The organism is Pseudomonas sp. GD04058, from assembly GCF_029836855.1.
GTDB classification, from domain to species: domain Bacteria; phylum Pseudomonadota; class Gammaproteobacteria; order Pseudomonadales; family Pseudomonadaceae; genus Aquipseudomonas; species Aquipseudomonas bharatica.
The window spans coordinates 1-57,671 of sequence record NZ_JAOECN010000020.1 but is presented as its reverse complement, the minus strand read 5'-3'; the positions used below and the strand labels follow the sequence as shown (position 1 = coordinate 57,671).

The window sequence follows — 57,671 nt, the reverse complement described above, 5'->3', positions numbered from 1 at the left end:
GATCTGATAGCCGGGTTGCCTGTACTGGCCTCGTCGCTGGCAAGCCAGCTCCCACAATTTCCCTGTGGGAGCTGAGGCCTGTACTGACAACCGGGAAATCAGGTCCTGAACCGGGACACCAGGCTGCCGAACTCCTGCGACAACGCCTTCAACTGTTGCGAATCTGCCTGCGCCGTCCCGGCCAGTTGCTCGATCAACTGTGCATCCGCCTGGATCTGGATGATGTGGTGGTTGATGTCCTCGGCCACCTGGTGCTGCTCTTCCGCCGCCGTGGCGATCTGATTGCTCTGGTCGCGGATGGCATCCACCGAAGTCCGGATATCCTCGAAGCTGTCCCGCGCCTCGCGGATCGAACTGACACTCTGCTGCGACATTTCCAGGCTGCTGTGCATCTGTTGGGTGACATCCTGCGCCCGCCGCGCCAGGCCACCCAGCAAGCCATCGATTTCTCCGGTGGAGTCGGCAGTGCGCTTGGCCAGTGCCCGCACTTCATCCGCCACCACGGCAAAACCACGCCCTTGCTCGCCGGCCCGCGCCGCTTCGATGGCTGCGTTGAGCGCCAGCAGGTTGGTCTGTTCGGCGATCGAGCGGATGGTACCGAGAATGGTGTTGATGTCCTGGCTTTCCTTTTCCAGCGCCTGCATGGCCTCGGTCGCCTGCAACAGGTTCTCGCTCAGGCGCGCGACGCTGCTGGTGGCCTGCTCGATCTGCTGCTGGCCGGCACTGACATGGCGCTGGCCGGCGTCGGCAGAAGTCGCCGCATGGCTGCACGACCTGGCCACTTCGTTGGCAGTGGCGACCATCTCATTGAACGCCGTGGATACCAGTTCCACCGCCTGGCGCTGGCGGCCGGTCGCATCACCCATGTTCGAGGCGACCTGGCTGTTGGTCTCCGAGGCAGTCTGCAAGTCGGCGGAAGCATGGCCAATGCGCTGAACCAACGAGCGGATGCGCTCGACGAACTGATTGAACCAGCCGGCCAGCGCTGCGGTTTCATCGCTGCCTTTCACTTGCAGGGAGCGGGTCAGGTCGCCCTCACCCTGGGCGATATCCTCGAGGCTGTCGGCAACGCCCTTGATCGGGTTGACGATGAGGTTCGAGAAGGTTGCGCCAACCACTGCAAACAGCAGCGCCAGTACCAGGGCGATCGCAACGATGGTCCAGGTCAGGCTGGTAACGTCGGCCATCACTTCGCTTTTTTCGATCAGGCCGATGAAGCGCCAGCCCAGGGTGGGTGAAGTCCAGACGTTGGCCATGTAGCGCTTGCCGCCCAGTTCCACCTCGATCAGGCCCTTCGCGGTGTTGCCCAGCAGCGCGTAATCGCCGCCCAGCTCCTTGAGCTGCTTGAAGGCATTGCCCGGATTGCTCGGGTCCACCAGCACCGCACCGGTGTCTTCGACCAGCATCAGGTAGCCGCTTTCTCCCAGCTTGGTCTTGCCGATGAAGCCGGCCAGCTGTTCCAGCGATACGTCGATACCCATCACACCGAGCACTTCGCCATTGGCTCCGTGCACCGTGCGCACGGTACAGATCAGGGGCTGGCTACCCCATAGGTAGGCACTGGTGCGCATGACCTTGCCGGGATTGGCGATCCCCAATTGGTACCACGGGCGCTTGCGCGGCTCGTAGTTCTTCAGCGCCGGCTCATCGGGCCATGAGGCATAGCTGCCATCATCGTTGCGGGCATACGAAACGAAAGCAGTCGTCGGATGCGCCTTGGCATAGCGCGTGAAATGCTCCAGAAGTACACGGTTGGCTTGGGGTAGCGGCGTAGCCGGCGCATTGTCGCTGCTGTAGATCTTCAGATCCCTGGCGTTGACGATCAACGGATCGTCCGCCCACTGCGTGACGTTCTGCGCGATGGAATCGAGGAAGACATTCACCGTGTTATCGATCTGTCGGATCTCCCGGCTCGAGGTTTCCACAAAGCCCTCACGAGCCTGCTGGTTGAGGTTGTAAACCACCAGACAAGCGATCAAGGCCACGGGAATCACGGCGATTACGCCGAATGCACACGTCAGCTTCTTTTTTATATTCATTCGATGGCTTCCGATACGACGTGCCACAAGCGGGCCCAAGGGATACAGGATCTGTTTTGCGCTGCTCGAGAGCGAGGCAAGCGCTCTGCTGAACGATTCAGCAAAACGCAGAATGGCAACTTGATGCCCCCTGCGCAAGGCACCGAAACGGCCTCATGCCCCCGAATCTACGGGGTTTCGGGCAAAGCTGATCGTGTGGACAGGACACATTTTTGTCTGTTTCAACGCGTTTTGTGCGGCAGATCGCCTCGCCTCGCAGCAGTTCGACGTGCAATGGCTATGCTTGCCCGGGTGCGTGAAGCACCAGGAAAAAATTCGTTAGCCAACATGGAAATCAGGCGATGAAAATCATTCGTTCTCTAGCGTACGTGGTTGCTCTGGGTAGCGTCCTGTCCATCGCTCACGCGGTCGACATTCCGCTGGGCAGCAAAGCCATCGAAGGCGAGATCACCACCAAGGTACTGGCGGTGGATGTGCCCAACCGGATAGTCACGATCGCAGACACCGACAACAGTCCGGTAAAGGTGCAACTCACTGAGCAGGCCAAGGACCTGCACAATCTGAAAGTCGGCGACACGGTGAACATCAAGGTGTCCCGCGCGGTTGCCTATGTTCTTGATACACAGGTCGGGGGCGCGCCAAAGGTCACCGACGAAGCCATGACCGTGCGTGCCACCAAGGACAACCCCAACCCTGGCGGCGAAGCGGTACGCCAGGTGAAAGTAACGTCGAAGATCACCCATATCGACCTGAAGAACCATGAAGTGACGCTGCTGCCGCCGGAAGGCAAGGTTGCCGTGGTCAAGGTCGAAAACCCCGAGCTGCAGGCAAGGATGAAAAACCTGAAGGAGGGCCAGACGGTCGATGCGATCTACACCGAGGTTCTGCAGGTGAAGACCTCGCGCTAGGTTGTCTCTGAATTCCAGCGGCGTGTTCGGCCGATTGCTTTCCATGCAAAAAAGCCGCTTCGGGGAAGCGGCTTGTGGGATGCAAATAAAGTTTCATCCTAACCCTAAAAACAGAGAGAAACGTCGCGCGCTCTCCTATTCATAAAAAATCCCTTTTTTATCAGTATGTTGTGAGCACTTACACCCGAGACTGGATCGTTTTGCCTTTCATGGGAGAATGATTAAGGGCGCTAAAGTATCATCCTAATTTTCGCCCAGGCTCGAAAAATACGGTAAATGGTGAAAATAAAGATTCATCCTTTTCCGATGTTGCCCGTTCCAACACGTAAGCAGTCAGTCAGAAAAAACACATAGATCCAATCCCTAGCGAGCATTGAGCTCTCTCATCCGTGCCAACTGCTCCAACCCTTGGACGCCCTAAATGCTTACCCAAAAAAATCAACACCTTCTTTTAAAAACACAATCAAAAATGACTCCCTTATATCCATTTAACCTAAACAGCCTTCCCCCCACTGCACTAGCTAGGGCTCGTAGTTCGGCGCAAGGCTGAAGTCGCTTGGCTGCTTCGCTGTGCAGATCCATGACCCACTTTCCATCAAACTCCCGGTTGTAGTTCCACAAGCATCTCGCGAGTCTTGCCGGCCCGCTCCACTAACAAGACCACAACATCTCCAACGTTCTTGTCGTCTAGCCGGGCCTGTAATGTGGTGACGTCGTCGACGGCGATACCGTCGATGCTGATAACGCGATCGCCGGGCACGATGCCGCCTGCGGTGACCTCGACGCCGACGAGCCCGGCCCTGTGCGCCGCCGAGCCCGGCGTCACGCGCAATACGAATACGCCCTTACTGCCGGTCAGCGCCTGCAGACGCGCGTTGAGCTGCTCATCCACCTCGATGCCCAGCGCCGGACGGATGTACTTGCCGGTCTTTATGAGTTGCGGCACCACGCGCATGACGGTATCGACCGGCACCGCAAAGCCGATGCCGGCCGAGGCGCCAGACGGACTGTAGATGGCGGTATTGATGCCGATCAGCCGCCCAGCCGAATCGAGCAGCGGGCCACCGGAATTGCCGGGGTTGATAGCGGCGTCGGTCTGGATCAGGTGGTCAATGGCCGGGCCACTGGCGTCGCCGGAAAGGGTGCGGTCAAGCGCCGAGACGATGCCGGTGGTGAGCGTCCAGTCGAGCCCGAAGGGATTGCCAATGGCAAAGACCTTTTGCCCCACCTTGAGATCGGCACTGGTGCCCACCGGCACCGCCGGCGGGCGCTTGAAGCCGACGCCAATCTTGAGTACCGCGATGTCGTGCGCAGGACTGGCGCCAACGAGCGCAGCCTGATAATCGCGACCGTCGGCCAGTTTGACCGTGGCAGACGATGCCCCCTGGATCACGTGGAAGTTGGTCACCACGTGGCCGGCATCGTCCCAGATGAAGCCGGAGCCGGTGCCGCGCGGCACGGAAAAGACATTGCGCGACCAGACGTCACGCACTAGTTGTGCCGTGGTGATGTAAACCACCGACCCGCGCGATTTCTCGAACAGCTCGATGGTGGTTTTTTCGTCGGCGGCCAGGTCGCCGCGCGGCGTCACCGTGCGCTCCTGCGTTTCGTGGGGACTGAACCAGGCTTCGATGGCGGGCAGGAACTGCCACAGCAGCATGAGTGCGGCGATGCAGCCAGTGATGACGAGCCAGCGCCGGATGAATCGATCCGGCGCCGGGCGGCTGTAGGGGTCGGGGTAGGTCACGTCATTCTCCATGTTGAAATCAGCGCCAAAGGCCGCCGGTGCGCCAGCGTGGCGGACGTGGTGATACGGTCACCTCGGGGACGAAACGGGCCGATGGAAACGGCGGCATCGCGGGCGGCGGAGCAAGTTCCAGCAAGCGCTCAATGCGTTCAGCCGTCGCCGGATGCGTGCGCAACCAGGAGGGTTCCGGATTGCCCCATCCGGGCAGCAGCCAGGCGCGCCAGGAGCGGCTCACCCGCTCGATCTTGGCGAGCGCCGAGGCCAGCCCGTGCGGGTCGCCGGTCAATTCGGCAGCGAGCCGGTCGGCGTCGAATTCGCGCACCCTGGACAAGCCCAACTGAGCCAGCAAGGCCAGCATTGGCGCGACCGCCAGTAGAAGCAACGCGGGCCAATTGACTTCCGTGACTCCAAGCAATAGCGCTGGCAAGCTGAGCACGATCGCAAGCTGCCCCAACAAGGCCAGAAGATGGGTGAGCCGGCTGATGGAATCGGCCAAGCCCATGACACGCAAATCCTCGTTCGCAATATGCGCGATTTCGTGGCCGAGCACGCCGGTCAACTCGCGGGGCGTGAGGCTACGCAGCAGGCCGTCGGTCAGCGCGATGGCCGCGTGATGCTTCGAACCGGTGGCGAAGGCGTTGACGACCCCGCTGGGCACGTAGTGCGGTACCGGCACGGCAGGCAGCCCGGCCCGCGCCGCCAGTTCGCGCAACACAGCCCAAAGATCGGGCGCTTCATCCGGGTGCAGGGGGCGTGCGCCATACAGCCGCAAGGTCAGCCCGGAGGCGGCCGCCGGTTCGAGCAGCAGGGTGAACCCCGCGGCCGCAAGCGCCAGCCAAAGCCCGCCGTCACCCAACAGCAGGCTGCCAGCGACGGCGGCAATCCCGAGCAGGGTCAGCACCAACAGCGCGGTTTGCAGGCGATTGAGCCAGCGATGCCGCGCGCCGACATTCTGCGCGTGGCGCAGATCACGACTGATCATCTGAGCTTTCCCCGGCTGTCCGGTCATCGCGCTCGCGCAGCAGCCAGTAAGTCGCCCCGAGGGCCAGTGTCGCGCCTGCGAGCGCCGCGACCTTGGCGGGGCCGGTCTCCGGGTCGAGGATCACGAATTTACGCGCCAGGGCGATCAGCCCGATCAGGATCACCGTCTTGACCTGGATGATGCTGTCGCGCCGCAAGGCCACCCGCACGATGGAATGCTTGAACTCCATGGCGATGAGCAGCGTCATGATCATGCCGAACACGGTCTGGAAGACCTTGTGATCGAGCGGATTGAACGCATCAATGATCAGCAGGCTGAAGACGATCGAGATCAGCTGCAGCAGCGAGACCACGATGATCACGGCAATGATTGCGGACAGCGCGAGCGCGATCACCTGTTCGAAGCGCTCGTAGAACGTCATCACTGCCCATTGGGCGCGAAATGTTTTGATCGGGTCTGCTTGCTTTTCCTTCATCGCCACTCCTCTCAATTCTGAAATACTTGTGCACCCACAACTTGGTTGCGCCCTTGTCTTTTTGCCTGGTAGAGCGCGCTGTCCGCCTGCTGCATCACCTGCTCGACAGAGTGCAAACGGGGGTCAAGGAGAGCCACCCCCATGCTGGCGCTATAGCTGATCGACACCTCTCCACACACCACCGCTGTCGCCGCAGTGTCCTGACGAAATCGCTCCGCCCATACTTGGGCGTCTTCTATCGATGCCGCTTCCAACAACACAGCGAATTCCTCCCCCCCAATCCGGGCAGCCATGTCGGTTGCGCGAACATGTTCCCTCAACCGTGAAGCAAAGTGCTTGAGTACCTCATCGCTGCATCCGTGTCCATAGGTGTCATTGATACGCTTGAAGTGATCGATGTCGCAGAGCACAAGTGCTGCTTGTATCTCGGGGCTGCGTTTGAGGCGCTCCCATTCCAGCTGTAATCGTTCGTTAAAAGCCCGCCGGTTCGACAAGCCGGTCAAGGGGTCGGTGATCGCCATACGCAGCAACTGCTGCTCCATTTCCTTGCGAGAAGAGATGTCGAGCAGAGTGCCGACTATCAGTTGCCTGCCCGCGTCACCCAGCCAACGGCCGCGATCCAGCACCCAAATCCAAACGCCAGATCGATGACGAACGCGGTACTCGCACTCCAATCGCTCCGACGGGTTTTCTTGGTAAGCGCGCACCTTTGCCAGAACGACCGGCAAATCCTCCGGGTGAATACGCGCTTGCCATGCGGCATGGGTGGCGCCAACCTCCTCGTCGGAGGTCAAGCCGAACATCGCCAGACTGCGGGCAGAAAGCCTGAAGCTGTCGGTAGCGATATCCCACTCCCAGAATCCCAGCCCTGCGCCCTCCAGGGCGATGGCGATCCGTTCCTTGTCATCGATTTGCGCTTGTTGGCGATGCTTCAGCTCGTCACGCCTCTGGCGATTGGTACGAACAAAACGCCATAGCGCAACCGCCATGCCAATATTGGCAAGTAGCGACACCATCAGCCAAATGGTCGGCCCGTTCATGGTCTATCCCCACCTGACTCACTGAGTGTCTGCCGTAATTCCTCGATCCGGTGGTCGACTTGGTCGGCGTTGATGCCCAACATCAACAGTACCTGCTCGGCCAGTCCCAGTCCCGCAGCCAGGTACAACGGGTACAGTCTGACATTGGGCAGATTACGCAAAAGCTGGGCATCCGTTACGCGCTCAGTGGCCACCACCACGGACAAGCTCAGGCGGCGGTCGAGAACCGCCTGAGCGATACGCAGGGCCGTCTGCGGACGGGCAAACGTCAGCACCACCAGGCGGGCATGGGCCAATCCGGCGGCGGCCAGGGTGTCGAGCCGACTGGCATCGCCATACGACACCGGCGCCCCCATCGCACGCCCCGCTTCGACCCGTTGGCGGTCCGATTCCAGCAGCAAATGCGGTATGCCTGCCAGGCGCAGCGTTCGGCTCAGCAGCAGCCCGACGTCATCCGCCCCACAGATGATCACATGGTCGCGCAACGACCGCGCCCGCTCGGCGACTTCGCCTTCTTCGGCCTGCGGTGGCTGACCGAGTGCGCCCGAGCGGCTGAAAGCCCGCGCCCATCGGTCATGGTGTCGGATCAGGAGCGGTGCCAACCCCATGCTCAACACCAGCGCCACCAGCATCGGTTGCACCATGGTGGCGGCGATCAGGTGCTGCTGCATGACCATGCCCAGGAGCAGCAGCGCAAACTCGCCGCCATGACCCAGCACGATGCCTGCGCGCCAGGCGTCGAGCGCCGACAGGCGGGTTGCGCGCAGCGCCAGAAAGTTCAGCCCCATCTTGAGAGGCACCAAGGCCAACAGCCAACCCAGTACCGCCAGCGGTGCGGCCACGATCTGCGCGGTGTCCAGCTGCAGGCCAATGGTCACGAAGAACAGGCCCGACAGCACATCACGAAAGGGCTTGAGGTGGCTTTCCATGTGGTGCCGGAAGTCGCTCTCGCCCAGGACCATGCCGGCGAGAAAGGCCCCCAGGGCGGCGGATACGCCGACGGCGTGTGCAGCAGCGGCTGCCGCCACGACCACGCACAAGGAGACCAGCACGAAGGATTCTTCGTGGCCCTGCCGCGCCACCCAGCCCATCAGGCCATGCAACAGACGACGCGAGGCAACCGCCGCTGCCGCGAACAACACCAGCACGCCCAACACTTCGAGCAGCACGCTCTCGATCTTCGGCGAGTCGCCGCGCGCCCAGATCGCCAGCAGGGCCAGCAGGGCCAGCAGGGGCACGCTGGCCAGGTCCTGAAAGACCAGCACGGCGATGGCACTGCGGCCGTGGCGGGTGGTGAGCTCGCCTTGGTCGGCCAGCTGTCGGCTGACCAGCGCCGTGGACGACATGGCCGCTGCGGCGCCGAGCAGTGCAGCGCTCTGAGCTGGCTGACCCAACCCGATCAGCACCAGGGTCAGTGGCGCGGCCACGACGACCATCTGCAAGCTGCCGGCCGCCAGTACGGTCTTGCGAGTGAGCCAGAAGTGCCCCAGCGAGAATTCCAGTCCGACCATGAACAGCAGCAGGGCCACACCCAGTTCGGATATGAAAGTCAACGCCTCTCCCGGCGCGATCACACCGCTGACCGAGGGGCCCAGCAAGGCGCCGACGGCGAGGTAACCCAGCAAGGCGGGTACTCTGAACGCCGCCGTCGCCACCACCGCGAGGCTGCACGCCGCCAGCAGGATCAGGGTAGTGCCGAGCAAATCCTGCATCGGTCAGCGTCCCACCTGTGCAGAGGCCCAGCGCACGATGTCCTGCGAGCCCATGGCGCCTGCCTGGCGGGCGATCTCACGTCCGCCCTGGAACAGGGCGAGCGTCGGAATGCTGCGGATACCGAACTGCGCGGCCAGGTGGGGCTCAGCCTCGGTGTTCACCTTTGCCAGCCTGATCCCGGGTTCGAGCTGGCGCGCGGCTTGTTGAAACTGCGGCGCCATCATCTTGCACGGCCCGCACCAGGGCGCCCAGAAATCGACCAGCAGCGGCAGATCGCTGCGCTCCACGTGGCGCGAGAACGTCGCCGTCGTCAACTCGATGGGCTCGCCGGTGAACAAGGGCTGCTGGCAGCGGCCGCAGTTGGGACGATCCGCGAGCTTGGCGGCCGGCACGCTGTTGATGGACTGGCAATGTGGGCAGACGAGTGGAGTTCATTTTTCATGGTTCGCTTCCTTGGACTGCGGTGAGGTTGCCTCGCTTCGGATCACCGACATCGCCGACCAATTTACGCCTTTGATCCAATCGTTCCCGTCTTCGCTCACGCCGGCATCTTCCACGTGAGCCGCAATGAAGGCTTCGGCTTGAATGAGCCCCGCTCTGACAGCATCTATCTTATTAGGCATCCGCAGGATTTCAGCAGCGCAGCCTGCATCCAGCCCATCCACCCGGATAAGCAGAAAAATGCGGCGCCACAAGTGCGGCATACCCTTCATCAGGTCGAATGCAAATGCGAATTCGCTCGATCTGTCACCAATTTCCTCCTGTTCGGCGATTGCTGCTGGGTCGGGAAGCCGACTATCAGCCATGACGTCGGCCAGGCTGAGTGCGTCATCAGGCTGATAAAACTCGTAGAACTCTTCCTCTACCATGGCCTCCGCCATGTCCTGCGCATCCGCTTCGACCGGCGCATCCAGCGAAACGGCCTCGCCATATTGCCGGCTGTTTGCCACTTCGCGATCAATGACGGCAAAAAGATGCTTCAAAAGATCGAGGTAAGCGGCATTTTCTTCTGGAACGGATGTCCATACCGATTCAGCCAGAGCAATCGCTTCGTCCACCACGTCGTGCAGCGTCGGATAATCGCGAGGCAAATCACCGGCGGCATGCAGATAAGCCAACTCGCGTTGCGCAACGGCCTCAACCTTCGGCAGCAGCGTCTCGATTATCCCGCGTGCTTGCTGGACGACAGAGGCAGGTTGAGTGTCGATCCGCGCCTTGAGCTCGCGCAAGCGTTCACGACGCGCCTTACGCTTGATTTGATCCTGAGCGCTCAGCCGATCAAAGTGCTTCTTGGCCTGCCGGAACAACGCCTGCGCTAGCATGTGCGCGAGAGGCGTCAGATCGTTATGCGATGCAGTGACGCTGACGATTTTTTTGCCCGGCAAGTGCATGTGGCCACTGGCCGTTAAGCGAGATCCTTTTTTCGCGCGTTCGAGGACGATTTGAAGACGTACCGAATCTTCGGAGCGCTTTTCGATCAGCGGCTTGAGAGCGGGTTCAACCGCTTTTTCTACAGACATTCGCCAAGGTTCATGAAATTCTTTTTCGACGAGTCGATAGCTATATTGTATACGCATGCTCAAGCCCTTTAGGGTTGTCCGCCCAGGTGAGTGGACCCGGGTGATTGGATATGTTGATTTTCAAAGATGATCTTACGGTTTGGTTTTTCACGCCCTTACCTCTGACGCGCTTTGCGCAAACGCCAACTAAGAAGCAAAAGAGTCATACCGAAGATCGCAGCATGGAAACCCAATACCCAGCCCGCGGCCAGAAATGATTCGATCGGGCGGGTAAAAAACATCCATAGGATGATCGCACCGAGGAGCACGGAAAGCAGCCCGCTGAGGGCAAGCCAGATCTCGCCCTTGATTTCCCGGCGCAGACGAACGGCGGCGGATATCTCCAGCATACCGGTGAAAATTGCCCAGAATGCCACGCTTACCCACAAGAAATAGGCCAACGCCAAAGTGGCAGCCAGAGGGGCAACTACCACAACGACACCGGTGAGTATGCCGACGATGCCGCTGAACAACAGCCAGCCCCAGCGCTGCTTTTGCCGCATTTGCCGCACCGCTGCAACCAGGTTGAACGCACCATTGACCAAAGAAAATGCGCCGAACACTATCGTCATGGCGAACAAAGCCGAGTGTGGCATCCAGAATGCGAGGACTGCAAAAATCAACGCGAATATGCCGCGCAGCGCAAACAACCACCAATTTTGGGTCAGTGAACACACGGCATCGGCAGGGTTATCCGCATTCGAATCGGCGATGGTATTTGCATTCATGCGATATCTCCTTGATGGATCATGAGATCAGGAAAATCAAGCCTTCATGGCGAAGAGAGGGGCTATTCGCCCCTCTCTTGCGGTTTTAGAACAGCTTTGACAGTCTCGCCTTGATTTCATCGAGCCAGCCTTTTCCGCTCCCGCCTCCGGCCGTCTTTTCCTTGACTTTCTTGAGTTCAGAGTACAGGGGCTCAAAGTCCTTCTTTTTGCCATAGCCCAGCAGTTCTGCCATTTCCAACTGCTGCCGGGCTTCGTTTAACAAGTCCTGCAGGCGTTCACCGGACGCCTCGCTGCGCTGGCCATCTTCTGTCAAGGTCTCGGCGCGCTTGACGAGCAGTTTGGCGCGCAGGATGGGCAGCGGGATGACGCTGAGTGTCTCGACGAGCGTGCCGAGCGCCAACTGCAGCGCGGCCTTGGCCTCTTCGATCTTGCCCTGATCGATCAGCGGCACGACGGATTTCACGGCTGCCGGGTAAGTCGCCAGAGGGATGTTGGTGACCGCAATCACGATTTCGCTGGCCAGCAATGCCAACACGCGACGAGCGCGTTGCACCTCGCCATGTTTGAGGGCATCCAGCGCCTCGTCAGTCATCGCCTCAACGGTTTCCGTGTTGGCGAACAAGTCGTGCACGATGGTGCGCACATCAACGGGGGCCAGGGCGAGCGTGGGTTCGCGTGCAACGATCAGCTCCAGCTTTCCCGTCACTTCGGCCAGCGTTGCCAGTGCTCGCGCGGATTCTTTTTCGTCCAGGGCCGCCAGCGCTGATTTGGTCAGCGCCAAGGCCGAGACGGCCTCATCGAGGACTTGTTTACGTTTGTCTGCCGCCTGCGAGTCCGTTTCCTTCTGAACCTCAGGCTGTACCTCCGTGACGACTTCAGGCTTGGGCTCTGGTCTGGCAGGAAGGCTGCTTACCGCGGCCTGTTCGTTCGTGCCTTCGTTGATCGCGTTGGGATTCGATGTTTGCTCATTCATGGTGATATGCCTCGTATGAGATAGTGAAAATAGGGGAATCTATTGGGGCCGACTGCGAATATCGCGAGACTGACCGATGGAGCAGTCGGCCCCTTCATCACCTCAAAACAGCTTTTGGATGCGCGTCTTCAACTCGTCGAACCATCCATTGCCGCTTTTGCCACCAGCCGACTTTTGCTCAATGGACTTCACCTGATCGAAGATGGGTTTGAAGTCCTCCTTCTTGCCATAACCCAGGATTTGCGCCAGCTCGATCTCCGTGCGCACGGACGACAGCAAGGTGCTGAGCTCCTCGTTCTGCTTGGCATCGCGCTTGTCGGTCTCGGCCAGCTTTTCAGCTTTTGCTATCGCGGCTTCGGCCCGTAGCACGGGCAGAGGGAGTACAACTTGGGTGACCACCAGCGTGTTCAGTGCTCGGGCGAGCTCTGCTTTGGCTTCGTCGATCTTGCCGCTGTCGACGAGCCGTGCAGCCGACTTGATCGCTGCCGGGTACGTTGCCATGGGCAGGTTGTCGGTTTCGATCACGATTTCGCTGGCCAGATTGGCAACGATGGGCCGGGCCTTTTGCACCTCGCCATCACCCAACAACTCCCGAGACAACTTGACCGCTTTCTTTACCGATTCCACGTTGGCGTGGATATCATGGGTGATGACGCGTACATCGACCGGCGCCAAAGCAAGTTTGGCGTCGCGTGCCAATACCAGTTCCAGCTTTCCGGTGGCCAGTTCCAGCGCAGCGAGCGCCTCCTTGGTCTTATTTGCATCAAGGAGGGTCAAAGCCTCCTGGGTCTTGGTGAGCGCCGTGATGGCGTCCTGAGTGAGCTCGGAACGCTTTTTTTCGGCTTCCTGGGCGGCCTTGTCGTCTACTTGTGGCTGCGCCGCCTTGGGTGCGACAGAGGGCGCTGCAGCGCTTGGACTTGCCGCCGATTGGGCCAAAACCGGTCCACTCAGTCCGATGCAGACCGCCAGGGCAAGTGCGGAACGGATGTATTGGGGCTGTTTGATATTCATGATGTTGGACTCCAATTGAAGTTAATTGACTGAAATTTCAATCTGCTTCGGCTTGGCTTGCTCGGCCTTGACAAGCCGCACTTCCAGCACGCCGTCTTTCATCGAAGCCGTCACCTTGGTCGGATCAACGTTGTCAGGTAAGACAAAGCTGCGCACAAAGCGGCCATACGCACGTTCGATGCGGTGGAATTTCTTGCCCTGCACATCTTTTTCCAATTTGCGCTCGCCGCTGATGGTGAGCACCCCGTTCTCCGCGCTGACGCGCACGGCATCCTTGGGGACCTCCGGCAGATCCAGCTTGAGGACGTATGCGTTCTCATCCTCGCTGATGTCCACCATTGGTGCCCAGTCCGCCGTGGTCATGGCTTCATTGCCGGTATGGGCACCCTGTCGCTGGGGTGTCCGTCCCAACATCGTCGCCAGGCGGTTTTGCAATTCATCCAGTTCCCGGAAGGGGTCCCACGGAGTCAATGCAGACATATCGGTTCTCCTTACACAATGCCAACGAACTAGATGGCACACCGTTCAGAGCTGTCGGCTTACCCTGAATGGCGTCTACTACTTTTTCGTCATGAACAAGTCCTTGGGTCAATTGACGGATGTCGTTCTCGTCGAGCGTCTCCCGCGCCAGCAGCTCGCGCGCACAGCGCTCCAGCACCGTGCGGTTGGTGTCGAGAATCCGGTAGGCGCGCTCGAACACGCCCATCACGATGTCTCGGATGGCCTGATCGATGCGCGTCTGGGTCGATTCGGCCACCCGGCAGCCGCCGTGGGCCAGTTCCGGTGCGTCGAGAAAGCGTGGCCGCTGCGCCTCGAAGGCGATGTAGCCCAGACCTTCGTCCATGCCAAAGCGGGTGATCATGTCGCGGGCAATGTCGGTGGCCCGCGCCAGATCGTCCGCCGCCCCGGTAGAGAGTTCGCCGAACACCAGCTTTTCGGCGGCACGCCCGCCCAGCAGCACGGCGATCTTGTGTTCCAGGTCGGCGCGCGTCATCAGGAAGCGGTCTTCGGTGGGGCGCTGCAGCGTGTAGCCGAGCGCCCCGATGCCGCGCGGGATGATCGAGATTTTGTGTACCGGGTCGGTGCCGGGCAGCGCCAGCGCCACCAGCGCATGGCCCATTTCGTGATAGGCCACGGTTTCCCGTTCCTTGGGATTGAGCACGCGGTTCCTCTTTTCCAGGCCCGCCACGATGCGCTCGATGGCGGCGGTGAAGTCCTGCAATTCCACGGCGGACGCTTTGCGCCGGGTCGCGGCCAGCGCGGCTTCGTTGACCAGATTGGCGAGGTCCGCGCCGGAAAAGCCCGTGGTCAGCGCCGCCACCTGTTCGAGATCGACTGCCGGCGCCAACGTCACCTTCTTCACATGGACTTTCAGGATATCCAGCCGCCCCTTCTTGTCGGGCCGGTCCACCAGCACCTGACGGTCGAAGCGGCCGGCGCGCAGCAGCGCCTGGTCGAGGATTTCGGGCCGGTTGGTGGCGGCCAGGATGATGAGCCCCACCGAGCTGTCGAAGCCGTCCATTTCGGTGAGCAGCTGGTTGAGGGTCTGCTCGCGCTCGTCGTGGCCGCCGATGGGCCCGCCGGCGCCGCGCGCGCGGCCCAGTGCGTCGAGTTCGTCGATGAAGATGATGGCCGGCGCCTGCACGCGGGCCTGCTCGAACAGGTCGCGCACGCGCGCCGCACCCACGCCGACGAACATCTCGACGAACTCCGAGCCGGAGATTGAGAAGAACGGCACCCCGGCTTCACCCGCGACGGCCTTGGCCAGCAGCGTCTTGCCGGTGCCGGGCGGCCCCACCAGCAGCACACCCTTGGGGATGCGCGCGCCGAGACGGCCATAGTCCTGCGGATTCTTCAGGAAATCGACGATCTCGACCAGCTCCGCCTTGGCCTCATCCACCCCCGCGACATCGGCGAACGTCACACCGGTGTTCTTTTCCACGAACACCTTGGCGCGGCTCTTACCGATGTTGAGAAACCCGCCCATGCCCTGCTTCTCGGCGAAGCGGCGGAACAGGAAGAACCAGACGCCAAAGAAGGCTACCGCTGGCAGGATCCACGACAGCACATCGCGCAGCCAGGTGCTCTCCAACACGCGGGCATAGGGCACGTCGTACTTCGACAGGCGATCGGCAAGATCGGGTTCGACCCTCGTTGCCACGATCGTCGTCTTGCCCCGGCTGTCCGGCGACTTCAGGCGCCCGGCCACCGTACGATCCGACACCAGCACTTCGGCCACGCGACCCTCGGCCAGCGCCTTCTCGAACTCGCTGTAGGGCACCGGCTCGACGGTTTTCGCCGTCTGCCAGTAGCTCTGCAAACTCAACAACAGCAGGAGGGCAACGATCCAGTAGCCGGTATTCCATTGATTCTTTTTTTCCATGGGCCGTGTTCCTCGAAAGTCGAGTCGCCAGAGGATCAGGTGAACAGACGGGCCGCGCCGTCACGCAAACGGATGGCCAGCGAGCGGGAGGGCAGTGCCGCCGCTGATGAGCAGCCCCCACGGCGTGGCCGACCGCGGATCACGCTTGTAGACGACCGCGTGACCCGCGGCCACGACCGCCACCGCGATCGAGGCCAGGGAGGCTGCCCATGCCAGGCCGATGGGATCGGACACGGCAGCCTCTCCCAACATTAAGACGCGTCGCTCGCCGACTTCTTCTTGCGAGAGCCCTTACCCGCGTCGCCATGCGGCGCCTCGGCCGCCTTCGCGGCATCCGGCTGCTCTGGCTCGGCCGGAGTCTGCGGTGACTCATGGCGTTCGAACACCACGCGTTCGGCCTTGTCGTCCCAGCGTGCGCTGGCGTGATCGCCCTTGCCGATTCCGCCGCCGAGCATCTCGCGTGCCAGCGCGGTTTCCAGCTCGCTGCGGATCAGGCGCTTGAGTTCACGCGCACCGAACTCCGGCTTGTAGCCTTCTTCCGCGAAATGGTCGATCAAAGTCTGATCGAAGGTGAGCGTCACGCCCTGACTGGCGGCGCTGCGCGCCACGCGATCGAGCTGCAGGCCAACGATGTGGCGGATCTCCTCCTTGCCCAGCGCATGGAAGACGATGATCTCGTCGATGCGGTTGAGGAACTCGGGCCGGAAGTGGCCGCGCAGCACGTCCATCACCTCGGCCTTGGTCTTTTCGTACTCCTCGCCGGCCGCCCCGCGCGCCTTCAGCCGTCGCTGGATGATGTCCGAACCCAGGTTGGACGTGGCGATGATGATGGTGTTGGTGAAATCCACCACCCGGCCCTTGCCGTCGGTGAGGCGGCCGTCATCGAACACCTGCAGCAGGATGTTGTAGACGTCGGGGTGTGCCTTCTCGATCTCGTCGAGCAGCAGCACACTGTAGGGCTTGCGCCGCACCTTCTCGGTGAGCTGACCGCCTTCGTCGTAACCGACATAGCCCGGAGGCGCGCCCACCAGCCGCGCCACGGTGTGGCGTTCACCATATTCCGACATGTCGATGCGCAACAGGGCGTGCTCATCGCCGTAGATCGATTCGGCCAATGCCTTGGCGAGCTCGGTCTTGCCCACCCCGGTCGGGCCCAGGAACAGGAAGGTAGCCACCGGTTTGCTGCCTTCGCGCAGGCCGGCGCGAGACAGCCGCACGGCATCGGCCACGGCACGGACCGCCTCGTCTTGTCCCACCAGGCGCTCGTGCAGCCGTTGTTCCAGGTGCAGCAGCTTTTCGCGCTCTTCCACCGTCAACTCGTTGACCGGGATGCCGGTCAGGCGCGAAACGATCTGGGCCACGTGTTCCGCCTTGACTTCGGCACTGCCGGAGGCCCGCTCCCGCTCCCAGTCCTCGATCAGCTTCTTGAGCTCGGCCTCCTTGGCCTCGATGCGCTTGCCGAGCTCGGCGGCCTTGTCGTACTGCTTGCGCGCGGCCACGTAATCCTGTTCACGCCGCAGCTGGTGCAGTTCGGACTCCAGCTCCTGCACGGCCACCGGCCGGGCCGTGGCCGACAGCTTCACGCGCGCGGCCGCCTGGTCGAGCAGGTCGATGGCCTTGTCGGGCAGGAAGCGGGCGGTGATGTAGCGGTCGGACAACTCAGCCGCCGCGATGATCGCGTCCTCGGAGATGCTGACCTTGTGGTGCGCCTCGAAGGTGTCGCGCAGGCCGCGCAGAATCATGATGGTCTGCGCTACCGTCGGCTCGGGCACCGTCACCGGCTGGAAGCGCCGCTCCAGCGCGGCATCCTTCTCGATGTACTTCTGGTACTCATTGAGCGTGGTGGCGCCGATCAGGTTGAGTTCGCCGCGCGCCATCATCGGCTTGAACACGTTTGCCACGTCCAGCCCGCCTTCGCCACCACCCTGGCCGGCACCGACGATGGTGTGCACCTCGTCGATGAACAGAATCAGCTCACCCTGGTGCTCGGAGATTTCCTTCAGCACCTTCTGCACGCGCTCCTCGAACTCGCCCCGGTACTTGGCGCCAGCCACCATTGCGTTGATGTTGAGTTCCACCAGGCGCTTGTCGCGCAACGTCTCGGGCACTTCGCCCGCCACCATGCGCTGCGCCAGCCCCTCGACGATGGCGGTCTTGCCCACGCCCGGCTCGCCGATCAGCACCGGGTTGTTCTTCTTGCGCCGGGCCAGCACCTCGATGGTGGTCTCGATCTCCTGCGCGCGGCCGATCACCGGGTCGAGCTTGCCGTCGCGCGCCATCTTGGTCAGGTCGCGCGAGTACTTGTCGAGTTCTGGCGTGTTGGTCGGCGTCTCGGCGCGGCCATCCTCGGCGCCTTTGCCGACCACCTTGCTGACCTGTTGGCGCAGCGCCTGCGGCGTCAGGCCGTAGCGGCGTAGCAGGTTGGCGGCCAGACCTTCGCCTTCCTCGGCCAGACCGACCAGGAAGTGCTCCGGACCGACATAGGAATGGCCGAGTTCATTGGAGGCCACGAAGGCGCGGCTGAGCGCATCCTTCACGCGGGGCGACACGCCGATCTCGCCCTCGAATGGCTTGTCTCCGCGCTTGGCCTCGGACTCGATCTGCCGCTTGAGGTCATCGACCTTGATCTTGAACTGACCCAGGATGGTCTTGACCACGTCGCTGTCGGCCAGCGCCAGCAGCAGATGTTCGGTATCCACCTCGGAGCGGCCAAATTCGGCAGCGTGTTTGGCGGCCTCCTGCAGCAGGGCTTCCGACTGTTCGCTGATGCGGCTGGCCAAACCACTGCCGCGACGGCGCGGCGCACCCGAACCTGCGGCGGCGGGCTCGCCGAACGAGGCATCGACCACGTCATCGGTATCGGCGGCAACGGGCGTCGCGTCGTCGCCGATGCGGAAGAAATCACTGCCGAGGAAGTCCTCGAACAGGCCGCTGCGCGAGCCGAACAAGGCTTCCAGCGGCGAGACGGTGCGCTTTTGCTGGCGCACCAGTTGGCGGTAATGGTCGTCACACAACAGCATGGTGCTGTGACGACCGTTGAGATTGGCTTCCACCCGCACGGTGGCGGGTTGGCCACAGACCTGGCATTGTTTTCTGGCCATGCTGATGCTCCTGAGAAAGTTGAGGCGACGAGGCATCTCGAGCCGCGACACCTCGTCTCGTACCGGGTTTTTCTTGTGACGAACGAGCCGGCGACGTCAGCTGTTGATCGGGATCGAACGTCCCTGCTTCGGCGCGCTGACCTCGCGCTTGTCGATCGTGACCGTGAGCACCCCGTTCTTGAACGATGCCTTGATCGAATCCTGGTTGGCGTCGTCAGGCAGGTTCAAGGCGCGCTGAAAGCTGCCGTAGGAGCGCTCCACACGGTGGAAGCCACCTTCCTTCTTCTCCTGTTCCTGGCGCTTCTCGCCACGCACCACCAGCACGTCGTTGTCGAGGGTGATCTGGATGTCCTTTTCCTCGACACCGGGCACTTCCAGGGCAATCTTGTACTGCTTGTCGGTTTCCTGGATATCCAGGGCCGGCTTCAGCATGCCCGACCAATCGGATGGCAGCCGCGGCATGGCCAGCGCCGGAAAACCGAAGCCCCGGAATGCGTCATCGAACAGCCGGTCGATCTCGCGATGCAGTTGCAGGATCGGGCTGACTGGCCCGCTCGCCGCTGGCAGGTCATTGCGCTGCACCGGCAGGGAAGAGGCGGTCTGCTGCTCTTGCTGCTCGTTCTTGAACCAGTTCCAGGGAGCCAACTTCTTGAAATCGATGTCCATGTCATACCTCCAGAAAAATTGAAAAACGAGTTACTCAAGCCTTTGCCTGCTGCGACGGGCAGTGCGCCCAGGCGACACGGGCTGCTCGGATGACTTCTGCTGTTCACGCTTGCGCATCACCTCCTTCTTTGCTCCGGCTCGGGTCTGATCATTGATCCACTGATCGATTTCACTTTGACGAAACCGCCACGTCCCGCCCACCTTGAAAGCCGGAATTTCCCCGTGCGCGCGAGCCGATAAAGCGTCCGCTTGCCGACTTTCAAGTACGCAGCCAATTCATCGAGCGTGAAAATCACCTGTAGGTGCGCTTTCATCTCACCCTCTCCAATCGCGTCGCTTTGCGGTTCCGGCCAAGGAAATCCTTACAAGACTTTGCAAGATATTGCGCTTACCAGAACAAACATCAAGAGTCAATGTACAGCGATCTCCCGCCCCATTGATGCAGGTCAACTGCTCAGGCAAGGCGCAGCGGGGCGGCCTGATCAGGCCATGGACAGCGCCTGGCTCGTCAGCCTGCGTGTGCCACAGGCGCCTCGATCAAACACCGATCCTCACGTTGTAGCCGAGTGCCCGCAGCCCCTTGCTCGTCTGCATGTTCCTTGGCGGAAACTCGTCTGGGCGCGCCCAGCCGACGATTTCCCCGAGGCTGCTCAGGCCAACGTGCGGAATTGCCCAGTCGTCGCTGCGGATCGCGTTCCAGAGTCGGGCCGAAACACTTCCGTTGCCCCAGACAGCGTAGTTCAACAGTATCCGTCCGGCCAACACACCTTCCCGACACCGCCGCCGAAGGCCATGGCCCATCAAGCGGATTTTCCATGCCCCCTCAGCGCCGTACCTACAGCAAATCTTTCAAGGCCCAGGTCATTCAGGAGTGTTCTGAACCCGGTGCCTCCATCGCAAACATCGCCTTGGGCTACAGCCTCAATGCCAACCTCGTCCACAAATGGATTCGGCTGCATACCCAGAAAACCACGGCTATCCAGCCAGCGTTCATCCCGTTGCCTTCTCAAATGCTCGGCGCGGGATCGCATGCTCAAGTGCGCTGCTGCGATCATGAGTTTGATCCAGTCGGCCCGTAATAATGGGCACGATCCGTATGCCTATCTCAAGGATGTGCTGACACGGTTGCCGACGCAGCGGGCGAGTGAGATTGCAGAGCTGCTGCCGCATAGGTGGCATCCGGCATAGTCGCGCAAGACGGTTTGCCCACACGCTTACGTTCAACAGCTCAAGCACCGTCCGCCCTTCGCGGGATCGTTGCCGCCAGAGCCACACGCCGAACTTTTCCACCTTGTCGTCGCCGGCCTGCGGTCAGTCAGGCAAGCCCAGGTGCTCGTTTTCCTGCTTGATCGCGTGGTCTCGGATCGCGTGCACCCGGGAAACGGCATCCACGAACTGCCACCATCTCTTAGCTTGGCGGGGTCAAGCCAGCCGGGATGCCCGGACGGTTACGCTGGTCCGCGCCCAGTTGCAGCACCAAGGTCGGCCGCAGTGATGAAGCGGGTCTTGATGCCGCACTGCGCCGCCCGATAGCGCAGTGCGATGGCCAGATGCGTCTTGCCGACTCCCAAGGGGCCTATATCGCCTTGGCACGGCTCCGGGCAGTTTCGGGGAGGCTGCACGCAGTGCGCGACAAGATGTATCGCAGCCGAACTGCGGTGTATTCTGCAATCAGCCTAGGGCCGCGCGTATCCGCTGCTTCCAGTCGAACACCCGGGCATGGTTGGCCCCAGATGAGCTTTCTTTCGGGTGATGCACAGAGTGCAAAGGCTCACAGTACTTCGCCATGGTGCCTGGCCAACGCAACGAGCCTTTCACTGTCTCCCTCAAGATCCTGTCTATGCATTTTCCTGCCTCAACACCTGCTTTGAAGCCCATGATCCGCGTTGACATGGTCTTCCGGTTGTCTGAGGTATCTATTTCTAGAAGGTAGCGTTGATCGCCGTTTTGCAGCTTGAACCTTGCCAGCAGATAGCAGCGTGATTTTTCGTGATCAATCATGTGGTAGCTGCAACGTGGAACGGGCGGCAGAGGCCTCACTTCCAGTGCTACCAGCGCAACTCCAGACTCTTGGGTGATTTGTTCAAGAATCTCTCGGAGCAGCGAGAAGCGATCTGCAAGCCGTTCATGCTCGTCCCCATCACCCTCTCCCTCACCCAATTGTTGGAATTCTCCTGACGCTATGCTGCCCTCGCTCACAGGATCAGCCACGCCGAAGAGTTGGCTTTCTCTGCTCGGGCATTGCTCGTCGTCGACCTTCTTGCCATGACCGTTGGCACGCTCCCCGTTGTAGGCGATCTTGGTGCGCAGCTGAGCATCAAACGTGACTCCCTCAACGGGCAGATGAATCAACCTCTGCTCCTTGGCAGCAGTCGGCTCTTCGTCAGCATCCACCTCCAACTCTTTCGCTCCCGATGGCACGGATACACAGCCTGTGTTCTCTCCCCTGACGGGTAACTTGAGAGCAGGGTGATGGAAAAAAATATCACCGCGATGGCTAAACCGGAGCCCCTGAAGCTTTTCGATCTCCCAGACCAGCAATTCGTTGCTTTCCGGATCAAAGGGGCCTCGCACATCCATGGTGGTACCCGCGAGGGAAGTGGGTGCCTGAAAGTCGAACTGCCACCTGGCATACGCCGACTCTTGCAGTACCCGCTCTTGCCTTTGATTGAGGCTTTGCCAGATTGACTCGAAGGATCGCCTCACATCCTGATTCAGCAGCAGCCAACTGAAATGGTCTCTGTATCCCTTGATTTTGAGAAGCTGACTTGGGGCCCCCGTCTTCGGGGGCGTATGGATATGAACAACATCGCCCTCTCTGTAGATCGTGAAGGCCATGTCCAAGCCATTCGGTGCGAAGGCTGCACGAACGATGAAGGCTGCGTGGAAGAACATTTTTCGTGCCAGCTCGAATTTCGGCAGCCAGACGGTCAGACCATCGACCTCGAACACAAAGCATCGCTGTCCAGATATCTCAGGATTTGCAGCAAGCCTTCTGGCCAGACGTGGGCACTCACCCAACTGCCTTTCCCGCCAGGTATCTATTGCAGGAAGCACCACCGTCTTCTTGAAACCACTGGGACGATAAGGAGCCCCTTCTTCGCCAAGAAACTCGCGACCAACGGCCAAGACACACGACATCTCCTGTGCGAACCGCTGCAGCTGCAGCTGACCGTTACGCTCAAAGAGAGCCGCCAACTGCCACTGGGCCGCCGGAGTCTTGGCCCTGAAAAAATTTCCAACGGCCAGCAACCTGGATCCGTTCGGGATCTGACGAAATACTGTCCTATTCAATCCATCTTCCTATCAATCGAATGAACGCAGTGGTCAGTGGTGCCACCCTGCTTTTTTCCAATCCACAACGCTTTTCCAGCTCCCAGCGCCTAGACGTTATGCCTGTCTGTACATCCTTCAGCATCGCTGCAGTCAGGCGACGGATCTGATACTCGCCGACGGACTCGGCATAGCGATCCAGGAAGGTGCAGCAAAGAGGCAATTGATCGAGACGGTGCTCGACTGATGCCCGATGGGGTAGCTGCTGCAGGAACCAGTTGCGACTCCTGCGCGGAAGGCCCAGGTCTTCTTCGCTACCTCTACCAATCCGGATCAGCAGGCGCACCAACCTTATGTCACGCGCTCGCCAGTCGATGTGGCTGTTGTTGCCCTGTCGGCGCTGCCTGACCTGGTTCGCAACCATCAGCCAGTGTCGGTCATGACGATAGAGCCAGGCGTAACATGCCCCTGCTCCGTCTTGCCTGGCTGCCTTGGCTCCACCGTGATTAGCCAGTGCTTGCAGCCAAATGGCTCGGTACTGCTGCTTTTGCTCAAACTCAGCAGGGAGCAGCTGCACTGACCGCTCGGAGGCAAGGTCGACCTGGCGAGTCTTCGCCTCGCTGATCAGCTCGCCAGCATGCTGGCCAGGGCGCAGGCTGGTCCAGACGATCAGATGCTGCAGCGCACTGAATCCCTTGCGATGCTTCCTGAACATCGCCAACAGCCAAGGTGGAGGCTCTCCGGATGTCAGCAGACCGTTCGCAGCAAGCCAATCCCTTTGATGGGATGCCAGGATCTTCTCCCAGATGACTTCAGCCCTGACCTGCCGGCCTCGCCTGGCGCCGCACTCTGTAGCCAGGTACCGGTACAGGTTGGTCCAGCGTCCGTAGCCAGGCGATTGCACCTCTTCGAGCGCCAGCAGCTGCATAGCAGCCTTGGCGAGCCTGATAGCCTCTTCACCCACGGGACTCACGCGAAGATCACGGGGCAGAAACAGTGGAGAGGCTGTATGAAACTCGTGCCGCTGCGCTCGACGGAACGGGATAGGTGAGTTCAGGAGCTGACAGCCATGCTCGGGACAGGCATCTATCCCTTGAATCTGCCAGCTACGCCGCCAGTAGGGTTCACCGTAGCGCGCAGCCATATCTTCAAAGCAGATCGGGCAGTAACGCAGCCAATCGGGCCACTTGACCAAGGCCGTCGAGGCCCCAGACAGACCAATCGTCGGCCGGTCGGGAGCAAGCATGGCCTGAAAAAGATCGGTACGGCGCTCCGGCGGAATGAAAGGGGCATAGAGCGGGAACAGCGTGTGATTCAGGATCATGCCTTCCGCATCCAAGCCCGTGTTGTTCGCCAACGCAGTCAGGTGTGTGGGCAGATCGGTGATCGCGGCAACCTTGCTGTCACCGAAAAGCATGTGCAGCAAGGTCTTGTGGCTGCCTATCCCCAGATGTACCCGGCACCGGGCAATACCGCTGTAAAGCAGTTCGTCCGGGTAGAGCCTGGGGAAGTAAATGTCAGCTCGCTCTCAGCAGAGGCCGCAGATCGAGGATCAAGCCAGCCTGCTTGAATCTGTCATAGGCCTCGCTTTCAGGCCCATCGGCATAACGTCGGCGCAGATCCTCCTCGGATAGGCACCCCCACTCCGTCCGCTTAACTCTGGAAATGCCGGGCCTCTTGGGAGCGTCCTGCGCGAGGTAGGCCGTGGCCTTGTGAATCAGGGCCGCCAGCGGGATGTCCGGATTCTCCGCCAACAATTCATCGGCCATGGGAATGGCGATGTCCCTCGGGATTTCCATACCTTCGAGCAGGGCGGCCAACCGCTTTGCCTTGTCATCAGCCGGAGGGGCCGGTGGTTTAGGTTGGGGGACGCTATCCAGAGAGCGAGTCAGGGTCAGCAACCGTCCCTCGATCTCTGGCATCAGCAGGTCGTCATATTTGGCGATCAGCTCGGGCCTACCGCTCCGCAAGGCCGCCAGCATCGGATGGACCGGTTTGAACTCGTCCTCGAAAACCCTGCGCAGCAACAGCGGCTTAATGCACTCGACACCTGTCACTATCGCCCGGATCTGCGCCAGCGCGAACAGCTTGATGACGATGTCCATGACCCCTTGGGTGAGGTCGTACATCGTAGCCTCCAGTTCATCATCCAGCGGCGCCGCATTTCGCAGCCACTGATACTTCCAAAGCCGCTTCAACAGACGCTTCCAATGCTCGTCCCGAGGCAACCTATCCCAGCGGATGCTGCCCAACCCGGAGACCCGCCGAGCAGCCCGGAACGTGCGCTGGAAGAACTTGCTGGCCCGGTGGGTGCCGACCTGAATGATCGGAACACCGATGGTGTTCACCAGCGACACGAAGAAATTGTGCATTTTTTCGGCACCACCGGAGCGTGCCTCGTTGAGGTTCTGAACCTCGTCGATGATCAGCACTCCGAGCGTGTGCAGATTGGCCACCTGGCACATGGATGCCAGCAGACGTTTGGTACCCAGCTTCTTGCGTCCGTGGCTACGGCTGTAGTGGGTACCCAGGATCTTGTCTACTTCGTTGAAGAAGCTCAGGCACAGCTCATCCAAGTCACCGTCAATTGGGCAGTCGATCTTCAGGTAGACCAGTTGGGTGATGTTGTAATCAGGGTGATGGAGAGCTTGGGGGTACATGCCCAGAATCCGCTCCAGCGTGCGCGTCTTGCCGCAACCGGAGCAGCCGAACAGCGACAGGCTGTTGGCCGTAGAGGAGACACTCTGGTACACCGCCGCATCCAGATCCTCCTCCTCGACACGGCGATAGCCATTCTGCAGGTGCGCATACCAGGCACCGCTGGCCGGATTCCGACCGATGTACCCTTGACGGATCATCAGGCTGATCTTGCTCTCCAGCTCCAAGTGATGGCTCAGCGGCTGGAAGAAGCCGTGCAACAGGCGGGCAATCGCATGTGCCCTGAGCCGACCATCCAGAAGCGCCTCCTGCGGCTCGAAACCGGGAAGCTGCTGCAATAGATCGACCACCTCCTGCAGATCAGGAATCGGAGGCAATGCGCTGATGAGCGGATTGTCCTGATACTCGGGAAGCTGCTGCTCCTGGTAACGCGCCAGGGGAATGACTCCGCGCTGGAATTCTTCAGTCATCCTCTTCCTCCTTGAATATCAGGTCACTGAGATCTGGGAAGGCATAATCTTCCTGCTTCTCGCCCCGCAGTGGGATCACCTCGGCTGGCTTTTCCTGCTGTGCTTTATCCGGTTTGAATGCTGTTTTCTGGCGTTCCTGGCGCTTTTCCTGCTGCTTGTTCTCGCGGATCTGGGTTCCCAGATCCTTCGTGGTCATACCCGTTTTGACCGGACTGGCATCCTCTGCCTGGGCAACGATGGACTCGATCTGCTTCAGAAGATTGCCTCTCTCTACCAAAGCTTCCGCCGCCGCGTTGGTATCGCTACGCCGTTCCTCTCTGGACAGCAGCCAGACATCCCAGAAGGTCATCCCCCTGAAGCGTCGACTGCGGTCGGCAAGATCGCAAACCCAGTAGTCCTTGAGACTATTGGACGGCCGCAGGTAGATGTGGTCGGCGCTACGCGGATCGTATGCGACCGTTACCCCTGTCGGCCGGCGCCCCTGGCCTCGGTGAAACCAACCCTCCCTGATTGCTTCCTGGCAGGTGTAGAAGCAGCCGAACAGCCTGATTCCCAGCTCCGAAACCGTGGCCGACTCATGGGGCAAGAGATTTATCCGCACCAGCTCCTCGGGCGCAGTACGTAACCGGCCGGTCAAGTTGGCCAAGCCCCAGTTCCACAGCATGACCGGGATGGCTGGCAGATCGCCCGGCATACCAGAGGTTCTGTCGTATTTGCTCAAGGTATGAAAGTTGTTGTGGTAGAGGATGCCGGCAATGATGATCTGGGTGAACTCGGGCAAGGTCAGACTGGCATCAAGTCTGTAGTCGTGGCCACCCCGCTTCCGGCTGGTGGTGTCCTCGACCACACCGCTGGCATAGGGCTTGAAACGCTCCTGCACCGTCCGGAAATAACGCTCGACGATCCCCTTGGCATCTCCTCGCCTGGCCGGTGCATTCTCGATGCGAACGCCGAAGGCTTGGGAAAATGCTTCCACCTTGGTGCCATTCAGTTCGCCCTTATCGGCCAGCACCACATCCGGCAAGCCTTTGACCGGCCAGTCGCTGGCATCGATCTCCACGCTATACTGGCGGCAATACTCAACCTTGTCGGCGACCGTGTTGGCCAATGCCACCATGGCACTGACCCAGGAAGGTCCCTCGAATCCGACGTACATACCAACGACCATGCGGCTGAACACGTCGATCACCATGTAAACGACAGGCCTGCCGACGATAAGGCTGCGATCATGTTCTGAAACCAGATAGATATCGGCGATGGTGGCATCGATCTGGTAGCGGTATCCGGGCCCCAGTGCCTCGGTCGTCGATGTACTGCTGAGCGGTCGGAAGTCCTTGGCAAAATCCACTGCGGACACCCTGCATGGCAAGGTGTCGGTGAAGTGATATTCGCGCCCATAGAAGTAACGGAACTGCCCCAATGTAGGCAGTTCGGAGGTCGGCAGCTCCGTCAGAACAGCACGGAGCAGATTCAGCCCGGCGGCGTAGGCATCAGGAATGGACGGATGTTTTTCCTTGAGCAAACGTTCCTCGATGACCCGGCGAAAAATGCGCTCGATGTCCGGCGTGACATTGCTCCCTTTCCCCTCCATCACCACTCTGGGCCTGCCCAGCTTGGCCTGGTTCGGCTTTCTGCGCTTGCCACGGGCGCCCGAGTTGACATAGTCCGGCAAGAGGGCATTCCTGCACATGCCTCGCTGCCAGTAGCGCCTCAGTAACCTATACACCGTCTGATTGGTGACACCATGGCGCTCCATGATGCCTCTGACAATGAGCCCTCTGGGGCGCCGCACGAAAAGCTGGGGGTCGTGCACAAAATCCGCCAGCATTCCCCAAGCTTCATCACGCTTCTGCTGATCAAGGGAACCTTCCTCAACCTCCCGTAGGACTGTTTCCTCGAAGGGATCGGCAATGCTCTCCAGCTCCCGCTCCATGATCAGACGCTCCAGCTCTACAATCGATATCGGTTCGGGCAACGCCGTGTCCGAATCGATATCGATCCAGATTGCCTGCTCGGTACCGGACCAAAGCAGGCGCTTTCGCAGTTCCCCCATCCGGAACACCTGATTAACGGGCAACACTGCTCAGCTCCTGATGCATTTGATGAGAGTTGGCAACCAGGTCTTTCGGCTTCAGCTCCCGGTAAGGAGTGTCAAGATCGAAAAGGAAACAGTGCCGGGCCAGCAACTGGCGTAGCCAATAGAGCGCCTGACCGGCCTCCAGCTGGCCGGAGGTATCCAGTCCTTGGGCAATAGCGGTCAGCTTCCGGTCTGGGTGACGCTGAAACTCGAGCAGAAACAGCTGCTGGTAATGGGCGAGATCGTCCTGAGCGATGTCGCCTTCAGCATGGGCAGGATAGAGCCATTGGATATTGGCAAATGCCACCTTGGATACCTCGCGCTCCGTGACGATGACCCAGGGAATACCTTTTTCCTGCCAGTAGCGCCTTTCAAGCTCAAGCCTCTCGATAACTTCAGGCTTCTGCAGGTCGGTACTGTACTTGGCCTGAATCGCGATGCTCGGGCGCTGAGGATCTTCGAAATCCACCAGAAAGTCGCTGGTCAGTACCTGCGGGGTACCCTTGTAACAACCGTGGGGCAGGCCAAGCTCCTCGGCGATGCGCACCGTATCTTCGACCCGCATCGGAAACTGTTCACGGATATCGGTGACATGGGGAGACCGATCCAAGGTCAGGAAGATGGCCAGTTCAAGATCGGATAGAAGATGGTGTAAACGCCGGGTCTTGCTGCCAGGCAGGCGGTGGGAGCGACCCAGCGAGGACACGTCCCTGGTGTAGATGAACGGCTTGTAGTCTGATCCCTGGCCTTGGCCACGCCCGTCCTTGAGCCTTCTATCGATCTGGGCCTGGGTCAGCCCCTTGAATGTTCCAGACATGAGAAAGCCTGCCCCGCTGTGTCGATGACCTCAACATAGCGGATGCAGGCTCAGAATGAAACTTTATTTATACGGATGATACTTTATTTATACGGATGAACCTTTATTTGCATCCCACACGGCTTTCCGAATGCAACTATTGGCTTACTCGACCGTGACCGATTTCGCCAGGTTGCGCGGCTGATCAACGTCAGTACCCTTGAGCACCGCCACGTAGTACGACAGCAGCTGCAGCGGGATGGTGTACAGGATGGGCGCCAGCGCATCGGCAATATGAGGCATGGCAATCACGTGGGTACCCTCGCCATTGCTCATCCCTGCCTGCTCGTCAGCGAAGACCACCAACTGACCACCCCGTGCACGGACTTCCTGCAGGTTGGACTTGAGCTTTTCCAGCAGTTCGTTGTTCGGCGCGACGGTGACCACCGGCATGTCGTCATCCACCAATGCCAGCGGGCCGTGCTTCAGCTCGCCCGCCGGGTAGGCTTCGGCGTGGATGTAGGAGATTTCCTTGAGCTTCAGGGCACCTTCCATCGCTACCGGGAACTGCGCGCCGCGGCCCAGGAACAGGGTGTGGTGCTTGTCGGCGAAGAGTTCGGAAATTTTCTCCACGGTGGAATCCATCGCCAGGGCCTCGCCCAAGCGCACCGGTAGGCGACGCAGTTGCTCGACCAGCTCGGCTTCAACGCCAGCACCCAAGGTGCCACGAACCTGACCCAGTGCCAGGGTCAGCAACATCAGGGACACCAACTGGGTGGTGAAAGCCTTGGTCGATGCCACGCCGATTTCCGGGCCAGCCAGGGTCAGCAGGGTCAGGTCGGATTCACGCACCAGCGAGCTGATGCCAACGTTGCAGATCGCCAGGCTGCCGAGGAAGCCCAGCTCCTTGGCGTTGCGCAGGGCAGCGAGGGTGTCGGCGGTTTCGCCGGACTGGGAGATGGAGACGAACAGGGTATCCGGCTGCACCACCACCTTGCGGTAGCGGAACTCGCTGGCGACTTCGACCTGGCACGGAATACCGGCCAACTCCTCCAGCCAGTAACGGGCAACCATGCCGGCGTGATAGCTGGTGCCGCAAGCGACGATCTGGACATTGCGCACCTTGGCGAAAAGCTCCGCGGCTTTCGGACCGAAAGCCTGGACCATGACATGATCGGCACCCAGGCGGCCTTCGAGGGTGCGCTGGACAACGGTTGGCTGCTCATGGATTTCCTTGAGCATGAAGTGGCGATATTCACCCTTGTCAGCGGCCTCGGCGCCTTCGTGGTATTGCACCACTTCGCGCTGCACGACGTTGCCATTGGTGTCCCAGATGCGCACCTGCTCGCGCTGGATCTCGGCGATATCGCCCTCTTCCAGGTACATGAAGCGGTCGGTAACCTGGCGCAACGCCAACTGGTCGGAGGCCAGGAAGTTTTCGCCCAGGCCCAGGCCGATCACCAGCGGGCTGCCGCTGCGCGCCGCAACCAGGCGATCAGGCTGCTTGGCACTGATTACGGCCAGGCCGTAAGCGCCGTGCAGTTGCTTGACCACGGCCTTGAGCGCGTCGGCCAGGTCGGGGATGGACTTCAAGGTGTAGTGCAGCAGGTGAACGATCACCTCGGTGTCGGTTTCCGAGCTGAACACGTAGCCTAGGGATTTCAGGTTTTCGCGCAGGACTTCATGGTTCTCGATGATGCCGTTGTGCACCACCGCCAGTTCGTTGCCAGAGAAATGCGGGTGGGCATTGTTTTCGGTCGGCGCACCGTGTGTGGCCCAGCGGGTGTGGGCGATGCCCAACTGACCAACCAGCGGATCGGCGGCCACGGCGGCCTGCAGCTCGCTGACCTTGCCGATACGGCGGCGACGTTCAAGGGTGCCCTGCTGGGTGAAGACCGCGAGGCCGGCGCTGTCATAGCCACGGTACTCAAGACGCTTGAGGCCTTCGATCAGAATGGCGGTGATATTGCGCTCGGCGACCGCGCCAACGATTCCACACATAGTCAATGCTCCTGGCTGATAGCGGCACAAATCACGTTGATGCCGCGGGCTTCAATCTGTTCGCGTGCCTCGCGAGGCAGGCGTTCATCGGTAATAAGGGTGTTCACGCTGCTCCATGGCAGCTCGAGGTTGGGAATCTTGCGTCCAACCTTGTCCGACTCGACCATCACGATCACTTCCCGGGCCACCTCCGCCATGACCCGGCTCAGGCCGAGCAACTCATTGAAGGTAGTAGTACCGCGGACCAGGTCGATACCATCGGCGCCGATAAACAGCTGGTCGAAGTCGTAGGAACGCAGGACCTGCTCGGCAACCTGGCCCTGGAAGGATTCGGAATGCGGGTCCCAGGTACCGCCCGTCATCAGCAGTACCGGCTCGTGCTCCAACTCGCTCAGGGCGCGTGCGACATTCAGGGAATTGGTCATGACCACCAGGCCGGGCTGAAGGCCTAGCTCCGGGATCATCGCGGCGGTGGTGCTGCCACTGTCGATGATGATCCGCGCATGCTCGCGGATCCGCGCAACAGCCGCGCGAGCGATGGCTTTCTTGTAGTGGGAGACGGGCTGGGCCTGATCGGCGATCAGTTCCTGCGGCATGGTAACCGCCCCACCATAGCGGCGAAGCAGTAGACCGTTGCTCTCGAGGGCTGCCAGATCCTTGCGAATGGTCACTTCGGAAGTTTCGAAACGCCTGGCCAGTTCGTCCACGCTCACCTCGCCCTGTTCATTGAGCAGGGCAAGAATGTTATGGCGCCGCTGGGGAGTGTTTCGTTTCGACATACGCGCTTAAGTTTCGTTTCGAAAGATAATTAGGGCAATCAAAACCTGGATCTTTCATTCGGTCAAGCGGGAATTCGACAAAAGGCGAGATCGTGGCACTTTCGTGTTATCCACATGCTCAGCACAAAAGAAAAAGGCCGACTTATGCACAAAGCACAGTCGGCCTTTTTCAGCTGTGTATAACTCAGGTTTTCTTGATCTTCTCAGGCCGTTTCCAGCCATCGATGTTGCGCTGGCGGGCGCGACCAACGGCGAGTTGGGCGGCATCGACGTTCTGTACGATGGTCGAACCGGCCGCAGTGGTGGCACCGGCACCGATATCCACAGGGGCGACCAGGGAGTTGTTCGAACCAATGAACACATCCTCGCCGAGAATGGTCTTGAACTTGTTTGCGCCATCGTAGTTGCAGGTGATGGTGCCGGCACCGATGTTGGTACGTGCGCCGATCTCGGCATCGCCCAGATAGGTCAGGTGACCGGCCTTGGCGCCTTCGCCCAGATGCGCGTTCTTCAGTTCGACGAAGTTACCCACATGGGCCCGGGCTTCCAGCACACTGCCCGGACGCAGACGGGCGAACGGGCCGGCATCGCTGCCCTCGCCCATCACCGCACCGTCCAGGTGGCTGTTGGCCTTGACCACGGCCCCCTTGCGCAGGGTGGTGTTCCTGATCACGCAATTCGCACCGATCTGCACGTCGTCCTCGATGATCACCCGGCCTTCGAGGATCACGTTGATGTCGATGAGTACGTCGCGGCCGACGGTCACTTCACCACGCACATCGAAACGCGCCGGGTCACGCAAGGTCACGCCAAGCGCCATCAGACGGCGGGCTTCGCGGAACTGGTAGTGACGCTCCAGCTCGGCCAACTGGCGGCGGTCATTGGCGCCCTGCACTTCCATCGGGTCCAGCGGTTGTTCAGTGGCGACCACCAGGCCATCGGCCACGGCCATGGCGATAACGTCGGTCAGGTAGTACTCGCCCTGTGCGTTGTCGTTGGACAGGCGCCCCAGCCAATCGGCAAGACGCTTGCCCGGGACGGCAAGAATGCCGGTGTTGCCTTCGCGAATGGCTTTCTGCGCATCGCTGGCATCCTTGTGCTCGACGATGGCGGTAACCTTGCCGGCAGCGTCCCGGACGATACGGCCATAGCCGGTCGGGTCGTCGAGGGTCACGGTGAGCAGGCCGAGTTGCTGGTCATTGACCTTGGCCAACAGGCGCTGCAGGGTCTCGGCCTCGATCAGGGGTACATCGCCGTAGAGGATCAGCACGGTGTCGGCGCTCAGCGCCGGCAGGGCCTGGGCGACAGCGTGGCCGGTGCCCAGTTGTTTATCCTGGAGCACGAAATTCAGATCGTCCGCCGCCAGGCGTTCACGCACCAGTTCAGCGCCATGGCCGATCACCACATGGATGCCCTGTGGCTGGAGCTGACGGGCGCTGTGGATAACATGGCCGAGCATGGAATCGCCGGCGACCGGGTGGAGTACCTTGGGCAATGCGGAACGCATGCGCGTGCCTTGGCCTGCGGCGAGAATCACGATATCGAGAGACATTGACTGGCTACCAATCCTGGGTGGTCAGCGCTGTGACCGGGAGAAGAACGCGGAAAAAGAAAAAGGGTAGCCGAGGCTACCCTTTAACTCAATCGCTTCGCAGATAACCGAATCAACGGCCTTTGCGGAGTTGCTGGACGGTACGCAGCTGGGCTGCGGCCTCGGCCAGACGAGCGGCGGCTGCCGAATAATCGAAGTCCGCGCCTTTTGCATTCAGGGCATTTTCCGCAGCTTTCACCGCTTCCAGCGCCTGGGCTTCGTCCAGGTCACCTGCACGTTGCACGGTGTCGGCGAGAACCTTGACCATGCTCGGCTGGACCTCAAGGAAACCACCGGAGATGTAGAACACCTCCTGCGCGCCACCCTGCTTGGTCAGCGTGATCGGACCTGGCTTGAGATTGGTGATCAGCGGCGCGTGGCCTGGAGCGATACCAAGATCACCCAGGTTGCCGTGAGCTACCAACATCTCGACCAGACCGGAGAAGATTTCTCCTTCCGCGCTGACGATATCGCAATGGACTGTCATAGCCATTTGCTTGCCTCGACCTGATTAGCGCCCCTTTCGGGGCGCCGGGATTACAGTTTCTTGGCTTTCTCGATCGCTTCGTCGATGCTGCCGACCATGTAGAACGCTTGTTCTGGCAGGTGGTCGTAGTCACCTTTGAGGATGCCGCTGAAGCCAGCGATGGTGTCTTTCAGGGAAACGTATTTGCCTGGAGAACCGGTGAAGACTTCTGCCACGAAGAACGGCTGGGACAGGAAGCGCTGGATCTTACGAGCACGGGCAACCAGTTGCTTGTCGGTCTCGGACAGCTCGTCCATACCCAGGATCGCGATGATGTCCTTCAGCTCCTTGTAGCGCTGCAGAACGTACTGAACGCCACGAGCGGTCTCGTAGTGCTCGGTACCGATCACCAGCGGATCCAGCTGACGGGAAGTCGAGTCCAGTGGGTCTACCGCCGGGTAGATACCCAGGGAAGCGATGTCACGGGACAGTACGACGGTAGCGTCAAGGTGGGCGAAGGTGGTCGCTGGCGACGGGTCGGTCAGGTCGTCCGCAGGTACGTATACGGCCTGGATCGAGGTGATCGAACCTTCCTTGGTCGAAGTGATGCGCTCTTGCAGCACGCCCATCTCTTCAGCCAGGGTCGGCTGGTAACCTACTGCCGAAGGCATACGACCCAGCAGTGCGGATACTTCGGTACCGGCCAGGGTGTAACGATAGATGTTGTCGACGAACAGCAGAACGTCGTTACCTTCGTCACGGAACTTCTCGGCCATGGTCAGGCCGGTCAGCGCTACGCGCAGACGGTTTCCTGGTGGCTCGTTCATCTGACCGTAGACCAGCGCTACCTTGTCGAGAACGTTGGAGTCCTTCATCTCGTGGTAGAAGTCGTTACCCTCACGAGTACGCTCACCCACACCGGCGAACACGGAGTAACCGCTGTGCTCGATGGCGATGTTACGGATCAGTTCCATCATGTTTACGGTCTTGCCGACACCGGCACCACCGAACAGACCGACTTTACCGCCCTTGGCGAACGGGCAGACCAGGTCGATAACCTTGATGCCGGTTTCCAGCAGGTCGTTGCCGCCTGCCTGATCAGCGAAGGAAGGAGCGGCGCGGTGGATACCCCAGCGCTCTTCTTCGCCGATCGGACCAGCTTCGTCGATCGGGTTGCCGAGGACGTCCATGATCCGGCCCAGGGTCGCTTTACCGACCGGTACCGAGATAGGAGCCTTGGTGTCGACAACGTCCAGACCGCGTTTCAGGCCTTCGGTCGAACCCATCGCAATGGTACGAACCACGCCGTCGCCCAGCTGCTGCTGAACTTCCAGAGTGGTTTCTGCGCCTTGAACTTTCAGCGCGCTATAGACATTCGGAACGACGTCACGTGGAAATTCCACGTCGATGACGGCGCCGATGATTTGAACGATACGTCCGCTACTCATAGCTGGATCCTCTGAATATGTGAACCGTTAAACCGCGGCAGCGCCGCCGACGATTTCCGAGATCTCTTGGGTGATCGCAGCCTGACGCGCCTTGTTGTAGATCAGCTGCAATTCGCTGATCAGGTCACCGGCGTTGTCGGTGGCGTTCTTCATTGCGATCATCCGGGCAGCCTGTTCAGCCGCGTTGTTCTCGACCACCGCCTGGTAGACCTGCGACTCCACGTAACGCACCATCAGGCCGTCCAGCAGCTCTTTGGCGTCAGGTTCGTAGAGGTAGTCCCAGTGGTGCTTGAGTTCTTGATCCGGGGTTGCCACCAACGGTACCAACTGCTCGACCGTTGGAGTTTGCGTCATGGTATTGATGAACTTGTTCGATACCACGGACAGGCGGTCGATACGACCATCCAGGTAAGCGTCCAGCATGACCTTGACGGAACCGATCAGATCGTTGATCGACGGTTCTTCGCCCAGGTGGCTGATCGCTGCAACGACGTTGCCGCCGAAGCTGCGGAAGAAAGCCGCACCCTTGCTGCCGATCACGCACAGGTCGATCTCGACGCCTTGTTCGCGGTTTACCGCCATGTCCTTGACCAGGGCCTTGAACAGGTTGGTGTTCAAGCCGCCGCACAGACCACGGTCACTGCTCACCACGATATAACCGGCGCGCTTAACAGGGCGCTCGATCATGAACGGGTGGCGGTATTCCGGGTTGGCGTTGGCCAGATGACCAATCACCTGGCGGATGCGCTCCGCGTAGGGACGGCTAGCAGACATGCGCATTTGAGCCTTGCGCATCTTGCTGACCGCCACTTTTTCCATGGCGCTGGTAATTTTTTGCGTGCTTTTGATGCTCGCAATCTTACTGCGAATCTCTTTTGCGCCTGCCATGTAACACCTATCAGGTTAGCAAGCGGGGGCTGCAAGGCCCCCGCTGCGGCTTACCAGGTTTGGGTGGCCTTGAACTTCTCGATACCGGCCTTGATGCCAGCGTCGATTTCGTCGTTGAAGTCACCCTTCACGTTGATCTTCGCCATCAGGTCGGCGTGATCACGGTTGAAGTAAGCGATCAGGGCTTGTTCGAAGCTACCGATCTTGGCGATTTCAACGTCGGTCAGGAACCCACGCTCAGCGGCATACAGCGACAGCGCCATGTCCGCGATGGACATAGGAGCGTATTGCTTCTGCTTCATCAGCTCGGTAACACGTTGACCGTGCTCGAGTTGCTTGCGGGTAGCTTCGTCCAGGTCAGAAGCGAACTGGGCGAATGCCGCCAGTTCACGGTACTGAGCCAGAGCGGTACGGATGCCACCGGACAGCTTCTTGATGATCTTGGTCTGAGCGGCACCACCCACGCGGGATACCGAAACACCGGCGTTCACTGCAGGGCGGATGCCCGAGTTGAACATGGCCGATTCCAGGAAGATCTGACCGTCGGTGATCGAGATCACGTTGGTCGGAACGAACGCGGAAACGTCGCCAGCCTGGGTTTCGATGATCGGCAGCGCGGTCAGGGAACCGGTCTTGCCGGTAACGGCGCCGTTGGTGAACTTCTCGACGTACTCTTCGGAAACGCGCGATGCACGCTCCAGCAGACGGGAGTGGAGATAGAACACGTCACCTGGGTACGCTTCACGTCCTGGCGGACGGCGCAGCAGCAGGGAGATCTGACGGTAGGCAACGGCCTGCTTGGACAGGTCATCGTAAACGATCAGCGCGTCTTCACCGCGGTCACGGAAGAACTCGCCCATGGTGCAACCGGCGTATGGCGCCAGGAATTGCAGCGCGGCGGATTCCGAAGCACTGGCAACGACCACGATGGTGTTGGCCAGGGCGCCGTTTTCTTCCAGCTTGCGAACGATGTTGGCAACGGTGGAGCGCTTCTGGCCGACAGCGACATAAACGCAGAAAATACCGGAGTCTTTCTGGTTGATGATGGCGTCGATGGCCATGGCGGTCTTGCCGATCTGACGGTCACCGATGATCAGCTCGCGCTGGCCACGGCCGACAGGGATCATGGCGTCGACGGACTTGTAGCCGGTCTGTACAGGCTGGTCTACCGACTTACGCCAGATCACGCCTGGAGCAACTTTCTCGACCGCGTCGGTCTCGGTGTTGCCCAGAGGACCTTTGCCGTCGATCGGGTTGCCCAGTGCGTCGACGACGCGACCCAGCAGTTCCTTACCAACCGGAACTTCGAGGATGCGGCCGGTGCACTTGGCGCTCATGCCTTCGGCGAGGGTGTCGTAGGCGCCCAGTACTACCGCACCAACGGAGTCTTGCTCCAGGTTGAGGGCCATACCGTAGACGCCGCCTGGAAACTCGATCATTTCGCCGTACATGACGTCGGCCAGACCGTGAATCCGCACGATGCCGTCAGAAACGCTGACGACAGTACCTTCGTTGCGGGCTTGGGAGGCTACATCGAGATTCTCGATGCGGCCCTTGATGATTTCACTAATTTCGGAAGGATTGAGTTGCTGCATTGCTCTGCTGCCCCTTCAAACTCAAGATTTCAATGCTTCGGCCAGTTTCGCGAGTTTGCCGCGAACCGAGCCATCGATTACCAGGTCGCCGGCGCGGATCACGACACCACCGATAAGGGAGGCGTCTTCCGTCGCATGCAGGCGCACTTCCCGGCTGAGCCGTGCACTGAGAACCTTGGCGAGTTTGTCTTGCTGTTCTTGGTTCAACGCAAAAGCACTGGTGACTTCCACGTCCACGGATTTTTCAAGTTCAGCCTTGTACAGCTCGAACTGCGCCGAGATCTCCGGCAGAAGCAGGAGACGGTCGTTTTCCGCGGCAATGTGGATGAAATTACGTGCTTGCGCATCGAACTTGTCACCGCACACGTCGATAAACGTGGCGGCCTTTTGTGCGCTCGTCAGTCGCGGGGCCTTGAGCAGGCGCTGCATGGTGCCGTCTTGCGACACCGCAGCAGCCAGGCCGAGCATGGCTGACCAATTGGCCAGTTGCTGCTGGGCCTGGGCATGCTCAAAGGCAGCCTTAGCGTAAGGTCGGGCCAACGTGGTCAGTTCTGCCATGATCGCCCTCGCTTAAATTTCAGCGGCCAGTTTGTTAACCAGCTCCGCATGCGCGTTTTGATCGATTGTGGCGCCAAGGATCTTTTCAGCACCGCCAACGGCCAGGCTACCCACTTGGGCGCGCAGCGCGTCTTTGACGCTGTTAATTTCCTGTTCGATCTCGGCCTGAGCCTGAGCCTTCACACGGTCAGCTTCGACGCGGGCCTGATCACGGGCCTCTTCGACGATCTGAGCACCGCGCTTCTTGGCTTGCTCGATGATTTCGGCTGCTTGAGCCTTAGCTTCGCGCAGTTGCTGACCCGCTTTATCTTGGGCCAGCTCCAGGTCGCGAGCTGCTCGGTTGGCAGCGTCCAGTCCGTCCGCGATCTTCTTTTGACGTTCCTGCAGAGCTGCAATGACCGGAGGCCATACAAACTTCATGCAGAAAACCACGAAAATCAAGAACGCAAGGGACTGACCAATCAGGGTTGCATTAATGTTCACGCCAACACCTCGCTCGTTCTTCGTCTATCACACCAATCCACTCGTCGAAACGAGTGATCAGCCAGCGATTTGACCAACGAAGGGGTTCGCGAAGGTGAAGAACAGAGCGATACCAACACCGATCATGGTTACGGCGTCGAGCAGACCGGCAACGATGAACATCTTGACTTGCAGCATTGGAACCATCTCTGGCTGGCGAGCAGCGCCTTCCAGGAACTTGCCGCCCAGCAGGCCGAAACCAATGGCGGTACCCAGAGCACCCAGGCCGATCAGCAGAGCAACAGCGATAGCGGTAAGACCAACTACAGTTTCCATCTTTCCTCCCGACTTTTACGTCGTATTGGTTAGGTTTTTTAGTTTGAAGCGGTAAAACAAAATCGTTTGGTACAGCGATGCCCTTGCGGACGTTTTCGACCCTCCCTCGAACCGACGGGAGGGTCATCAGACACGCCAGGCGGTCTTAATGGTTATCTTCGTGCGCCATCGACAGGTAGACGATGGTGAGCATCATGAAGATGAATGCTTGCAGGGTGATGATCAGGATGTGGAACACCGCCCACGCCCACTGCAGGACGATACCGAGACCGCTCAGCCACAGCAGGCCGGCGCCGAACATCACCGCGATCAGGATGAACACCAGCTCGCCGGCGTACATGTTGCCGAACAGACGCAGTGCCAGCGAGATCGGCTTGGCGATCAGGGTGACGAACTCGAGCAGGAAGTTGACCGGGATCAGCAGTGCCTGGACGAAGATGTTCTTGCTGCCGAACGGATGCAGGGTCAGCTCGCCGATGAAACCGCCTAGACCCTTGACCTTGATGCTGTAGAAGATGATCAGGGCGAACACGCAGAAGGCCATGGCCAGGGTGGCGTTCGGGTCGGTGGTGGAAACGGCACGGAACGGAATGTGCGGGTCGCCGGAGATCAGGATCGCCAGTTGCGGGATCCAGTCGACCGGTACCAGGTCGATGGCGTTCATCAGGAACACCCACACGAAGATGGTCAGGGCCAGCGGGGCGATGACCGCGCTGCGGCCATGGAAGGAGTCCTTCACGCTGCCATTGACGAACTCGACCAGCACTTCGACGAAGTTCTGCAGACCGCCGGGCAGGCCGGAGGTCGCTTTCTTCGCGGCAGCGCGGAAGAGAAGAATGAAGATCAGGCCCAGGCCGAACGACCAACCCAGGGTGTCCACGTGGAACGCCCAGAAGCCCATTTCCTTGGCTTCCGCTGCACTGTGGGCAAAGCCCCAGCCGCCGGATGGTAGTTGACCGAAGGTCAGGTTCTGCAAGTGGTGCTGGATATAGCCCGAAGCGGTTTCTGCTGCCATGTTTGCCTCAAACGCCCTAAGGTCTCGAAAGTCTTGTTTTCATCAGCAGGGGCGCGAACCAGCTGACCAGTTGGGTCAGCAAGAAGACGCCGAATACTGCTAATGGCGCCAATGGCTTCACTCCTGCGAACGTCAGTGCAAACAGCACTGCCGTCAAAATCAATTTGCCTGCCTCGCCTGCGTAGAACGACTTGACGATGGCTTGCGCTGCCCTGGCCCCGGTGAACCTGAAGGCCTTCCAGGCGAAATACACATTCGGTAGCCAGGCGATCAGCCCTCCGCAGAGGCCTGAATAACCGCTGACTGTCCCGCGCCACTGCCACAAAGCCAAAGCTGCCAACAGAAACACGACGCATTGGGCCAGCAGTACCGGGAAAACCGCCCAGCGATGGAAAGGCAGGCGGTTTGGCGTGCGGGTTTCCATCAAAACTGCTCTCCCGAAGTCGGCCAACCAGTCAACTATGACTTGGCATAATTTGTGCCGACAAAATGCGCGCAGAGTATAGGGGCGGATTAACCCCTATTCAACTGCCGGGTAGTGATTTCCGACTGCGCGCTACAAAGGGAATTGTTTCAGCGGATGTGAGCAAGAACGCCCTGCAACTCGTCCAGCGAGTTATAGCGAATAACCAGTTGCCCCTTGCCCTTGTTGCCATGGCGGATCTGCACCGAAGAGCCCAGGCGCTCGGCCAGACGCTGTTCCAGGCGGGTAATGTCCGGGTCAGACTTGGCCGGTTCGACCGGCTCGGGCTTGCCGTTCAACCACTGTCGAACCAGGGCTTCAGTCTGACGAACGGTCAAACCCCGTGCGACAACGTGTCGCGCCCCGTCGACCTGCTGTTCTTCAGGCAATCCGAGCAGCGCACGCGCGTGCCCCATCTCCAGGTCGCCATGGGACAGCATGGTCTTGATCGCGTCAGGAAGAGAGATCAGGCGCAGCAGGTTGGCCACGGTCACCCGTGACTTGCCCACGGCATCGGCGACCTGTTGCTGGGTGAGCTGGAATTCGGTCTGCAGGCGCTGCAGGGCGATAGCTTCCTCGACCGGGTTGAGGTCCTCGCGCTGGATATTCTCGATCAGCGCCATGGCGATGGCAGCCTCGTCCGGAACATCGCGGACCATGGCCGGAATGCTGTCCAGGCCAGCCAGCTGGGTGGCACGCCAGCGGCGTTCACCTGCGATGATCTCGTAGCGGCCTCCCTCGATCGGACGCACGACGATCGGCTGCATCACGCCCTGCCCCTTGATCGACTGGGCCAATTCTTCCAGGGCTTGCGGGTTCATGTCCCGACGCGGCTGGTATTTGCCGCGCTGGATCAATTCGACCGGCAGGTGTTGCAGTTCTTTCTTGTCGACCTTTACAGCCTGCTCTTCGAGCGAGCTGACGGTCGGACCACTCAACAGTGCATCCAACCCACGTCCGAGACCTCGTTTCTTGACGGCCATGCGGATTCCTTAAGTTGTTTGTGCAGTGCGAGATTGACGACGCTGGCGGCGATGGAACTCTCCGGCCAGGGCCAGATAAGCCAGGGCGCCACGGGATTGCTTGTCGTACGCCAATGCCGGCATCCCGAAGCTCGGTGCTTCGGCCAGGCGGATGTTGCGCGGGATCACGGTGTCATAAAGCTGCTCGCCGAAGTGCTCCTTGAGCTGCACCGAGACGTCGTTGTTCAGGCTCAGGCGCGGATCGTACATGGTCCGCAGCAGGCCTTCGATCTTCAACGCCGGGTTCAGCCGGGCAGCGATGCGCTTGATGTTATCCACAAGGTCGCTGAGACCTTCCAGCGCGTAGTATTCGCACTGCATGGGAATGATCACGCCATCGGACGCGACCAGGGCATTGAGCGTGAGCATCGACAGCGACGGCGGGCAGTCGATGAGAATGTAGTCGTAGTTCTCGCGAATCGGCGCCAACGCATTGCGCAGGCGGCTTTCCTTCATCTGCATTTCCAGCAGGACCACCTCGGCGGCGGTCAGGTCGCGGTTGGCCGGCAGCAATTGGTAACCACCGTGCTCGGAAAAATGCATGGCCTGGGCCAGGTCGCATTCGCCGATCAGCAAGTCGTAGACCGAATGTTCCAGGACATGTTTATCCACACCACTGCCCATGGTGGCGTTGCCCTGTGGATCGAGGTCGATCAACAGCACGCGGCGCTTGGTCGCTACCAGCGACGCCGCGAGATTGATGCAGGTAGTGGTTTTACCCACACCCCCCTTCTGGTTCGCGATCGCGAATACCTTAGCCATTCTTGCTTGTGTTCCCAGTCATGCCGTGCGGCGCAGTATCAGCAGATGGCGCTGGCCTTGGCAACCGGGTACGGTCAAGGCCTGCTCGCTATCCACTTTGAAATCCGCCGGCAATGCTACCAGCTCATCGGCCGGATGCAGTCCTTTCATTGCCAGCCACTGTGTCTGGGAATCCCCCAGGTGCCGCGTCCAGTTGGTGAAGTTCTCCATGCTGCTGAAAGCACGGGAAATGATCCCGGTGAACGGCTGCGCCGGCTGGAACTCTTCCACCCGCTTGTGGATAACCGTGAGGTTGTCCAGCTTCAGCTCCAGTTTCACCTGAGTCAGGAAACGGGTCTTCTTGCCGTTGCTGTCGAGCACCGTGACCTGCTTGTCCGGATGCAGGATAGACAATGGAATGCCAGGCATGCCACCGCCGCTGCCGACATCCAGCCAGTTCGCGCTGTGGATAAAACTCATCACGCTCAGGCTGTCCAGCAGATGGCGGGACACCATCTCGTCCGGATCGCGCACTGCGGTGAGGTTGTAGGCCTTGTTCCATTTGATCAGCAGGGCCAGGTACTCCAGCAGCTTCTGCTGCTGGAACTCACTCAATTCAAGACCGAGCTGGCGCGCGCCTGTGGACAACTCTTCGGCATGTTTTGCGTTGACCATAGAACTCAAGCGCTTTGCTCCAGACCGCGGCCTGCGCCGCGTTTTTTCAGGTGGATCAACAACAGGGAGATCGCCGCCGGGGTCACACCGGGAATACGCGACGCCTGGCCCAGGGTCTCGGGCCGGGTCTGGCCGAGCTTGCCCTGGATCTCCTTGGACAGACCGGAAATCGAGCTGTATTCGATGTCGTCTGGCAGGCGGGTATCTTCGCTGGCGCGCAGGCGAGCGATTTCTTCCTGTTGCCGGTCGATGTAACCGGCGTATTTGGTCTTGATCTCGACCTGCTCGGCGACCTGGTCACTGGCGTCGCTGCCACCGGTCACTTCCACCAGGCCGGCGTAATCGATTTCCGGTCGGCTCAACAGGTTGAGCAGGTTGTACTCATGTGCCAGCGGCGTACCGAAACGCTCGACGATCGCCTGGCCTTGTTCGGTGTCCGGACGAACCCAGGTCGCTTTCAAGCGCTGCTCTTCCCGTTCGATGCCTTCGCGCTTGGCGCAGAAAGCGGCCCAACGGTCGTCATCCACCAGACCCAGTTCGCGACCTTTTTCGGTCAGGCGCAGGTCGGCGTTGTCCTCGCGCAGGATCAGCCGGTATTCGGCGCGCGAAGTGAACATGCGGTACGGCTCCTGGGTACCGAGGGTGATCAGGTCGTCGACCAACACACCGATGTACGCCTCGTCGCGGCGCGGGCACCAGCTTTCCCGGCCCTGCGCGCGCAGCGCGGCGTTGGTCCCGGCCAGCAGGCCTTGTGCACCGGCTTCTTCGTAGCCGGTGGTGCCGTTGATCTGGCCAGCGAAGAACAGACCGCCGATAACCTTGGTTTCCAGGCTGTACTTCAGGTCGCGCGGATCGAAGTAGTCGTACTCGATGGCGTATCCCGGGCGAACGATATGGGCATTTTCCATACCGCGGATCGAACGGACGATCTGCAACTGCACATCGAACGGCAAGGAGGTGGATATCCCGTTCGGGTAAAGCTCGTGGGTGTTCAGGCCTTCCGGCTCGATGAACACCTGGTGGCTTTCCTTGTCGGCAAAGCGATGGATCTTGTCTTCGATCGACGGGCAGTAACGCGGGCCGATGCCTTCGATCACGCCCGAGTACATGGGCGAGCGGTCCAGGTTGGACGCGATGATTTCGTGAGTGCGCGCGTTGGTGTGGGTAATCCAGCAACTGACCTGACGCGGATGCATCTCCTTGGAGCCCATGAACGACATCACCGGGATCGGCGTATCGCCTGGCTGTTCCGACATCACCGAGAAGTCCACCGAGCGCCCGTCGATCCGCGGCGGTGTCCCGGTTTTCAGGCGGCCGACGCGCAGTGGCAACTCACGCAGGCGGTGGGCCAGGGCGATCGCGGGCGGATCGCCGGCACGGCCACCGGAATAGTTCTGCAGGCCGATGTGGATAAGTCCGGCGAGGAAGGTGCCAGTGGTCAGTACCACGGAGTCGGCGAAGAAGCGCAGGCCCATCTGGGTCACCACACCGCGCACCTGGTCCTGCTCGACAATCAGGTCGTCGCAGGACTGCTGGAATATCCACAGGTTCGGCTGGTTTTCCAGGATTTCCCGGACCACCGCCTTATAGATGGCGCGGTCGGCCTGTGCACGAGTCGCGCGCACAGCCGGGCCTTTGCGGTTGTTCAGTACGCGGAACTGGATGCCGCTCTTGTCGGTGGCCAGCGCCATCGCACCACCCAGCGCATCGATTTCCTTGACCAGGTGACTCTTGCCGATGCCACCAATGGCCGGGTTGCAGCTCATGTGCCCGAGGGTTTCCACGTTATGGGTCAGCAGCAGGGTTTTCACGCCCATGCGTGCTGATGCAAGCGCAGCCTCGGTACCGGCATGGCCGCCGCCGATGACGATCACTTCAAAACGGGAAGGGAAATCCACCACGCACCTCGTGCCTGTTTCGGGAATGTAAAAGGGATAGCTGCCAAGTATAGGGACTTCTGCCCTCCTAAAGGAACCTTTTGCACAAAATTTAACCAGCCTGTGGATGAATGGCCGGCAATAGAAATAACGAAAGGAAGATTTATAAAAGCTTTGTTTTTATGTTTATTCTTAATCCGCGACCTTTCTGTGGATAAGTGCTTAGAGCCCATATGATGCCTGATGTACAGAGATTCATAACCCTGTGGCCCAAGGGCAATGAGGGTTATGGATAAGCGTCCGGAACCTGTGGATTAAATTGCTTGTTACCCACAGGTGGATTTATCTCCACCCCTCAGGCCAGGTTATCAACGGAGCTGAAGGCGGGTTTTCCACAGGGCTCATTCTCCCTGTGTAAACACGCGGGCAGCCGAAAGCCCCAGAGCAGAGCCGGTAGGTTTCCGTTGTCAAATGAGGGAGGGTGAAGCAGGACGCAGCAAACGGGCCGATCAAATCAGGCCCGTTTGTGGATAAGAACGCTTACTTGCCGATGCAGAAGCTGGAGAAGATACGACCCAGAAGATCGTCTGAACTGAACGCGCCGGTAATTTCAGCCAACGCCTGCTGTGCCTGGCGCAGATCTTCGGCCAATAGCTCACCCGCGCCGGCCAGGGTCAGTTGTTCACGACCATGCTCAAGGCTGGCGCTGGCCTGGCGCAGGGCATCCAGATGTCGCCGGCGGGCGCTGAAACCGCTTTCGGCCGTCTGTTCGTAGCCCATGCAGGCCTTCAAATGATCGCGTAGCAGATCCAGGCCTTGATCCGGCGCCTTGGCGCTGAGGGTAATGGTGACATGCCCGTCCTCGCTTTCCTCGATGCCGATGGATTCGCCGCTGAGGTCGGCCTTGTTACGGATCAGGGTGACCTTGTCCGGCCGCGGTCGCTGATCGAGGAATTCCGGCCATAGGGCAAAGGGATCACTGGCTTCCGGCGCAGTGGCATCCACTACCAGGAGCACCCGGTCCGCTTCGCCAATCGCCTTCAGAGCGCGTTCCACGCCGATCTTTTCCACATGGTCGTCTGTGTCGCGCAAGCCGGCAGTGTCCACTACATGCAGGGGCATGCCGTCTATGTGGATATGTTCCCGCAGGATGTCCCGGGTGGTGCCGGCAATATCGGTGACGATTGCCGCTTCACGACCGGCAAGCATGTTCAACAGGCTGGACTTGCCAGCGTTGGGACGACCGGCGATCACGACTGTCATGCCGTCGCGCAGCAAGGCACCCTGTCCGGCTTCGCGCATTACCGAGGCCAGATCGCTGCGCACCTGGTCAAGCATGCCCAGCACATGGCCATCGGCGAGGAAATCGATTTCCTCTTCGGGAAAGTCGATCGCTGCTTCCACGTAGATGCGCAGGCTGATCAGACGCTCGGTCAAGTTATCCACACGCCGGGAGAATTCTCCCTGAAGCGATCGAAGGGCATTGCGCGCTGCCTGGGCGGAACTGGCCTCGATCAGGTCGGCTATCGCTTCGGCCTGGGCCAGGTCGAGCTTGTCGTTGAGGAAGGCGCGCTCGCTGAACTCACCCGGCCGCGCAAGACGGCATCCGAGCTGTACACAGCGTTGCAGAAGCATATCCAGCACCACCGGACCACCGTGGCCCTGCAGTTCCAGCACATCCTCGCCCGTGAATGAATTAGGGCCGGGGAAGAACAAGGCAATGCCCTCGTCGAGCACCAGTCCGTCTTCACTGCGGAACGGGCCGTAGTGGGCGTGGCGCGGAGACAGTTCGCGACCGGTGATGGCTTGCCCGGCCTGGCGCGCCAATGGCCCGGAGATGCGCACAATGCCTACCCCGCCGCGGCCTTGGGCGGTAGCGATGGCGGTGATGGTTTCGCGACGGGAAGTCATGTCGATAGCCTCGAAACAGAAACGTCAGATAGCAAAACGCCCCACGAGTGGGGCGTTTATCCACAGATTAGCTGGCTAATCCGTCAGGCTGCGGCCTTCTTGGTCGCGTTTTCGATACTGCGGGTGATGTACCACTGCTGTGCGATGGACAGGCAGTTGTTCACAACCCAATACAGCACCAGACCAGCCGGGAACCACAGGAAGAAGAAGGTGAAGATGATCGGCATCATTTTCATTACCTTGGCCTGCATCGGATCCGGTGGGGTCGGGTTCAGCTGCTGCTGGATGAACATGGTCGCGCCCATGATGATCGGCAGGATGAAGAACGGATCCTTGATCGACAGGTCGGTGATCCAGAACATCCACGGAGCCTGGCGCATCTCCACGCTTTCCAGGAGTACCCAGTACAGCGAAAGGAAGACCGGCATCTGCACCAGGATCGGCAAGCAGCCGCCCAGCGGGTTGATCTTCTCTTTCTTGTACAGCTCCATCATCGCCTGGGACATCTTCTGGCGATCGTCACCGAACTGTTCTTTCAATTGGGCCAGGCGCGGCGCAACAGCACGCATGCGCGCCATCGAACGGTAGCTGGCGGCGGACAGCGGGAAGAACAGGCCCTTGATCAGCATGGTCAGGACGATGATCGACCAGCCCCAGTTGCCGAGCAGGCTGTGGATATGTTGCAGCAGCCAGAAGATCGGCTGGGCAATGAACCACAGGATGCCGTAGTCGACGGTCAGCTCCAGGCCTGGGGACAACTCCTTCAGCTTGCTCTGGATCTTCGGACCGGCGTACAGGGTGCTGCTGGTTTCAGCCTTGGCGCCAGCGGCAACGTTCAACGCAGGACCGTTGTAACCGATGATGTAGTTGCCTTGGCTATCCTTGCGGGTCTGAACGAAGTTGTTATCGGATTTTTCCGGGATCCAGGCCGTCACGAAGTAGTGCTGCAGCCAGGCGACCCAGCCGCCGTTCACATTTTCTTTCAAATTGCCCTTGTCCATGTCCTTCATGGACACTTTCTTGTAGGGCTCGGAACTTGTCCACAGGGCAGCACCCAGATAGGTGGCAGTACCGGTGGCGGTCGACGACGAAGGATCGGAGCTGGCGTCACGCTTCAGTTGGCCGAACATGTTGCCGGTCCAGGGCTGGCCGCTCTGATTGTCGATCAGGTAGCTGACCTTCAGGTCGTACTCGCCGCGTTTCAGGGTGAAACGCTTGATGTAGTTGACGCCGGCGTCGCTGAACTTCAGGTCGACGACCAGTTGGTCCTGGCCATCGGCCAGTTGATAACTTTTTTGCTCGGCAGCATAAATCGGACGGCCAGCAGCACGTGAGTCCGGGCCGTTGGCGCCGATCAGGCCGCTCTGGGCCAGATAAACACGTTCGCCACCGTTATCGAACAACTGGAACGGAATTTCCGGATGATCCTGGCGACGTGGGTACTTCGGCAGGGTCAACTGGACAATATCGCCACCCGTAGGGTCGATAGCCAGATCGAGTACATCGGTCTTGACGCGGATCAGATCCTTGCTGACAGCGACCGGTGCCTGTTCCGCCGGGGCTTCGGCGTTGACGCTCGGAATGTCGGCATTGGTATTGCCGGCACCGGTGCTGTCCGGCAGGGAAGGCGCGATGGTGCTGGAGGCAGCAGTCTGATTCGGCAGGGCAGCCTGGCCGTAGTCCTGGTTCCACTTGAGGACCATGACATAGGACACGATTGCCAGGGCGGCGATCAGGATCGTGCGTTTAATATCCATGATTACTCGGCTATCGAAGAAGTACGGGAGGAAGGAACGGGCGGAACCGGATCAAAACCGCCTGCATTCCAGGGATGACAACGACCCAGCCGACGAACGGTCAGCCACCCGCCGCGTAAAAGACCATGTGTTTCGATGGCTTCGTACGCATAGCAGGAGCAACTTGGGTAGAAACGGCAATGGCTGGCCATCAACGGGCTGATGGCGTAACGGTAAAACTGGATCGGAACGAGGGCCAGTTTACGCATCTGGACGGTCCACCCCTACGGATTCGGTCTTGACCTCTGGAGAGGGCCGAGTACGAGCGAGGCGCTTCCAGATCTTGCCAAAATGCTGGTGCAATTCCGGGTTTTCTATATCGCCAAGGCCTTTGCGCGCGACGATGACTATGTCCCAGCCGGCCAGGATTTCCTGGTGTCGACGAAACGAATCGCGCATCAAACGCTTCAAGCGATTGCGCTGAACGGAAAGCTTTACGGCTTTTTTGCCGATCACCAGGCCCAGACGGGGATGATCCAATCCGTTTTCGCGGGCAAGCAGCAAGAGACTCTTGCCGGGCACCTTGCCTGATGGAGAGTCAAAGACCGCTTTGAAGTGTCGGGGTGTCAGTAGACGCTTATCCCGACTGAAGTCCTGACTCACCACCTGTGCCGAAAATCAAACTGCCAGGCGCTTACGGCCTTTGGCACGACGGCGGGACAGAACAGCACGGCCGTTCTTGGTGGCCATACGTGCACGGAAACCGTGAGTGCGAGCGCGCTTGATGGTGCTTGGTTGGAAAGTACGTTTCATGGCGTGTTACCTGGTTCGTGACTACGGGCCGGAATGGCCCCCGTTTTAAGAGACCGGCGATTCTAGAGAAAGCAGGTCCGTAGGTCAATTTCCAACCAGCTTTTCCTTATAGAACGAAAAACCGGTCGGGATTCGATCCGGCCCGGTTCGTCAGGGTCACCGCGGTTAGACATAAAAAAAAAGAGGAAAGGTATTTAAAGCTTTTCTGAAGAACTTATGAATCTTAGCATCGGAATTTCTGTGGATAGATCTCTGAAAGCCTTGTTCTGCGTGTTGTACAAAGATTCAAAACCCTGTCGGGAAACGGTGCTTTGCTTGTGCCGGATGCTCGGAAAAGCAGTGGATAAAATCGCTACTTTTCCACAGGCTAGTTTTCCACAGGCTTGGACCCCGACTTGTGCATAGCCCTTATCGATGGTTATCCACAGAGCTTATTCAGGCGGGCCCAAAAGCATTTTGGTCAGTAAATGACTGATTTAACGCCTCTCTTGGGCCTACTGCGTGTGGATAAGTGTGCGGGTGCCCGGTACAATGGCTGCTTGTTTTTGCCTCACCGGCCCTTACCGGGCTTCCAAACTCAGGGGATATCCGTGTCAGTGGAACTTTGGCAGCAGTGCGTGGAGCTTCTGCGCGATGAGCTGCCTACCCAGCAATTCAATACCTGGATCCGTCCGCTACAAGTCGAAGCCGAAGGCGACGAGTTGCGCGTCTACGCGCCTAACCGTTTCGTACTCGACTGGGTCAATGAAAAGTACCTGGGCCGTTTGCTGGAACTGCTCGGTGAACACGGCAACGGTTCCGTGCCGGCGCTCTCCTTATTAATAGGCAGCCGTCGCAGCTCGGCTCCGCGTGCAGCACCCAACGCACCGCTCGCAGCTGCCGTGGCTGCTTCCCAGGCGGCAGCTGCCAAGGTTGCACCGGCGCCAGCCGTCAGCGAGCCGGTCAACCACGCCCCTTCTGCGCCTGTTGCCGAGCCTGCAATTGAAGAAGCGCCGTCCCGGGAAAGCTTCGATGCGATGGGGGGCGACGCTCCGGCCGCTGCTCCCGTTGCCGCCAACGGTCGTTCGGAACAGCGTACCGTGCAGGTCGAGGGTGCACTCAAGCACACCAGCTACCTCAACCGGACCTTTACCTTCGAAAACTTCGTGGAAGGTAAATCCAACCAGCTGGCCCGTGCTGCAGCCTGGCAGGTGGCGGACAACCCCAAGCACGGCTACAACCCGCTCTTCCTTTATGGGGGCGTAGGCTTGGGTAAGACCCACTTGATGCATGCTGTGGGTAACCATCTGCTCAAGAAGAACCCCAACGCCAAGGTTGTTTACCTGCATTCCGAGCGCTTTGTCGCGGACATGGTCAAGGCGTTGCAGCTCAATGCGATCAACGAGTTCAAGCGTTTCTATCGTTCTGTGGACGCCTTGCTGATCGACGACATCCAGTTCTTTGCTCGCAAGGAGCGCTCCCAGGAAGAGTTTTTCCACACCTTCAATGCCCTTCTTGAAGGCGGCCAGCAGGTGATCCTCACCAGCGACCGTTATCCCAAGGAGATCGAAGGCCTGGAAGAGCGATTGAAATCCCGCTTCGGCTGGGGCTTGACCGTTGCGGTCGAGCCGCCGGAGCTGGAAACCCGTGTTGCGATCCTGATGAAGAAGGCCGACCAGGCCAAGGTCGAGCTGCCGCATGACGCCGCGTTCTTCATTGCCCAGCGCATTCGCTCCAACGTTCGCGAACTCGAAGGTGCACTTAAGCGTGTAATCGCCCACTCCCACTTCATGGGCCGCGATATCACCATCGAACTGATTCGTGAATCGCTGAAGGATTTGCTGGCCCTGCAGGACAAGCTGGTGAGTGTGGATAACATCCAGCGCACCGTCGCCGAGTACTACAAGATCAAGATTTCCGATCTGCTGTCCAAGCGTCGCTCGCGTTCGGTGGCTCGCCCACGGCAGGTTGCCATGGCCCTGTCCAAGGAATTGACCAACCACAGTCTGCCGGAAATCGGCGATGTATTCGGCGGCCGCGATCACACCACCGTGCTGCACGCCTGCCGCAAGATCAACGAACTCAAGGAATCCGACGCGGATATCCGCGAGGACTACAAGAACCTGCTGCGGACCTTGACCACCTGATGTCAGCGCAGCTTTTCTAGGCAAGGGACTAGACCATGCATTTCACCATTCAACGCGAAGCCCTGTTGAAACCCCTGCAACTGGTCGCAGGCGTCGTCGAGCGCCGCCAGACCTTGCCGGTACTGTCCAACGTACTGCTGGTGGTCCAGGGTCAACAGTTGTCGCTGACCGGTACCGACCTCGAAGTCGAACTGGTGGGCCGCGTCCAACTGGAAGAGCCGGCCGAGCCGGGCGAGATCACCGTACCTGCGCGCAAGCTGATGGATATCTGCAAAAGCCTGCCGAACGATGCGCTGATCGATATCAAGGTCGATGAACAGAAGCTGCTGGTCAAGGCCGGTCGTAGCCGCTTCACGCTTTCGACCCTGCCAGCCAACGACTTCCCGACCGTGGAAGAAGGTCCAGGCTCGCTGACTTGCACCCTGGAGCAAAGCCGCTTGCGTCGCTTGATCGAACGCACCAGCTTTGCCATGGCCCAGCAGGACGTGCGCTATTACCTCAACGGCATGCTGCTTGAAGTATCCACAGGTACCCTGCGTGCAGTTGCCACTGACGGTCACCGTCTGGCCATGTGTTCGATGAGCGCCGACATCGGTCAGGCCGACCGTCACCAGGTGATCGTGCCGCGCAAAGGTATCCTAGAGCTCGCACGCCTGCTCACCGAGCCGGATGGCACCGTCAGCATCGTCTTGGGTCAGCATCACATTCGCGCCACTACCGGTGAGTTCACCTTTACCTCGAAACTGGTGGACGGCAAGTTCCCTGATTACGAGCGCGTGCTGCCAAAAGGCGGCGACAAGCTGGTGCTGGGCGACCGACAGGCATTGCGTGAGGCTTTCAGCCGCACCGCGATCCTGTCCAACGAGAAGTACCGTGGCATCCGTCTGCAACTGGCGGCTGGCCAGTTGAAAATCCAGGCGAACAACCCTGAGCAGGAAGAAGCGGAAGAAGAGATCAGCGTTGACTACAACGGCGCTTCGCTGGAAATCGGCTTCAACGTCAGCTATCTGCTTGACGTGCTGGGCGTAATGACTACCGAGCAGGTTCGTCTGATCCTGTCCGACTCCAACAGCAGCGCGCTGCTGCAGGAAGCGGACAATGATGACTCCTCCTATGTCGTCATGCCGATGCGTCTGTAATCTTTCCAGACAATCCTAGATGTCCCTCAGTCGTGTCTCTGTCACCGCGGTGCGCAACCTGCACCCGGTGACCTTCTCCCCCTCCCCGCGTATCAACATCCTCTACGGTGCCAATGGCAGTGGTAAAACCAGCGTGCTGGAGGCCATTCACCTGTTGGGGCTGGCTCGTTCATTCCGTAGCACTCGGCTGAACCCGGTCATCCAGTACGAAGAAGCCGTTTGTACGGTTTTTGGTCAGGTAGCACTGGGAGATGGCGCATCGAGCAATCTTGGTGTGTCCCGAGAACGCCAGGGAGATTTCACCATCCGTATCGACGGGCAGAATGCCCGTGGTACCGCGCAACTCGCAGAAATCCTGCCGTTGCAGCTGATCAATCCAGACAGTTTCCGCCTGCTTGAAGGTGCGCCGAAGATCCGCCGCCAGTTCCTCGATTGGGGAGTGTTCCACGTGGAACCCCGCTTTATGGGAACCTGGCAACGACTGCAGAAGGCGCTGCGGCAGCGAAACTCCTGGCTCCGGCATGGTACACTTGACGCCGTTTCGCAAGCGGCCTGGGACCGTGAATTGTCCTTGGCCAGTGCTGAAATCGACGAATATCGCCGTAATTACATCAAAGCGTTGAAGCCTGTCTTCGAGCAGATCCTCAGCGAATTGCTGGAGCTGGAGGGGCTTACCCTCAGTTATTACCGAGGCTGGGACAAGGACCGTGAGCTTATCGACGTGCTCGCGGCCTCTCTTCAACGTGACCAGCAGATGGGGCACACCCAGGCTGGTCCGCAACGCGCAGATTTACGCCTCCGGCTGGGGGCGAACAATGCTGCGGACATTCTGTCCCGCGGTCAGCAGAAGTTGGTGGTTTGCGCGTTGCGTATCGCCCAAGGACACCTGGTCAGCCAGGCGCGCCGCGGTCAGTGTATTTACCTGGTGGATGACTTGCCGTCCGAGCTGGATGAGCAACACCGTCGCGCGCTGTGCCGCTTGCTGGAAGACTTACGCTGCCAGGTGTTTATCACCTGTGTAGATCACGAATTACTGAGGGAAGGCTGGCAGACGGATACGCCGGTTGCTTTGTTCCACGTGGAACAGGGCCGTATCACCCAGACCCACGACCATCGGGAGTGAAGGCATGAGCGAAAATCAAACGTACGACTCCTCCAGCATCAAGGTGCTGAAAGGGCTTGATGCCGTACGCAAACGTCCCGGTATGTACATTGGCGACACCGATGATGGTAGCGGCCTGCACCACATGGTGTTCGAGGTGGTCGACAACTCGATCGACGAAGCCCTCGCCGGCCATTGCGACGACATCACCGTAATCATTCACCCTGACGAATCCATCACCGTGCGCGACAACGGTCGCGGCATTCCGGTCGATGTGCATAAAGAGGAAGGGGTTTCCGCGGCAGAGGTCATCATGACCGTTCTCCACGCCGGCGGTAAGTTCGACGACAACTCCTACAAGGTTTCCGGTGGTCTGCACGGCGTAGGTGTTTCGGTAGTAAACGCCCTCTCCGAAGAACTGACCCTGACCGTTCGCCGCAGCGGCAAGATCTGGGAGCAGGTCTACGTTCACGGTGTTCCACAAGCGCCGATGAAAATTGTTGGCGAAAGTGAAACAACTGGTACCCAGATTCACTTCAAGCCTTCGGCTGAAACCTTCAAGAACATCCACTTCAGCTGGGACATCCTGGCCAAGCGGATTCGTGAACTTTCCTTCCTGAACTCCGGCGTCGGTATCCAGCTGAAGGACGAGCGTGCAGGCAAGGAAGAGTTCTTCCGTTATGAAGGTGGCCTGCGTGCGTTCGTTGAATACCTGAACACCAACAAGACTCCGGTGAACCAGGTTTTCCATTTCAGCGTGCAGCGTGAAGATGGCGTAGGCGTCGAGATCGCCCTGCAGTGGAACGACAGCTTCAACGAAAACCTGCTGTGCTTCACCAACAACATTCCGCAGCGCGACGGTGGTACCCACCTGGTTGGCTTCCGCTCCGCGCTGACCCGTAACCTGAACAACTACATCGAGCAGGAAGGTCTGGCCAAGAAGAACAAGGTCGCGACTACCGGTGACGATGCCCGTGAAGGTCTGACCGCGATCATCTCGGTCAAGGTGCCGGATCCGAAGTTCAGCTCGCAGACCAAGGACAAGCTGGTTTCCTCGGAAGTGAAGACTGCCGTGGAACAGGAGATGGGCAAGTACTTCTCCGACTTCCTCCTGGAAAACCCGAACGAAGCCAAGGCCGTTGTTGGCAAGATGATCGACGCTGCCCGTGCCCGTGAAGCGGCGCGTAAAGCCCGTGAAATGACCCGTCGCAAAGGTGCACTGGATATCGCCGGCCTGCCGGGCAAACTGGCGGATTGCCAGGAGAAGGACCCTGCCCTTTCCGAACTCTACCTGGTGGAGGGTGACTCCGCGGGTGGATCGGCCAAGCAGGGTCGTAACCGCAAGACCCAGGCCATCCTGCCGTTGAAAGGCAAGATCCTCAACGTCGAGAAGGCCCGTTTCGACAAGATGATCTCTTCGCAGGAAGTTGGCACCCTGATCACCGCTCTCGGCTGTGGTATCGGGCGCGAAGAGTACAACATCGAGAAGCTGCGCTATCACAACATCATCATCATGACCGATGCTGACGTTGACGGTTCGCACATCCGTACCCTGCTGCTGACCTTCTTCTTCCGTCAATTGCCTGAGCTGGTCGAGCGCGGCTACATCTACATCGCCCAGCCGCCGCTGTACAAGGTCAAGAAGGGCAAGCAGGAGCAGTACATCAAGGACGACGAGGCCATGGAAGAATACATGACGCAGTCGGCCCTCGAGGACGCTGCCCTGTACCTGAACGAGTCTGCCCCGGCGATTTCCGGCCCGGCGCTGGAAGCCTTGGTCAATGAATTCCGTGGCGTGATGAAAACCCTGAAGCGCCTGTCGCGCCTTTATCCACAGGAGCTGACCGAGCACTTCCTGTACCTGCCGGCAGTTTCCGTGGAGCAGCTGTCCAACCACGCCGCGATGCAGGAGTGGCTGGACAAGTTCCAGGAGCGCCTGAACGGCGTCGAGAAGTCTGGTCTGCTGTACAAGACCAGCCTGCGTGAAGACCGTGAGCGCAATATCTGGTTGCCGGAGGTGGAAATCACCTCCCATGGCCTGGCCAGCTATGTGACCTTCAACCGTGACTTCTTCGGCAGCAACGATTACCGCACTGTCACCGCGCTCGGTGCTCAGCTGGCGTCGTTGCTGGAAGAAGGCGCCTACGTGCAGCGCGGTGAGCGCAAGAAAGCGATCAACGAGTTCAAGGAAGGTCTGGACTGGTTGATGGCCGAAAGCACCAAGCGCCACACCATCCAGCGATACAAAGGTCTTGGCGAGATGAACCCGGACCAGCTGTGGGAGACCACCATGGACCCGGCCGTGCGTCGCATGCTCAAGGTCACCATCGAAGATGCGATCGCTGCCGATCAGATCTTCAACACTCTGATGGGCGATGCGGTGGAGCCTCGTCGCGAGTTCATTGAAAGCAACGCGCTGTCGGTGGCTAACCTGGACTTCTGATTACTTGTAGGTTCACAGAAAAGCTGCACGCTTTCACAAATAGATGACCGGCCGGGCTTCAACCATGGCCCCTGTCGGTCACCATCAAGCCCGCCTTCGCGGGCTTTTTTTTGCCTGGAATTCCTGCCGGGGCGCCCTACTCCGCTCATTGGAAAATGATGCAGATGGGGGGATTTGAGGAAGTGATTTGATGGGGCGCTGGAAGTGCTGAGAGGGTCGGCGGGCGGATCTGAGCAGCAGAGAGATTGAGAGGACTTTAAAACTAATATTTGAACACCTTAATAGTTAATTAAGCGTACGTGTTAAGTATTAATTTGAACAATTTAGTATGGAAATGGAATTTGGTGGAAGTTGCCATTTTGGATTTTTTGTAGATTTCGAAGGGATGTTGGAATAAGATCTATGACCAACTTTTCCGCTTTGCACTGAAGATTTTCAGCCAAATCAGCTGATTGAAGCGAGAGCTTCAGACCTGATCCAAATTGCTCCAGCGATCACGAAGTGGCCGTTTAGAAATAAAGAGAGCAAGCCGATTGCTTTAGATTCTGATCAGTCATGAGAGTCATGACCAATGAGAGAAAAGGAGACCTGAAAATGTAGAAAAACGCGATCAATCCCGAGAGGACTGACCGCGCTTAGCGAAGCAGACTTGCGTCCTCAGAACCCGCAATGTCTGCTTTTTCGAAGCGACTGTCAATCCTCTCCCATTTTTTCGACCTTAGCGAGGTTACTCGACGGCACAGTGTTGCCTGTCGAAAGGCCTCACTTCGCCCGCCCTGCGCCTTGATTTTTTGGCGCAGCGTCGGCGCTCGTTTCGAGATTTTCGGAGGTGTTTCATGACAGTACGAAAGGTGGTCACGCGGCGGTCCAACCATTACCGCGGCTACTTCCCATCGCTCAAAAATAAAAAGCCTGTGCCCTGGGAGTCCCAGCTCGAAGGCGCTCTTTTTCGGCTTCTTGAGCTGTCTCCTGCGGTCATCGGCTACGTCCCGCAGCCCAGTGAGGAACGTGTTCCATCGCTCCAGGGCTACTTCAAATATTACCCAGACGTACAGGTTTTCCTCGCGGATGGGCGCGAGTGGTGGTTTGAAGTGAAGCCTCACGACCGACTGAAGATTGCCAGCGTCAGGCAGCGACTGGATGCCGCTGAGCGCTACTTCAACGCCACTGCCCGTAACTTTTCGGTGATCACTGAAAAGTTAATTGAAGCTGAACCCCTGGCTACCAATCTTAGAAGGCTGATGTATCACCGGCGCGGTCCAGAGCTTTCGCATCAGGCGTTGGAGGAGGTAATGGCGACCTTCAACGAATGGCCGCCTATGACCGTTGCAGATCTGCTCTACGTGGTTGGTGAGGGGAAAGCCTGGCGCTTGTTAGGCCTTGGGGTGGTGGGCATTGACCTTGATAGGTCAATTGACACTGACTCCCCGGTCTTCCTGCAAGGGGGGCACCGTCATGCAAACCTTTTCCCTTAGGGTGAAATTGGTCGTCATCGTTCGTGGCGTACTGATGGTGCTTGAGAAGAGGCTTATTGACCGGAAGCTGCTCTTTTTCGATGAGCTTGGTGAGCCCACGAAGCTATCCGAGAAGGAGTTCTATGAGGCCTACGAGAAGCGCGAGATCGAGATCTCCGCTGATCAGCCATACCTTGGGAGGGTTCCGTATGTGCGGAACGTCCCTCCAGATATTTCATGCTTCCCCAAAAAACATGGAGATGAGGCATTGCGTCGACGCAAGTATCTGGACGACCTAACTAAGCGCGGTAAATACAAGCTACCGGGTGACGAAGACATGATCAAGAAGCTTAGAGATATCGCCAAAAAGATTGGGGATGCGTGCGCACCCTCGGTTTCCACTATTCGACGTTGGGCAGCCAAATACATTG

Annotated in this window: 49 protein-coding genes and 6 pseudogenes (1 of these 55 running past the window's edge); 10 read left to right on the top strand and 45 right to left on the bottom strand. The window is 59.6% G+C overall.

The window, feature by feature from the left end; genetic code table 11:
• Positions 1-7 carry the final stretch of a dihydrolipoyl dehydrogenase gene (gene lpdA, locus N7650_RS17155; RefSeq protein ID WP_279899235.1) on the top strand. 1,394 nt of this gene lie to the left of the window's left edge, so the window shows 7 of its 1,401 coding nt (coding positions 1,395-1,401); the start codon falls outside the window, past its left edge; its stop codon occupies positions 5-7.
• Positions 8-98: 91 nt separating this feature from the next.
• Here lpdA and N7650_RS17150 read toward each other — a convergent pair whose 3' ends face one another.
• Complete coding sequence (locus tag N7650_RS17150; protein ID WP_009402510.1) at positions 99-2,039, bottom strand: methyl-accepting chemotaxis protein; 1,941 nt, start codon at positions 2,037-2,039, stop codon at positions 99-101.
• A 341-nt stretch (positions 2,040-2,380) separates the two neighbouring features.
• On the opposite strand from N7650_RS17150, the gene N7650_RS17145 reads away from it, so the two are divergent.
• Positions 2,381-2,947, top strand: coding sequence for a hypothetical protein (locus tag N7650_RS17145; RefSeq protein WP_279899232.1), 567 nt, complete (start codon positions 2,381-2,383; stop codon positions 2,945-2,947).
• Positions 2,948-3,542: 595 nt separating this feature from the next.
• On the opposite strand, the gene N7650_RS17140 is transcribed toward N7650_RS17145, so the two are convergent.
• The 17 genes and pseudogenes from N7650_RS17140 to N7650_RS17060 all read right to left on the bottom strand — a co-directional run bounded on the left by N7650_RS17140 (position 3,543) and on the right by N7650_RS17060 (position 20,126).
• A complete protein-coding gene (locus N7650_RS17140) occupies positions 3,543-4,694 on the bottom strand; it encodes a trypsin-like peptidase domain-containing protein (RefSeq protein WP_003116645.1) in 1,152 nt (383 codons plus the stop codon).
• Between the two features lie 19 nt (positions 4,695-4,713).
• Complete coding sequence (locus tag N7650_RS17135; protein WP_182816810.1) at positions 4,714-5,676, bottom strand: zinc metalloprotease HtpX; 963 nt, start codon at positions 5,674-5,676, stop codon at positions 4,714-4,716.
• Entirely contained in the window at positions 5,663-6,151 is a 489-nt protein-coding gene (locus N7650_RS17130) for a phosphate-starvation-inducible PsiE family protein (RefSeq protein ID WP_004152114.1), read from the bottom strand. The genes N7650_RS17135 and N7650_RS17130 overlap by 14 nt, the downstream gene beginning before the upstream one ends.
• Before the next feature lie 11 nt (positions 6,152-6,162).
• The gene (locus tag N7650_RS17125; RefSeq protein ID WP_232095202.1) at positions 6,163-7,191 is read right to left on the bottom strand and encodes a diguanylate cyclase; all 1,029 of its coding nucleotides are present in this window, start codon (positions 7,189-7,191) and stop codon (positions 6,163-6,165) included.
• Entirely contained in the window at positions 7,188-8,903 is a 1,716-nt protein-coding gene (locus tag N7650_RS17120; protein ID WP_279899229.1) for a cation:proton antiporter, read from the bottom strand. The genes N7650_RS17125 and N7650_RS17120 overlap by 4 nt, the downstream gene beginning before the upstream one ends.
• 3 nt (positions 8,904-8,906) lie before the next feature.
• Positions 8,907-9,346 (bottom strand): annotated as a pseudogene (gene trx-GI / locus N7650_RS17115) (heat resistance system thioredoxin Trx-GI).
• Positions 9,336-10,481 (bottom strand): hypothetical protein, encoded by a 1,146-nt coding sequence (locus N7650_RS17110; protein WP_029611654.1) that lies wholly within the window; start codon positions 10,479-10,481, stop codon positions 9,336-9,338. Before N7650_RS17110 ends, trx-GI begins: the two are co-directional and overlap by 11 nt.
• 98 nt (positions 10,482-10,579) lie before the next feature.
• Positions 10,580-11,191 carry a DUF308 domain-containing protein gene (locus tag N7650_RS17105; protein ID WP_000993372.1) on the bottom strand — a complete coding sequence of 204 codons (612 nt, stop codon included), beginning with the start codon at positions 11,189-11,191 and terminating at the stop codon, positions 10,580-10,582.
• An 85-nt stretch (positions 11,192-11,276) separates the two neighbouring features.
• Positions 11,277-12,164: a YfdX family protein gene (locus N7650_RS17100; RefSeq protein WP_016782891.1), complete on the bottom strand. Its 888-nt coding sequence runs from the start codon at positions 12,162-12,164 to the stop codon at positions 11,277-11,279.
• A 102-nt stretch (positions 12,165-12,266) separates the two neighbouring features.
• The gene (gene yfdX1, locus N7650_RS17095) at positions 12,267-13,175 is read right to left on the bottom strand and encodes a heat resistance protein YfdX1 (protein ID WP_021567662.1); all 909 of its coding nucleotides are present in this window, start codon (positions 13,173-13,175) and stop codon (positions 12,267-12,269) included.
• Between the two features lie 21 nt (positions 13,176-13,196).
• The gene (hsp20-GI, locus tag N7650_RS17090) at positions 13,197-13,655 is read right to left on the bottom strand and encodes a small heat shock protein sHSP20-GI (RefSeq protein ID WP_023383117.1); all 459 of its coding nucleotides are present in this window, start codon (positions 13,653-13,655) and stop codon (positions 13,197-13,199) included.
• Positions 13,656-13,743: 88 nt separating this feature from the next.
• A pseudogene (ftsH, locus tag N7650_RS17085) lies at positions 13,744-15,558 on the bottom strand (ATP-dependent zinc metalloprotease FtsH); the annotation flags it as partial.
• A gap of 60 nt (positions 15,559-15,618) precedes the next feature.
• A complete protein-coding gene (locus N7650_RS17080; protein ID WP_312553988.1) occupies positions 15,619-15,792 on the bottom strand; it encodes a hypothetical protein in 174 nt (57 codons plus the stop codon).
• Positions 15,793-15,809: 17 nt separating this feature from the next.
• On the bottom strand, positions 15,810-18,659 hold the full coding sequence (clpK, locus tag N7650_RS17075; protein ID WP_182816814.1) for a heat shock survival AAA family ATPase ClpK: 2,850 nt from the start codon (positions 18,657-18,659) through the stop codon (positions 15,810-15,812).
• 96 nt (positions 18,660-18,755) lie between these two features.
• A complete protein-coding gene (hsp20, locus tag N7650_RS17070; protein WP_182816816.1) occupies positions 18,756-19,325 on the bottom strand; it encodes a small heat shock protein sHSP20 in 570 nt (189 codons plus the stop codon).
• Positions 19,326-19,355: 30 nt separating this feature from the next.
• A pseudogene (locus tag N7650_RS17065) lies at positions 19,356-19,639 on the bottom strand (helix-turn-helix domain-containing protein).
• 223 nt (positions 19,640-19,862) lie between these two features.
• A complete protein-coding gene (locus N7650_RS17060; RefSeq protein WP_023383123.1) occupies positions 19,863-20,126 on the bottom strand; it encodes a hypothetical protein in 264 nt (87 codons plus the stop codon).
• 14 nt (positions 20,127-20,140) lie between these two features.
• Here N7650_RS17060 and N7650_RS17055 point away from each other — a divergent pair, with 14 nt between their 5' ends.
• Positions 20,141-20,404, top strand: a complete 264-nt coding sequence (locus N7650_RS17055; RefSeq protein WP_001446199.1) for a transposase — start codon at positions 20,141-20,143, stop codon at positions 20,402-20,404.
• Positions 20,361-20,513, top strand: a pseudogene (locus tag N7650_RS17050) (transposase domain-containing protein); the annotation flags it as partial. The gene N7650_RS17055 and the pseudogene N7650_RS17050, both read left to right, overlap by 44 nt.
• A 293-nt stretch (positions 20,514-20,806) precedes the next feature.
• On the opposite strand, the pseudogene N7650_RS17045 reads toward N7650_RS17050, so the two are convergent.
• From N7650_RS17045 to rpmH, 27 genes and pseudogenes are all read right to left on the bottom strand, one after another.
• Positions 20,807-20,905, bottom strand: a pseudogene (locus N7650_RS17045) (ATP-binding protein); the annotation flags it as partial.
• 91 nt (positions 20,906-20,996) lie between these two features.
• A complete protein-coding gene (locus N7650_RS17040) occupies positions 20,997-22,619 on the bottom strand; it encodes a Tn7-like element transposition protein TnsE (protein ID WP_182816818.1) in 1,623 nt (540 codons plus the stop codon).
• Complete coding sequence (locus tag N7650_RS17035; RefSeq protein WP_000273849.1) at positions 22,612-24,114, bottom strand: TnsD family Tn7-like transposition protein; 1,503 nt, start codon at positions 24,112-24,114, stop codon at positions 22,612-22,614. Before N7650_RS17035 ends, N7650_RS17040 begins: the two co-directional genes overlap by 8 nt.
• 1 nt (position 24,115) lies before the next feature.
• Positions 24,116-25,726 carry an ATP-binding protein gene (locus N7650_RS17030; protein ID WP_016782883.1) on the bottom strand — a complete coding sequence of 537 codons (1,611 nt, stop codon included), beginning with the start codon at positions 25,724-25,726 and terminating at the stop codon, positions 24,116-24,118.
• Positions 25,719-27,779 carry a Mu transposase C-terminal domain-containing protein gene (locus tag N7650_RS17025; protein WP_182819149.1) on the bottom strand — a complete coding sequence of 687 codons (2,061 nt, stop codon included), beginning with the start codon at positions 27,777-27,779 and terminating at the stop codon, positions 25,719-25,721. The genes N7650_RS17030 and N7650_RS17025 overlap by 8 nt, the downstream gene beginning before the upstream one ends.
• Before the next feature lie 13 nt (positions 27,780-27,792).
• A complete protein-coding gene (locus N7650_RS17020; RefSeq protein WP_000017067.1) occupies positions 27,793-28,620 on the bottom strand; it encodes a heteromeric transposase endonuclease subunit TnsA in 828 nt (275 codons plus the stop codon).
• A gap of 144 nt (positions 28,621-28,764) precedes the next feature.
• On the bottom strand, positions 28,765-30,600 hold the full coding sequence (gene glmS, locus N7650_RS17015; RefSeq protein ID WP_279899222.1) for a glutamine--fructose-6-phosphate transaminase (isomerizing): 1,836 nt from the start codon (positions 30,598-30,600) through the stop codon (positions 28,765-28,767).
• A gap of 2 nt (positions 30,601-30,602) precedes the next feature.
• Positions 30,603-31,379, bottom strand: a complete 777-nt coding sequence (locus N7650_RS17010; RefSeq protein ID WP_009402513.1) for a DeoR family transcriptional regulator — start codon at positions 31,377-31,379, stop codon at positions 30,603-30,605.
• Positions 31,380-31,563: 184 nt separating this feature from the next.
• A complete protein-coding gene (glmU, locus tag N7650_RS17005) occupies positions 31,564-32,931 on the bottom strand; it encodes a bifunctional UDP-N-acetylglucosamine diphosphorylase/glucosamine-1-phosphate N-acetyltransferase GlmU (protein ID WP_279899221.1) in 1,368 nt (455 codons plus the stop codon).
• Positions 32,932-33,043: 112 nt separating this feature from the next.
• Positions 33,044-33,463, bottom strand: a complete 420-nt coding sequence (locus N7650_RS17000; RefSeq protein WP_009402517.1) for a F0F1 ATP synthase subunit epsilon — start codon at positions 33,461-33,463, stop codon at positions 33,044-33,046.
• Between the two features lie 44 nt (positions 33,464-33,507).
• A complete protein-coding gene (gene atpD / locus N7650_RS16995; protein ID WP_009402520.1) occupies positions 33,508-34,884 on the bottom strand; it encodes a F0F1 ATP synthase subunit beta in 1,377 nt (458 codons plus the stop codon).
• Between the two features lie 27 nt (positions 34,885-34,911).
• The gene (gene atpG / locus N7650_RS16990; RefSeq protein WP_009402522.1) at positions 34,912-35,772 is read right to left on the bottom strand and encodes a F0F1 ATP synthase subunit gamma; all 861 of its coding nucleotides are present in this window, start codon (positions 35,770-35,772) and stop codon (positions 34,912-34,914) included.
• Between the two features lie 50 nt (positions 35,773-35,822).
• Positions 35,823-37,367 (bottom strand): F0F1 ATP synthase subunit alpha, encoded by a 1,545-nt coding sequence (atpA, locus tag N7650_RS16985; protein WP_009402524.1) that lies wholly within the window; start codon positions 37,365-37,367, stop codon positions 35,823-35,825.
• A gap of 21 nt (positions 37,368-37,388) precedes the next feature.
• A complete protein-coding gene (locus N7650_RS16980) occupies positions 37,389-37,925 on the bottom strand; it encodes a F0F1 ATP synthase subunit delta (RefSeq protein ID WP_009402527.1) in 537 nt (178 codons plus the stop codon).
• A gap of 12 nt (positions 37,926-37,937) precedes the next feature.
• Complete coding sequence (locus tag N7650_RS16975; RefSeq protein ID WP_009402529.1) at positions 37,938-38,408, bottom strand: F0F1 ATP synthase subunit B; 471 nt, start codon at positions 38,406-38,408, stop codon at positions 37,938-37,940.
• Positions 38,409-38,465: 57 nt separating this feature from the next.
• Entirely contained in the window at positions 38,466-38,723 is a 258-nt protein-coding gene (gene atpE / locus N7650_RS16970) for a F0F1 ATP synthase subunit C (RefSeq protein ID WP_003097235.1), read from the bottom strand.
• A gap of 145 nt (positions 38,724-38,868) precedes the next feature.
• Complete coding sequence (gene atpB, locus N7650_RS16965; RefSeq protein ID WP_009402532.1) at positions 38,869-39,738, bottom strand: F0F1 ATP synthase subunit A; 870 nt, start codon at positions 39,736-39,738, stop codon at positions 38,869-38,871.
• A gap of 16 nt (positions 39,739-39,754) precedes the next feature.
• The gene (locus N7650_RS16960; RefSeq protein ID WP_009402534.1) at positions 39,755-40,162 is read right to left on the bottom strand and encodes a F0F1 ATP synthase subunit I; all 408 of its coding nucleotides are present in this window, start codon (positions 40,160-40,162) and stop codon (positions 39,755-39,757) included.
• Between the two features lie 149 nt (positions 40,163-40,311).
• A complete protein-coding gene (locus tag N7650_RS16955; protein ID WP_279899217.1) occupies positions 40,312-41,184 on the bottom strand; it encodes a ParB/RepB/Spo0J family partition protein in 873 nt (290 codons plus the stop codon).
• A gap of 9 nt (positions 41,185-41,193) precedes the next feature.
• On the bottom strand, positions 41,194-41,985 hold the full coding sequence (locus N7650_RS16950; protein WP_009402536.1) for a ParA family protein: 792 nt from the start codon (positions 41,983-41,985) through the stop codon (positions 41,194-41,196).
• A gap of 18 nt (positions 41,986-42,003) precedes the next feature.
• Positions 42,004-42,648, bottom strand: a complete 645-nt coding sequence (rsmG, locus tag N7650_RS16945; protein ID WP_279899216.1) for a 16S rRNA (guanine(527)-N(7))-methyltransferase RsmG — start codon at positions 42,646-42,648, stop codon at positions 42,004-42,006.
• Positions 42,645-44,537: a tRNA uridine-5-carboxymethylaminomethyl(34) synthesis enzyme MnmG gene (mnmG, locus tag N7650_RS16940; RefSeq protein ID WP_009402538.1), complete on the bottom strand. Its 1,893-nt coding sequence runs from the start codon at positions 44,535-44,537 to the stop codon at positions 42,645-42,647. Before mnmG ends, rsmG begins: the two co-directional genes overlap by 4 nt.
• 519 nt (positions 44,538-45,056) lie before the next feature.
• The gene (mnmE, locus tag N7650_RS16935) at positions 45,057-46,427 is read right to left on the bottom strand and encodes a tRNA uridine-5-carboxymethylaminomethyl(34) synthesis GTPase MnmE (RefSeq protein WP_279899214.1); all 1,371 of its coding nucleotides are present in this window, start codon (positions 46,425-46,427) and stop codon (positions 45,057-45,059) included.
• 83 nt (positions 46,428-46,510) lie between these two features.
• Positions 46,511-48,184 carry a membrane protein insertase YidC gene (gene yidC / locus N7650_RS16930; protein WP_009402540.1) on the bottom strand — a complete coding sequence of 558 codons (1,674 nt, stop codon included), beginning with the start codon at positions 48,182-48,184 and terminating at the stop codon, positions 46,511-46,513.
• Between the two features lie 2 nt (positions 48,185-48,186).
• The gene (gene yidD / locus N7650_RS16925; RefSeq protein WP_009402541.1) at positions 48,187-48,432 is read right to left on the bottom strand and encodes a membrane protein insertion efficiency factor YidD; all 246 of its coding nucleotides are present in this window, start codon (positions 48,430-48,432) and stop codon (positions 48,187-48,189) included.
• Positions 48,425-48,829 carry a ribonuclease P protein component gene (gene rnpA, locus N7650_RS16920; protein WP_009402547.1) on the bottom strand — a complete coding sequence of 135 codons (405 nt, stop codon included), beginning with the start codon at positions 48,827-48,829 and terminating at the stop codon, positions 48,425-48,427. The genes yidD and rnpA overlap by 8 nt, the downstream gene beginning before the upstream one ends.
• Before the next feature lie 12 nt (positions 48,830-48,841).
• On the bottom strand, positions 48,842-48,976 hold the full coding sequence (gene rpmH / locus N7650_RS16915; RefSeq protein ID WP_002551315.1) for a 50S ribosomal protein L34: 135 nt from the start codon (positions 48,974-48,976) through the stop codon (positions 48,842-48,844).
• Positions 48,977-49,566: 590 nt separating this feature from the next.
• On the opposite strand from rpmH, the gene dnaA reads away from it, so the two are divergent.
• The 6 genes and pseudogenes from dnaA to N7650_RS16885 all read left to right on the top strand — a co-directional run.
• Positions 49,567-51,102, top strand: a complete 1,536-nt coding sequence (gene dnaA, locus N7650_RS16910; RefSeq protein ID WP_009402560.1) for a chromosomal replication initiator protein DnaA — start codon at positions 49,567-49,569, stop codon at positions 51,100-51,102.
• 35 nt (positions 51,103-51,137) lie between these two features.
• Positions 51,138-52,241: a DNA polymerase III subunit beta gene (gene dnaN / locus N7650_RS16905; protein ID WP_075804316.1), complete on the top strand. Its 1,104-nt coding sequence runs from the start codon at positions 51,138-51,140 to the stop codon at positions 52,239-52,241.
• Positions 52,242-52,260: 19 nt separating this feature from the next.
• Positions 52,261-53,364: a DNA replication/repair protein RecF gene (gene recF / locus N7650_RS16900; RefSeq protein ID WP_009402562.1), complete on the top strand. Its 1,104-nt coding sequence runs from the start codon at positions 52,261-52,263 to the stop codon at positions 53,362-53,364.
• Between the two features lie 4 nt (positions 53,365-53,368).
• A complete protein-coding gene (gene gyrB, locus N7650_RS16895) occupies positions 53,369-55,786 on the top strand; it encodes a DNA topoisomerase (ATP-hydrolyzing) subunit B (RefSeq protein ID WP_279899210.1) in 2,418 nt (805 codons plus the stop codon).
• A gap of 836 nt (positions 55,787-56,622) precedes the next feature.
• Positions 56,623-57,261 (top strand): TnsA endonuclease N-terminal domain-containing protein, encoded by a 639-nt coding sequence (locus N7650_RS16890; RefSeq protein WP_011953077.1) that lies wholly within the window; start codon positions 56,623-56,625, stop codon positions 57,259-57,261.
• Positions 57,242-57,671, top strand: a pseudogene (locus tag N7650_RS16885) (integrase); the annotation flags it as partial. The gene N7650_RS16890 and the pseudogene N7650_RS16885, both read left to right, overlap by 20 nt.

Excerpts from the sequence above, each read along its gene's own strand:
- atpA (WP_009402524.1), bottom strand. The coding sequence starts at position 37,367 with ATGCAGCAACTCAATCCTTCCGAAATTAGTGAAATCATCAAGGGCCGC.
- yidD (WP_009402541.1), bottom strand. The coding sequence starts at position 48,432 with ATGCGTAAACTGGCCCTCGTTCCGATCCAGTTTTACCGTTACGCCATC.
- clpK (WP_182816814.1), bottom strand. The coding sequence starts at position 18,659 with ATGGCCAGAAAACAATGCCAGGTCTGTGGCCAACCCGCCACCGTGCGG.
- N7650_RS17145 (WP_279899232.1), top strand. The coding sequence starts at position 2,381 with ATGAAAATCATTCGTTCTCTAGCGTACGTGGTTGCTCTGGGTAGCGTC.
- N7650_RS17025 (WP_182819149.1), bottom strand. The coding sequence starts at position 27,779 with ATGGGGGAACTGCGAAAGCGCCTGCTTTGGTCCGGTACCGAGCAGGCA.
- yidC (WP_009402540.1), bottom strand. The coding sequence starts at position 48,184 with ATGGATATTAAACGCACGATCCTGATCGCCGCCCTGGCAATCGTGTCC.
- atpD (WP_009402520.1), bottom strand. The coding sequence starts at position 34,884 with ATGAGTAGCGGACGTATCGTTCAAATCATCGGCGCCGTCATCGACGTG.
- atpE (WP_003097235.1), bottom strand. The coding sequence starts at position 38,723 with ATGGAAACTGTAGTTGGTCTTACCGCTATCGCTGTTGCTCTGCTGATC.
- rpmH (WP_002551315.1), bottom strand. The coding sequence starts at position 48,976 with ATGAAACGTACTTTCCAACCAAGCACCATCAAGCGCGCTCGCACTCAC.
- glmU (WP_279899221.1), bottom strand. The coding sequence starts at position 32,931 with ATGTCTCTCGATATCGTGATTCTCGCCGCAGGCCAAGGCACGCGCATG.
- N7650_RS16960 (WP_009402534.1), bottom strand. The coding sequence starts at position 40,162 with ATGGAAACCCGCACGCCAAACCGCCTGCCTTTCCATCGCTGGGCGGTT.
- N7650_RS17055 (WP_001446199.1), top strand. The coding sequence starts at position 20,141 with ATGCCCCCTCAGCGCCGTACCTACAGCAAATCTTTCAAGGCCCAGGTC.
- N7650_RS17150 (WP_009402510.1), bottom strand. The coding sequence starts at position 2,039 with ATGAATATAAAAAAGAAGCTGACGTGTGCATTCGGCGTAATCGCCGTG.
- N7650_RS16955 (WP_279899217.1), bottom strand. The coding sequence starts at position 41,184 with ATGGCCGTCAAGAAACGAGGTCTCGGACGTGGGTTGGATGCACTGTTG.
- N7650_RS17135 (WP_182816810.1), bottom strand. The coding sequence starts at position 5,676 with ATGATCAGTCGTGATCTGCGCCACGCGCAGAATGTCGGCGCGCGGCAT.
- N7650_RS17060 (WP_023383123.1), bottom strand. The coding sequence starts at position 20,126 with ATGGGCCATGGCCTTCGGCGGCGGTGTCGGGAAGGTGTGTTGGCCGGA.
- N7650_RS17030 (WP_016782883.1), bottom strand. The coding sequence starts at position 25,726 with ATGACTGAAGAATTCCAGCGCGGAGTCATTCCCCTGGCGCGTTACCAG.
- glmS (WP_279899222.1), bottom strand. The coding sequence starts at position 30,600 with ATGTGTGGAATCGTTGGCGCGGTCGCCGAGCGCAATATCACCGCCATT.
- N7650_RS17100 (WP_016782891.1), bottom strand. The coding sequence starts at position 12,164 with ATGAATGAGCAAACATCGAATCCCAACGCGATCAACGAAGGCACGAAC.
- N7650_RS17020 (WP_000017067.1), bottom strand. The coding sequence starts at position 28,620 with ATGTCTGGAACATTCAAGGGGCTGACCCAGGCCCAGATCGATAGAAGG.
- N7650_RS17110 (WP_029611654.1), bottom strand. The coding sequence starts at position 10,481 with ATGCGTATACAATATAGCTATCGACTCGTCGAAAAAGAATTTCATGAA.
- N7650_RS17120 (WP_279899229.1), bottom strand. The coding sequence starts at position 8,903 with ATGCAGGATTTGCTCGGCACTACCCTGATCCTGCTGGCGGCGTGCAGC.
- N7650_RS17000 (WP_009402517.1), bottom strand. The coding sequence starts at position 33,463 with ATGGCTATGACAGTCCATTGCGATATCGTCAGCGCGGAAGGAGAAATC.
- yfdX1 (WP_021567662.1), bottom strand. The coding sequence starts at position 13,175 with ATGAATATCAAACAGCCCCAATACATCCGTTCCGCACTTGCCCTGGCG.
- hsp20-GI (WP_023383117.1), bottom strand. The coding sequence starts at position 13,655 with ATGTCTGCATTGACTCCGTGGGACCCCTTCCGGGAACTGGATGAATTG.
- N7650_RS17105 (WP_000993372.1), bottom strand. The coding sequence starts at position 11,191 with ATGAATGCAAATACCATCGCCGATTCGAATGCGGATAACCCTGCCGAT.
- atpG (WP_009402522.1), bottom strand. The coding sequence starts at position 35,772 with ATGGCAGGCGCAAAAGAGATTCGCAGTAAGATTGCGAGCATCAAAAGC.
- N7650_RS16890 (WP_011953077.1), top strand. The coding sequence starts at position 56,623 with ATGACAGTACGAAAGGTGGTCACGCGGCGGTCCAACCATTACCGCGGC.
- N7650_RS17130 (WP_004152114.1), bottom strand. The coding sequence starts at position 6,151 with ATGAAGGAAAAGCAAGCAGACCCGATCAAAACATTTCGCGCCCAATGG.
- N7650_RS17010 (WP_009402513.1), bottom strand. The coding sequence starts at position 31,379 with ATGTCGAAACGAAACACTCCCCAGCGGCGCCATAACATTCTTGCCCTG.
- N7650_RS16950 (WP_009402536.1), bottom strand. The coding sequence starts at position 41,985 with ATGGCTAAGGTATTCGCGATCGCGAACCAGAAGGGGGGTGTGGGTAAA.
- gyrB (WP_279899210.1), top strand. The coding sequence starts at position 53,369 with ATGAGCGAAAATCAAACGTACGACTCCTCCAGCATCAAGGTGCTGAAA.
- mnmE (WP_279899214.1), bottom strand. The coding sequence starts at position 46,427 with ATGACTTCCCGTCGCGAAACCATCACCGCCATCGCTACCGCCCAAGGC.
- hsp20 (WP_182816816.1), bottom strand. The coding sequence starts at position 19,325 with ATGGACATCGATTTCAAGAAGTTGGCTCCCTGGAACTGGTTCAAGAAC.
- N7650_RS16980 (WP_009402527.1), bottom strand. The coding sequence starts at position 37,925 with ATGGCAGAACTGACCACGTTGGCCCGACCTTACGCTAAGGCTGCCTTT.
- dnaN (WP_075804316.1), top strand. The coding sequence starts at position 51,138 with ATGCATTTCACCATTCAACGCGAAGCCCTGTTGAAACCCCTGCAACTG.
- recF (WP_009402562.1), top strand. The coding sequence starts at position 52,261 with ATGTCCCTCAGTCGTGTCTCTGTCACCGCGGTGCGCAACCTGCACCCG.
- N7650_RS17125 (WP_232095202.1), bottom strand. The coding sequence starts at position 7,191 with ATGAACGGGCCGACCATTTGGCTGATGGTGTCGCTACTTGCCAATATT.
- atpB (WP_009402532.1), bottom strand. The coding sequence starts at position 39,738 with ATGGCAGCAGAAACCGCTTCGGGCTATATCCAGCACCACTTGCAGAAC.